At 58.8% G+C, this 57,671-nt stretch carries 48 protein-coding genes, 2 pseudogenes and 1 other annotated feature (2 of these 51 running past the window's edge); of the genes and pseudogenes, 19 read left to right on the plus strand and 31 right to left on the minus strand.

The genetic code is table 11. The features are described from left to right. The 5 genes in view from ACTG20_RS12805 to ACTG20_RS12825 are tightly spaced (at most 12 nt apart) and all read right to left on the minus strand, a layout consistent with a single transcriptional unit that may run on beyond the window. A protein-coding gene (locus tag ACTG20_RS12805) for a PTS system mannose/fructose/sorbose family transporter subunit IID (protein ID WP_064341275.1) crosses the window boundary here: on the minus strand, nt 1–802 show its 5' portion. The gene continues 47 nt to the left of window position 1, outside the view; only the first 802 of its 849 coding nucleotides appear in the window; its start codon is at nt 800–802; its stop codon lies off the left edge, out of view. Then, entirely contained in the window at nt 802–1,605 is an 804-nt protein-coding gene (locus ACTG20_RS12810; protein ID WP_194496413.1) for a PTS mannose/fructose/sorbose/N-acetylgalactosamine transporter subunit IIC, read from the minus strand. Before ACTG20_RS12810 ends, ACTG20_RS12805 begins: the two co-directional genes overlap by 1 nt. A 12-nt stretch (nt 1,606–1,617) precedes the next feature. Then, nucleotides 1,618–2,112 (minus strand): PTS system mannose/fructose/N-acetylgalactosamine-transporter subunit IIB, encoded by a 495-nt coding sequence (locus ACTG20_RS12815; RefSeq protein WP_064341276.1) that lies wholly within the window; start codon nt 2,110–2,112, stop codon nt 1,618–1,620. A 9-nt stretch (nt 2,113–2,121) separates the two neighbouring features. Beyond that, nucleotides 2,122–2,550, minus strand: coding sequence for a PTS sugar transporter subunit IIA (locus ACTG20_RS12820; protein WP_064337979.1), 429 nt, complete (start codon nt 2,548–2,550; stop codon nt 2,122–2,124). Nucleotides 2,551–2,556: 6 nt separating this feature from the next. Beyond that, a complete protein-coding gene (locus ACTG20_RS12825) occupies nt 2,557–4,323 on the minus strand; it encodes a class I mannose-6-phosphate isomerase (RefSeq protein ID WP_194496412.1) in 1,767 nt (588 codons plus the stop codon). Nucleotides 4,324–4,534: 211 nt separating this feature from the next. Here ACTG20_RS12825 and ACTG20_RS12830 point away from each other — a divergent pair, with 211 nt between their 5' ends. After that, the gene (locus ACTG20_RS12830) at nt 4,535–5,542 is read left to right on the plus strand and encodes a LacI family DNA-binding transcriptional regulator (protein ID WP_439987705.1); all 1,008 of its coding nucleotides are present in this window, start codon (nt 4,535–4,537) and stop codon (nt 5,540–5,542) included. Nucleotides 5,543–5,574: 32 nt separating this feature from the next. Here ACTG20_RS12830 and ACTG20_RS12835 read toward each other — a convergent pair whose 3' ends face one another. The 5 genes from ACTG20_RS12835 to apbC all read right to left on the minus strand — a co-directional run bounded on the left by ACTG20_RS12835 (nt 5,575) and on the right by apbC (nt 10,793). Then, nucleotides 5,575–6,153, minus strand: coding sequence for a glucose-6-phosphate isomerase family protein (locus ACTG20_RS12835; protein ID WP_234915353.1), 579 nt, complete (start codon nt 6,151–6,153; stop codon nt 5,575–5,577). A 310-nt stretch (nt 6,154–6,463) separates the two neighbouring features. Further along, entirely contained in the window at nt 6,464–7,933 is a 1,470-nt protein-coding gene (locus ACTG20_RS12840) for an inorganic phosphate transporter (RefSeq protein ID WP_021230067.1), read from the minus strand. 377 nt (nt 7,934–8,310) lie between these two features. Continuing rightward, the gene (gene dcd, locus ACTG20_RS12845) at nt 8,311–8,892 is read right to left on the minus strand and encodes a dCTP deaminase (RefSeq protein WP_005336719.1); all 582 of its coding nucleotides are present in this window, start codon (nt 8,890–8,892) and stop codon (nt 8,311–8,313) included. A gap of 63 nt (nt 8,893–8,955) precedes the next feature. Continuing rightward, complete coding sequence (udk, locus tag ACTG20_RS12850) at nt 8,956–9,600, minus strand: uridine kinase (RefSeq protein ID WP_005345570.1); 645 nt, start codon at nt 9,598–9,600, stop codon at nt 8,956–8,958. A 110-nt stretch (nt 9,601–9,710) separates the two neighbouring features. Beyond that, nucleotides 9,711–10,793, minus strand: a complete 1,083-nt coding sequence (apbC, locus tag ACTG20_RS12855) for an iron-sulfur cluster carrier protein ApbC (RefSeq protein WP_005345574.1) — start codon at nt 10,791–10,793, stop codon at nt 9,711–9,713. A gap of 186 nt (nt 10,794–10,979) precedes the next feature. Between apbC and metG the strand changes: the two genes are divergently transcribed. After that, the gene (gene metG / locus ACTG20_RS12860) at nt 10,980–13,013 is read left to right on the plus strand and encodes a methionine--tRNA ligase (protein WP_194496410.1); all 2,034 of its coding nucleotides are present in this window, start codon (nt 10,980–10,982) and stop codon (nt 13,011–13,013) included. 136 nt (nt 13,014–13,149) lie between these two features. Here the strand turns inward: metG and ACTG20_RS12865 are convergent, their stop codons facing one another. Both ACTG20_RS12865 and ACTG20_RS12870 read right to left on the minus strand, forming a co-directional pair. Next, a complete protein-coding gene (locus tag ACTG20_RS12865; RefSeq protein WP_194496409.1) occupies nt 13,150–14,016 on the minus strand; it encodes a CHAD domain-containing protein in 867 nt (288 codons plus the stop codon). 15 nt (nt 14,017–14,031) lie between these two features. Next, nucleotides 14,032–14,304: an acylphosphatase gene (locus ACTG20_RS12870; RefSeq protein ID WP_194496408.1), complete on the minus strand. Its 273-nt coding sequence runs from the start codon at nt 14,302–14,304 to the stop codon at nt 14,032–14,034. Nucleotides 14,305–14,386: 82 nt separating this feature from the next. Here ACTG20_RS12870 and ACTG20_RS12875 point away from each other — a divergent pair, with 82 nt between their 5' ends. Then, nucleotides 14,387–15,817 carry a methyl-accepting chemotaxis protein gene (locus tag ACTG20_RS12875; RefSeq protein WP_194496407.1) on the plus strand — a complete coding sequence of 477 codons (1,431 nt, stop codon included), beginning with the start codon at nt 14,387–14,389 and terminating at the stop codon, nt 15,815–15,817. 129 nt (nt 15,818–15,946) lie between these two features. Here ACTG20_RS12875 and ACTG20_RS12880 read toward each other — a convergent pair whose 3' ends face one another. Next, a complete protein-coding gene (locus ACTG20_RS12880; RefSeq protein WP_194496406.1) occupies nt 15,947–17,515 on the minus strand; it encodes a flagellin N-terminal helical domain-containing protein in 1,569 nt (522 codons plus the stop codon). A gap of 293 nt (nt 17,516–17,808) precedes the next feature. On the opposite strand from ACTG20_RS12880, the gene ACTG20_RS12885 reads away from it, so the two are divergent. Both ACTG20_RS12885 and ACTG20_RS12890 read left to right on the plus strand, forming a co-directional pair. Then, nucleotides 17,809–19,002, plus strand: coding sequence for a class I SAM-dependent methyltransferase (locus ACTG20_RS12885; protein WP_194496405.1), 1,194 nt, complete (start codon nt 17,809–17,811; stop codon nt 19,000–19,002). A gap of 349 nt (nt 19,003–19,351) precedes the next feature. Continuing rightward, nucleotides 19,352–20,536, plus strand: a complete 1,185-nt coding sequence (locus tag ACTG20_RS12890; protein WP_194496404.1) for an acyltransferase family protein — start codon at nt 19,352–19,354, stop codon at nt 20,534–20,536. Between the two features lie 34 nt (nt 20,537–20,570). Here the strand turns inward: ACTG20_RS12890 and ACTG20_RS12895 are convergent, their stop codons facing one another. Beyond that, the gene (locus ACTG20_RS12895) at nt 20,571–20,999 is read right to left on the minus strand and encodes a GNAT family N-acetyltransferase (protein ID WP_139410169.1); all 429 of its coding nucleotides are present in this window, start codon (nt 20,997–20,999) and stop codon (nt 20,571–20,573) included. A 404-nt stretch (nt 21,000–21,403) separates the two neighbouring features. On the opposite strand from ACTG20_RS12895, the gene selD reads away from it, so the two are divergent. The 3 genes from selD to ACTG20_RS12910 are packed head-to-tail and all read left to right on the plus strand — an operon-like array spanning nt 21,404 to nt 24,220. Then, the gene (gene selD / locus ACTG20_RS12900) at nt 21,404–22,441 is read left to right on the plus strand and encodes a selenide, water dikinase SelD (protein ID WP_194496403.1); all 1,038 of its coding nucleotides are present in this window, start codon (nt 21,404–21,406) and stop codon (nt 22,439–22,441) included. Then, nucleotides 22,438–23,553: a tRNA 2-selenouridine(34) synthase MnmH gene (gene mnmH / locus ACTG20_RS12905; protein WP_194496402.1), complete on the plus strand. Its 1,116-nt coding sequence runs from the start codon at nt 22,438–22,440 to the stop codon at nt 23,551–23,553. The genes selD and mnmH overlap by 4 nt, the downstream gene beginning before the upstream one ends. 22 nt (nt 23,554–23,575) lie before the next feature. Beyond that, complete coding sequence (locus tag ACTG20_RS12910; RefSeq protein WP_194496401.1) at nt 23,576–24,220, plus strand: MBL fold metallo-hydrolase; 645 nt, start codon at nt 23,576–23,578, stop codon at nt 24,218–24,220. A 189-nt stretch (nt 24,221–24,409) separates the two neighbouring features. On the opposite strand, the gene rnd is transcribed toward ACTG20_RS12910, so the two are convergent. The 7 genes from rnd to ACTG20_RS12945 form a co-directional block, all read right to left on the minus strand. Further along, the gene (rnd, locus tag ACTG20_RS12915; protein ID WP_194496400.1) at nt 24,410–25,522 is read right to left on the minus strand and encodes a ribonuclease D; all 1,113 of its coding nucleotides are present in this window, start codon (nt 25,520–25,522) and stop codon (nt 24,410–24,412) included. Nucleotides 25,523–25,630: 108 nt separating this feature from the next. After that, nucleotides 25,631–27,307 (minus strand): long-chain-fatty-acid--CoA ligase FadD, encoded by a 1,677-nt coding sequence (gene fadD, locus ACTG20_RS12920; protein WP_085942148.1) that lies wholly within the window; start codon nt 27,305–27,307, stop codon nt 25,631–25,633. 198 nt (nt 27,308–27,505) lie between these two features. Next, nucleotides 27,506–28,384: an alpha/beta fold hydrolase gene (locus ACTG20_RS12925; protein ID WP_194496399.1), complete on the minus strand. Its 879-nt coding sequence runs from the start codon at nt 28,382–28,384 to the stop codon at nt 27,506–27,508. Between the two features lie 8 nt (nt 28,385–28,392). Continuing rightward, a complete protein-coding gene (locus ACTG20_RS12930; protein ID WP_194496455.1) occupies nt 28,393–28,908 on the minus strand; it encodes a Slp family lipoprotein in 516 nt (171 codons plus the stop codon). Nucleotides 28,909–29,026: 118 nt separating this feature from the next. After that, a complete protein-coding gene (gene tsaB, locus ACTG20_RS12935) occupies nt 29,027–29,728 on the minus strand; it encodes a tRNA (adenosine(37)-N6)-threonylcarbamoyltransferase complex dimerization subunit type 1 TsaB (RefSeq protein WP_180349466.1) in 702 nt (233 codons plus the stop codon). Between the two features lie 54 nt (nt 29,729–29,782). After that, nucleotides 29,783–31,738, minus strand: coding sequence for an ATP-dependent DNA helicase (locus ACTG20_RS12940; protein ID WP_439987707.1), 1,956 nt, complete (start codon nt 31,736–31,738; stop codon nt 29,783–29,785). A 67-nt stretch (nt 31,739–31,805) separates the two neighbouring features. Continuing rightward, the gene (locus ACTG20_RS12945) at nt 31,806–32,051 is read right to left on the minus strand and encodes a hypothetical protein (RefSeq protein ID WP_005336755.1); all 246 of its coding nucleotides are present in this window, start codon (nt 32,049–32,051) and stop codon (nt 31,806–31,808) included. A 187-nt stretch (nt 32,052–32,238) separates the two neighbouring features. Continuing rightward, nucleotides 32,239–32,367: a sequence feature (His leader region), on the plus strand. A 24-nt stretch (nt 32,368–32,391) separates the two neighbouring features. Here ACTG20_RS12945 and hisG point away from each other — a divergent pair. From hisG to hisIE, 8 genes are read left to right on the plus strand one after another with little or no spacing between them, the layout of a single operon-like run. Beyond that, nucleotides 32,392–33,288 carry an ATP phosphoribosyltransferase gene (gene hisG, locus ACTG20_RS12950; RefSeq protein ID WP_071910208.1) on the plus strand — a complete coding sequence of 299 codons (897 nt, stop codon included), beginning with the start codon at nt 32,392–32,394 and terminating at the stop codon, nt 33,286–33,288. 12 nt (nt 33,289–33,300) lie between these two features. Continuing rightward, complete coding sequence (gene hisD / locus ACTG20_RS12955) at nt 33,301–34,626, plus strand: histidinol dehydrogenase (protein WP_194496397.1); 1,326 nt, start codon at nt 33,301–33,303, stop codon at nt 34,624–34,626. Further along, nucleotides 34,623–35,693 carry a histidinol-phosphate transaminase gene (hisC, locus tag ACTG20_RS12960; protein WP_439987709.1) on the plus strand — a complete coding sequence of 357 codons (1,071 nt, stop codon included), beginning with the start codon at nt 34,623–34,625 and terminating at the stop codon, nt 35,691–35,693. Before hisD ends, hisC begins: the two co-directional genes overlap by 4 nt. 15 nt (nt 35,694–35,708) lie before the next feature. Beyond that, nucleotides 35,709–36,818, plus strand: coding sequence for a bifunctional histidinol-phosphatase/imidazoleglycerol-phosphate dehydratase HisB (gene hisB, locus ACTG20_RS12965; RefSeq protein WP_194496395.1), 1,110 nt, complete (start codon nt 35,709–35,711; stop codon nt 36,816–36,818). Continuing rightward, nucleotides 36,818–37,459 carry an imidazole glycerol phosphate synthase subunit HisH gene (hisH, locus tag ACTG20_RS12970; RefSeq protein ID WP_139733274.1) on the plus strand — a complete coding sequence of 214 codons (642 nt, stop codon included), beginning with the start codon at nt 36,818–36,820 and terminating at the stop codon, nt 37,457–37,459. Before hisB ends, hisH begins: the two co-directional genes overlap by 1 nt. A gap of 5 nt (nt 37,460–37,464) precedes the next feature. Beyond that, nucleotides 37,465–38,226, plus strand: coding sequence for a 1-(5-phosphoribosyl)-5-[(5-phosphoribosylamino)methylideneamino]imidazole-4-carboxamide isomerase (gene hisA / locus ACTG20_RS12975; RefSeq protein ID WP_194496394.1), 762 nt, complete (start codon nt 37,465–37,467; stop codon nt 38,224–38,226). Further along, on the plus strand, nt 38,226–38,999 hold the full coding sequence (gene hisF, locus ACTG20_RS12980) for an imidazole glycerol phosphate synthase subunit HisF (RefSeq protein WP_194496393.1): 774 nt from the start codon (nt 38,226–38,228) through the stop codon (nt 38,997–38,999). Before hisA ends, hisF begins: the two co-directional genes overlap by 1 nt. After that, nucleotides 38,992–39,642, plus strand: coding sequence for a bifunctional phosphoribosyl-AMP cyclohydrolase/phosphoribosyl-ATP diphosphatase HisIE (gene hisIE / locus ACTG20_RS12985; protein WP_194496392.1), 651 nt, complete (start codon nt 38,992–38,994; stop codon nt 39,640–39,642). The genes hisF and hisIE overlap by 8 nt, the downstream gene beginning before the upstream one ends. Before the next feature lie 52 nt (nt 39,643–39,694). Here the strand turns inward: hisIE and ACTG20_RS12990 are convergent, their stop codons facing one another. Next, nucleotides 39,695–41,212, minus strand: a complete 1,518-nt coding sequence (locus ACTG20_RS12990) for a KAP family P-loop NTPase fold protein (RefSeq protein WP_194496391.1) — start codon at nt 41,210–41,212, stop codon at nt 39,695–39,697. A gap of 354 nt (nt 41,213–41,566) precedes the next feature. Between ACTG20_RS12990 and ACTG20_RS12995 the strand changes: the two genes are divergently transcribed. Continuing rightward, nucleotides 41,567–42,856 (plus strand): sensor domain-containing diguanylate cyclase, encoded by a 1,290-nt coding sequence (locus tag ACTG20_RS12995; protein ID WP_194496390.1) that lies wholly within the window; start codon nt 41,567–41,569, stop codon nt 42,854–42,856. A gap of 85 nt (nt 42,857–42,941) precedes the next feature. Here the strand turns inward: ACTG20_RS12995 and ACTG20_RS13000 are convergent. Together ACTG20_RS13000 and ACTG20_RS13005 are read right to left on the minus strand one after the other, a co-directional pair. Beyond that, nucleotides 42,942–44,562 (minus strand): annotated as a pseudogene (locus tag ACTG20_RS13000) (acyl-CoA synthetase). A 569-nt stretch (nt 44,563–45,131) separates the two neighbouring features. Further along, complete coding sequence (locus ACTG20_RS13005; protein ID WP_194494992.1) at nt 45,132–46,049, minus strand: IS5 family transposase; 918 nt, start codon at nt 46,047–46,049, stop codon at nt 45,132–45,134. Nucleotides 46,050–46,301: 252 nt separating this feature from the next. On the opposite strand from ACTG20_RS13005, the gene ACTG20_RS13010 reads away from it, so the two are divergent. Beyond that, on the plus strand, nt 46,302–47,828 hold the full coding sequence (locus ACTG20_RS13010; protein WP_439987712.1) for a YfcC family protein: 1,527 nt from the start codon (nt 46,302–46,304) through the stop codon (nt 47,826–47,828). A gap of 62 nt (nt 47,829–47,890) precedes the next feature. Here ACTG20_RS13010 and ACTG20_RS13015 read toward each other — a convergent pair whose 3' ends face one another. Further along, complete coding sequence (locus ACTG20_RS13015; RefSeq protein ID WP_040069812.1) at nt 47,891–48,079, minus strand: hypothetical protein; 189 nt, start codon at nt 48,077–48,079, stop codon at nt 47,891–47,893. 501 nt (nt 48,080–48,580) lie between these two features. On the opposite strand from ACTG20_RS13015, the gene ACTG20_RS13020 reads away from it, so the two are divergent. Further along, nucleotides 48,581–49,120 (plus strand): glycine zipper 2TM domain-containing protein, encoded by a 540-nt coding sequence (locus ACTG20_RS13020; protein ID WP_194496388.1) that lies wholly within the window; start codon nt 48,581–48,583, stop codon nt 49,118–49,120. Between the two features lie 114 nt (nt 49,121–49,234). On the opposite strand, the gene xdhC is transcribed toward ACTG20_RS13020, so the two are convergent. From xdhC to ACTG20_RS13050, 6 genes and pseudogenes are all read right to left on the minus strand, one after another. Further along, entirely contained in the window at nt 49,235–49,720 is a 486-nt protein-coding gene (xdhC, locus tag ACTG20_RS13025; RefSeq protein WP_058056839.1) for a xanthine dehydrogenase iron sulfur-binding subunit XdhC, read from the minus strand. Continuing rightward, nucleotides 49,717–50,595, minus strand: a complete 879-nt coding sequence (gene xdhB, locus ACTG20_RS13030) for a xanthine dehydrogenase FAD-binding subunit XdhB (protein ID WP_194496387.1) — start codon at nt 50,593–50,595, stop codon at nt 49,717–49,719. Before xdhB ends, xdhC begins: the two co-directional genes overlap by 4 nt. Next, nucleotides 50,588–52,906: a xanthine dehydrogenase molybdenum-binding subunit XdhA gene (xdhA, locus tag ACTG20_RS13035; RefSeq protein WP_194496386.1), complete on the minus strand. Its 2,319-nt coding sequence runs from the start codon at nt 52,904–52,906 to the stop codon at nt 50,588–50,590. The genes xdhB and xdhA overlap by 8 nt, the downstream gene beginning before the upstream one ends. A gap of 363 nt (nt 52,907–53,269) precedes the next feature. Further along, entirely contained in the window at nt 53,270–54,571 is a 1,302-nt protein-coding gene (locus ACTG20_RS13040) for an NCS2 family permease (protein ID WP_180343373.1), read from the minus strand. Between the two features lie 396 nt (nt 54,572–54,967). Beyond that, nucleotides 54,968–56,283 (minus strand): annotated as a pseudogene (gene guaD, locus ACTG20_RS13045) (guanine deaminase). 52 nt (nt 56,284–56,335) lie between these two features. Further along, nucleotides 56,336–57,671, minus strand: partial view of a nucleobase:cation symporter-2 family protein gene (locus ACTG20_RS13050; protein ID WP_194496384.1) — the 3' portion only. It continues 188 nt past the right edge of the window; 1,336 of the gene's 1,524 nt are visible here — the last part of the coding sequence; the start codon falls outside the window, past its right edge; it ends in the stop codon at nt 56,336–56,338.

Raw genomic sequence — 57,671 nt, forward strand, 5'->3', positions numbered from 1 at the left:
CGAGCATCGCTTTGACCGGCGAAACGTTGCGCTTGGCCATCAGATACCAGGTACCCAGCACCACCACCAGCGGCATCAGTTTGGGGAAGATGCCATCCAGCATGCTCTGCACCTGGATATTGACCCCGTCCGAGGTGACAAAATCGAGTCCGGTTGAGAGGTTGACATAACTGGCCGCCACACCGCCCATCACAAAGACCCCTAGCAGGGAGAGCGCCTCGCGCAGCTTGGCCGACTCGGAACTGACCAAAGACTCCACCGAACCAGTGCCCAGCTTGTAGCCCTTCATAAACAACATGTAAGAGCCAGTAATGGCGATGGCGTTGAAGCTGATGATGTAAAACAGCGGCCCCAGCACACTCCCCCCTGCCGCCAGCGCCATCCCGATACTGAGCAGAATGGGCACCAGCATACCGGGGATCATGGAATCACCGATGCCAGCGATGGGCCCCATCAGGCCAACCTTGAGGGTGTTGATGGTCTCACCGTCGATCTTCTCGCCATTGGCCCGCTTCTCTTCAAGCCCGACTGCCAGCCCGTTGATAATGGCGCCGATCTGGGGCTCGGTGTTGTAGAAGGAGGCATGGCGTTTCATCGCCTCCATCCGTTCAGCCTTGCCGGGATAGAGCTTCTTGAGCGCCGGCATCATGCCAAGGCAAAAGCCGAACGATTCGAGACGCTCGAAGCTCATGGAGGAGAGGTTGTACATCATCCACGAACGCCAGCAGGCACGCAGATCCCGTGAAGTAAGAGCAACCGGCTGCTTGGCCGCCAGTTCCCCTGATTGCAGTTCTGTGTTCATCAGAATTCATCCTCATCATCGGTTTGGGTAGCAGCACGGGCAGCGACTGCAGGGCGTTGTTCCGGCTTGTAGTTGTAGTGAATGAGCGCCAGCAGGGCCCCAATCATCACCAGCCCCACCATGTTGAGCTTGAGAAAAACGATGCCGACAAAGCCCACAAGGAAGTAGATCAGCATGCTGTTCTGCTTGATGATCTGCTTGAGCAAGATGGCAATGCCGACCGCAGGCAGAATGCCGCCCACCACCGTCATGGTACGGATCACCAGCTCCGGCAGGCTGTTCATGAACCCTTCGATGTACTGGTTGCCGAAGTAGACGGCAATGAAGGTCGGCACAAAACGCAGCACAAAGTTGCTGGCCTGCGGGAAGATGGCGCTGTTGAGGTAAACCCCCTGTTCATCGCCCTGCTCAAGCGCCACATCGGCCCTGTGGTTCCAGTAGGAGTTGAACACCATCATGAAGTTGAAGAGGATGGTCCCGGCGATGCCGATGGTGGCGGCAATCGCCACGGCAACCGACGGCTCCTTGCCCGACATGATGCCCAGCGCAATGGCCGGAAAGGCGACGAAGTTGAGATCCGCCGGCATGGAACCGCCCGGCGTCACCATGGCGATATAGACTGCCTGCACCGCCACCCCGATCAGGATACCGGTCTGAATATCCCCCAGAATGGCACCGACCAGCATGCCCGATACCAACGGGCGGGTAATGGTGTACCAGCCACCGGTCAAGCCCAGCAGCCAGGGGCTGCTGAGGGCACCGAGATAGCAGAGTATCCCGATGAGTGTTGCTTCCAGAAACATGATCTCTGCTCCCTATTTCAGCTTTTTCTGGGCATCTGCCCAGCTGTAGTGACTGGCATCCGGTACCAGCCGAAAGTCGATCTCGTGACCAAGGTTGGCCAAGTAATCAAAGGCGGCGATCTCCTGCGCCGTCACCGACTGGTTGGGGCCTATGGTGGTAGTCTGCTCGCGGGCACTCATGGGCCCGACGTTGATCTTGCCGTTGAGATTATCCAGGGAGATCCCGGCGGCGCACAGGCGCTGCAGGGTGACCGGCGACTTGCCAATCACGAAGTAGCGCTTATCACTGGCGATCACCTTGGGCAACTTGGTAATGGCGGTCGCCACATCAAACAGCCACACCTTGGTATCCGACACTGCCCCCGTCATCACCTGGGAGAGCAGCGGATCGGCCGCCACCTCATCATCGATCGCGACGATACCGTCACAAGGAAGCTCTCTGGCCCAGCGGGTCACCAACTGACCGTGGATCACCCGATCATCAATGCGTACAAATGAAATCGCCATCTCGCTCTCCTAGAAGTTGTCATCTTGCTGGTGTGCCGCTGGGGCCGCGATCACCATGGATTCCAGTGCCTGGGCCAGCAACTGGCGGGCAGCCTCGTGCACATCCGTTGCCGCCAACCAGTCGGCACTCATCAGCAGCATGGGAAAATTCACCCCGGTCACCACGGCTACCGGCTGCGGCCATGCGGAATCAAATGCAAAGCGGCATGCCACGTTGTAGGGGGTGCCGCACTCCATGTCGCACAGCACCAACACCCCGTCAGCCCCCGCGCCATGACGGCGCAGGGTCTGTTCAAACTCGGCGCGAAACGCCTCTATTCCTCCCTCTTCGGTCAGAGAAACTGTGGCTACGGCGGGCAACTCGCCGTAGACCATATTGGCGCTGGCCAGCAGGGCCGGCGCCAGTGAACCATGGGTTGCGATAAGGATCCTCAGCATCTCCGGTTACCCCCTCACAAAGGCTTTGATGGTGGCAATGGTCTGCCCTTCACTCTCGCCACTCGGGCGGATACGATAGCGCCCTACCGACGCCGGTACGATGAAGGTCTCGGCGTAGTGCACCACGAAGGGGGCGAAGGCGTTGTCCGGGCTATCTACCGTTGCCTCCCGACCCTCTATCAGGTTGAGCACTTGTACAGTGCCGCCGGTGTCGTGCTCTACCGGCACGCTGAACCAGTGGCGACGAGTCTCGATAAATTCCCGCTCATGCAGTCCGGTGCGCTCTTCACGCCACCCTTCCCCTTCAGCGATGGGCTCAATGCAATTGACCAGATTTCGCTCGGTCCAGTCGGTATCCCGATCCCACTGGATCACCTTGCTGCCATGCTCCAGATGGATGGGGCGCGGAATGCCGTCGAGCCCGACCCGGCCCCAGTCCCACAGTTTGAAGGTGAAAATGTAGGGGGTGGCGCTGATCTCAAGTACCATGGCTCCCTCTCCCGAGCAGTGGACGGTTCCAGCCGGGATCAGGAAGTGGTCGTGCTTGCGGGCCGGGAAACGGTTGATGAAGCGCTCGTCGTCGAAGGGTTTATCACCGCGCTGGGCGGCGGCCAGATCCGCCAGCATCTCCTGCGGGTCGATACCGTTACGGGTGCCGAGGTAGACGCAGGAGTCCGGCTTGGCATCGAGCAGGTAGTAGCTCTCGTCCTGGGTGTAGTGCATACCGAACTCCTGCTGGATGTATTCAGTCAGCGGATGCACCTGAAGACTGAGCGGCTGCCCCCCCACCGTATCGAGAAAATCGAACCGGATCGGGAACTCGGCGCCAAAGCGGGCGTGTACCCGCTCCCCCAGCAGGGCTTTTGGCTGGCACAGCACCAGGTTTTGCGACGGGATCTCCACCCTCACCTCGCCAAAGCGCAGGTAGAGGCTGTTCTCCTCGGGCACACAGTCAAAGCACCAGGCGTAGTTGGGTTGGGCTGGGTCCAGATCACACACCTGCTTCATCCACTGCCCGCCCCAGACCCCCGGGTCAAAGAAGGGCACCACCCGAAACGGCTGGCGCGCCGCCTGATGCAACCCTTGTTGCAGTGCCGCCCCCGTTACCATGGTCGGCTTGTCCCTGGTGTTGGTGTCGAGCAGGAAATCGATGGTGGGCAGCTGGGCCAATTTATGGCGGTCAAACACTCGCCACTCGATGAAGAAGGCGCGCTTGTAGCGGCGCAGTATGTCCTCTTCGGTGTTATCAGCGCCCCAGTTGCCAATCTCTTTACGGCGCAGACGCTGCTGGATCTCCCAGCGGGCAAGATCGGCATAGACTCGCACATTCCCTTTCGCCACCAACGAGGCGCCGCAGCCCATCACCACCACCAGACCTTCGGCTATCTCTGCGACCTGCTGTTGCAGGCGCGCCAAGGCGACCGGGTCAAAAAACTCCACCATCTTGTGGGGCGCCAGCACGCCAAAGACCCTGTCATCTGTGATGAAACGATCCAGCATCGCCAGCACTTTGGGTTCGGGCAGGCGCGCCTGTTCCACATCAATGAGCGTGTGAGGCCCGAATCTGGTCAGCAGCTGGGTGCGTAGCTCGGTCTGATCCACACCGTGATAGCAGTCGATCACCAGTACCACTTTCGCCTTGTCTTGCCCGTTCACTTTGGCTTGCAACTGATGGGCAATCTCATCCCATCCCGCACAGGCGGACCGCTCATATCCAACAACGGTCACTTCTGGATATTTGTCGTAGTTGGAAACGTAACTCGAATGAATCATTGGCTTGCTCTCTCGTTGACACCTACGACAGAGATAAATCGATTAACCCATTAACCACAACCTGATAAACACGATTAACCTCAAACATTGGGATATATCATCGGCATGGGCGGTGAAATTCGTGATCAACCGCTCACTTGCAACCTTCTCTCATCTGAAATCAAGGTTAATCGATATATCTTGATGGCACGATCATGACTGGACCCACACCATGAGCAATGTGACTGTTGCCGATATTGCCCGCCACTTGGGCGTTTCCACCGCCACCGTCTCCATGACCCTGCGCAACAAGGGACGCATTTCCGACCACACTCGCCAGCGGGTACTCAAGGCCATCGACGAGCTCGGCTATGTTTACAACCAGACTGCCGCCAACCTGCGCAACAAGAGCAGCAATCAGGTTGGCCTGTTGCTGCACGACATTACCAACCCCTTCTATGCAGAGATGACAGCGGGCCTGAGCCGGGAGATGGAACACCACGACCTGATGCTGTTTCTCGCCAACAGCGAGGAGTCGGCGGCAAGGCAGCAGCAATTTATGGATTCGCTGCAACGCAACAGCGCCGCCGGCATGGTGATCTGCGCTGCCCAGCCTACGCCCCACAGCTTTTTCGAGAGCCTGCAACGTCGCCATATGCCCACCATTCTGGTGGTGCGACCGGTGCCGGATGTGGCGATCGACTTTGTCGGCACCGACAACTTTCTGGGCTGTCAGCTGGCGACCGAGCACCTGCTGAAACTCGGCCATCGTCATATCGCCTTTGTCGGGGGCTCCCCCACCTCCATCAGCCGCTCCCAACGCCTAGGTGGTTATATGAGCAAGCTGCTCGAACACGGTATCACAGCCAAACCGGAGTGGATCATCAGCTGCGGCGCCAGCCGGGTAGAGGGCACCCGCGCCACGACGGCGCTGCTGGAGCAGCACCCCGAGGTGACGGCGGCGGTCTGCTATCAGGACGTGGTGGCACTCGGCGCCATGCTGGCGCTGCGCAAACAGGGGCTGCTCATTGGCCAGAACTTTGCACTGGTGGGCTTTGACGATCTGCCGGAGACAGCGCTGGTTGAACCGGCGCTCACCACCGTCTCGGTGGCGGCGCGAGAGATTGGCCGCAAGGCGGGTGAACTGCTGCTCGAGCGGATGGGCGGCAACGACGAGCCAGCCAAAAGCATCATTCTGCCCCCTACCCTGGTGGTACGCCAATCTTGCGGCAGCCGCTAACGGGGTCGCTCACGACCCATGCAGGCTGATGGTTAGGTGATTGAGACACTCACCTCGCTGCTCACAACACAAGGTTCCCCTTCCTTCCCTGCGACTACCCGCAGGCCAAACCCCCGCTCTGCCATCAGCCGGTAATCATGACCGGCAATGGCAGGCCAGACCGCCAACGCCGAGAGCTGCGTCTCGCCAGTGTTGACAAGTCGATGGGCAACGTGGCCAGGGATATGATGAACGCTTCCGGCAAAGACCTGCTCCAACCGGCAAACACCGGCCATATCCTGCAACAGCAATAGTCCCCTTCCGCACAATCCGAAGTAGTACTCCGCCTGCTCGGCGCGAGCATGGATATGACCGCGGGTCATAAAAAACTCGTTCCCTATCCTGCCGGCCTCAAGATGGGTGACACCCATGTTGAGATCCCCCTCCACGCCACTGCTGGGCAACATCGCCACACGATAGAGCACAGTTTGCGGGTCAACCCCTGCTTCAGAAGCAGGATCGGCAAACAAGCCATACAGATCAGCCAACCTTGTACACTTCTCCACCAGTTCGGCACCGGACAAGCTGCCGGTCGCAAAATCCACCATGGGCGGGATCATCAGCTTCATCATCTACTCCTCAGTGACGCTTTATCAGATGGTGCATCTGCACCTCGCCAAAACACGCTAATTGGTTAATCCATTAATCACAAGAGAAGCACACTATTAGAAAGAGATATTCGATGACGAAAGTTCAGCCAGAAAAACCATAACGAGTCGTCAATCAAATAATGAAGAAGAGCCTTCTTATCCGTTTACCTCAAGAACAAAAAACATCAGGTGGAGATACAACTCCACTGAAAATTCATAGACACAAAAAATGCCGCCCGATCTTTCGACCGGGCGGCATTGTGATTGTGATGCGCGTTATGAACGCGGCAGATCAACCAAACAGATGGTGGCTGACGATGAACAGGCCGCCGGAGAGCAGCATGGTCAGCGGCAGGGTCAACACCCAGGCCATCAGGATAGTCTTGATGGTCTGGCTCTGCAGGCCGGATTTATTGGCAATCATGGTCCCCGCCACCGCAGAAGAGAGGATGTGGGTGGTGGACACCGGCATACCGGTCAGACTGGCAACCCCGATGGAGGTAGCAGCAGTGATCTGGGCCGCGATGCCCTGGCTGTAGGTCATGCCGGTGGTGCCGATCTTCTCGCCCACGGTATGAACGATACGACGCCAGCCCACCATGGTGCCGCAACCGAGCGCCAGCGCGATGGAGACGATCACCCAGGTCGGTGCGTATTCAGCGGTCGCGGTCAGATCCTTGCGCCATTTGGCCAGATCGGTCAGCTCCTTGGCTGGCAGCGGCAGCTTGGCAGCCTTGCGGGCGGTGTCATCGATACAGAGCAGCAGACGACGCACTTCGCGGCGGTCGGTCAGGCTCATCTGATCATAAGTACGCACGGCACCCAGACGGGCATCCAGGGTGGCCATCGCCTGCAGCACGCCATCGGCGGAGCAGTGGGTCATCAGCTCTTCCTGAGCCGTTGCCGGTGCAGAGAAGTTGATGACACCGGAGAGGGCGGACTGGTTGCGCTGGTAGATCTCCATGATGCGCTGGTTGGCATCCTGGGTCCGGTCCAGATCATAGGCGCGGCTGTTCATGTCCAGTGCGAAATAGGCGGGCGCCATACAGATCAGCACCAGCATCACCAGACCGATCCCCTTCTGGCCATCGTTGGAGCCGTGCACGAAGCTGACGCCCATGGCCGAGGCCACCAGGGTCAGACGCGCCCAGAACGGCGGGTGTTTCTTGCCATCCACCAGCTGGCGCTCTTCCGGCGTTTTGTGGATCTTGTTGCTGGTCCAGATGCGCTTCATCGCCAGCAGCAGGAGTGCCGCGATGATGAAGCCGATGGTGGGAGAAATGATGAGGGAAAGCATGATGTCGATCGCTTTGCCCACGTTAATCCCTTCTGTCACCGGTTTATGGGTGATCCAGGCATAGGCGCCGCCTACCCCCAGAATGGAACCGATCAAGGTATGTGAACTGGAGGCCGGGATCCCGAAAAACCAGGTGCCCAGGTTCCACACGATGGCAGAAAACAGCAAGGAGAAGACCATGATCAACCCTTGGGTGGAGTCCATCCCAAGCAGCAGGTCGATGGGCAGCAGATGGACAATGGCATAGGCCACACCCAGTCCACCAAACATGACGCCGAAAAAGTTGAAGATCCCCGATGCAACGACCGCCAGGTGAGCTGGCATCGCCTTGGTATAGATAACCGTTGCTACCGCGTTGGCGGTATCGTGAAAGCCGTTGATAAATTCATAGGCAAGCACAAAAAAAACGGCCAATACCAAACCGATTGACCACCACAAACCCAAACCACTAAACATTTCAAACATAAAAAAAAGCCTGTTTATGAGTTGCGGCGGATTATGCCAGATGGCGGCCAACACCATAGCCACCATTGAAATATTTCAGCCATAAAAAAAAAGAGCTTTTTGGAAAAAAATATCCTAGAGCCAGTCCTCATGCGGCTTGCCATCGATTAATTAAAGCCGTCAATGATTGCGGGAAAGGGCAAAAATAGCTGACAATTAAGCCAATAATTTCATTTTTATGACGTTTTTATGACAGAAAAACGGGCAGAAGTGGTGATAAAACGTCCCAGTCCCACCAATCTCATCCGACCAGCACCATCAGCCCCATATCCGTTTGATTCCAGATGCAAAAAGGGAGCACCTTGTGCTCCCTTGAATCGTTGCTGTGTGGCCTGTCATCAGTCCTGATTGATGCGACTGGCAACGGCGCCCTGCTGGCTCTTGTACTTGGCATTTTCCCGCTTGTTGTAGGGACGGGCCGCGACGCCGGAGAGCATCTCAAAGTTCAAGGCGCCGATCTTCATCTTCGGGCGCAGTGCCAGCGGCAGTTTGCCGCCGTTGTAGAACTCCAGCACGATGCGACCGGACCAACCCGGATCGATGCGGTGCGCCGTCACGTGCACCATCAGACCCAGACGCGCCAATGAAGAACGGCCATCCAGCCAGCCAACGATATCGGCAGGCAGGGTGACGGATTCGTAGGTCACCGCCAGCGCCAGCTGACCCGGGTGCAGGTAGAAGGCTTCACCATCGGGGATGTGGATCTCGTCACTCATCACCCGATCGATGGCATCGGCCATCTCGCTGCTCGGGCCGCTAAGATCGATATAGGGTGCGGTATGATCGCGAAACACCCGAAACTCGTTACCCAGCAGCACATCGACACTGACACCACTGATCCGCTCTACCCCGGGCCGTGGCTCAATGACGATCTTGCCTTCATCCAGATGGCGTTCAATATCGGTATCACACAGACGCATTGGGCGACTCTCCTGACAAATTGTGCTTTTAAAAAAGCCGGGCATCACCCGGCTTGTTTCATCTTAACCGATCAACATGTGGCGGATACGCGCCTTGAGCATGTCGATGGCGATGCGGTTCTTGCCACCACGGGGCACGATCACATCGGCATACTGTTTGGACGGCTCGATAAACTGCAGGAACATCGGACGTACCGTCTTCTGGTACTGCTTGAGCACGGAGTCCATGGTACGGCCACGCTCCTGCACATCACGCACCAGACGGCGCAACAGGCAGATGTCGAGCGGGGTATCCATAAAGATGGAGGCGTCCATCAGATCCCGCAGACGGCTGTCGGTCAGCAGCAGGATCCCTTCCAGAATGATCACCCGGCGCGGGGCAAACGGGGTCACTTCGCTCATCCGGGTGTGTTCGGTGTAGGAGTACTGGGGAATGGCTACCGCGTCACCTTTGACCAGCTGGCTCAGGTGCTGTACCAGCAAGTCGTGATCCAAGGCATTGGGGTGGTCATAGTTGGTCTTGACCCGCTCTTCCATGGTCAGGTGGGTCTGATCACGGTAGTAGCAATCTTCGGTGATCACACCAATCTGACCTGCGCCCAGTTCGGCCACCAGCTCTTCATAAATGGTCTGGGCTATAAGACTTTTGCCAGACGCAGATGCGCCCGCAATACCGATGATCACACACGAATGTTGAGTATCAGACATGACAAATACCTAAAAGAGAAGAGCAGTGGGGATGGTTTAAACCGATCCATTATATAAAAAAGGGTGTGGCATGCCCACCCTCAATTCCCTTTCAAGTGACCGACCGCCGATTATTCATCCAGCGCCATGGCATAGAGGGGGGTCGCAATCGGTTTTGCGCTGAAAAAGAGTTCAGCCCCTACCCTGCGCGCCAGCTTCAAATAGGCCTGAGCCAGGCTCCCTTCCGGTGCGCCGAACACGGTCGGACAGCCATCATCCATGTGTTGGCGGATATCGATGTGCAGCGGTAATTGACCAAGCAGTGCCACTTGATACTGCTCTGCCATCTTCTGGCCGCCACCGGTACCGAACAGCGGCTCATGGTGACCACAGGCGCTGCAGACGTGGTAACTCATGTTCTCGATGATGCCAAGCACCGGCACATTGACCTTGTTGAACATGGCGATCCCCTTGCGGGCATCGGCCAGCGCCACATCTTGCGGGGTGGTCACAATGACCGCGGCCGAGGTGGGCACCTGCTGGGCCATGGTGAGCTGGATATCGCCGGTACCCGGCGGCATGTCCACCACCAGATAATCCACCTCGCCCCAGCGGGTCTCATGGAGGATCTGCGCCAACGCCTTGCTCGCCATCGGGCCGCGCCAGATGGTGGCATCCTGCTCGGAGACCAGATAGCCGATGCTGTTGCTCTTGAGGCCGCAGGCCATCACCGGCTCCATCAGCTTGCCGTCATGGCTGACCGGGCGCTCTTTGAGGGTGCCCATCATGGTGGGAATGGAAGGGCCATAGATATCGGCATCGAGAATGGCGACCCGCGCCCCCTCTTTTTGTAGGGCCAGCGCCAGATTGACCGCAGTGGTGGATTTACCCACCCCGCCCTTGCCGGAGGCAACCACGATGATGTTGCGAATGCCCTGCACGGCATTAAGCCCCTGCGCCCTCGGCATGCTGGCGACGTCAATTTCCAATGCCCAGTCGATACGGGCAGCACCGGTGGCACTGCGCAGCCTGGCATCGTAGTTCTCTTTGAGCTGATCGAGCAGCGAAAGACCGGCAAACGGCAATACCAGCCGGATAGTGAGCCCCTGACCCTGATTGATGATCTCGCGAACGAATCCGGCATCCACCAGATCCTTGTGCCAGCCAGCTGGCTTAAATTCGGCGAGGATCTGTTTTACTGAATCAATCACCATTAACTCCTCATTATCTTGTCATTATCTTGAGGTGAACGGTTACCGCACACAAATCAGTGGCTTGCCTGCCATCGTAACAGCAGGTGCTGCCAAGGTTGGCATAGCCACAACCCTAGGCAGGCTACCCCCAATTCGGGTAACATGCACGGCACTCTATCATCCCAACAAGCACATCAAGAACGTAATATGGCAACTGATCCTCGTAAAATGCTGGTAACCTGCGCCCTCCCCTATGCCAATGGCTCCATCCATCTTGGCCACATGCTGGAACATATCCAGGCCGATATCTGGGTTCGTTATCAGCGAATGCGCGGTCATCAGGTGCACTTCATCTGTGCCGATGATGCCCACGGCACCCCGATCATGCTCAAGGCACAGCAGATGGGGATCACCCCGGAAGAGATGATTGCCGCTGTCTCCAAGGAGCACCAGGCCGATTTCGCCGGGTTCAACATCAGCTTTGACAACTATCATTCCACCCACAGCGACGAAAACCGCGAGCTGGCGGAGTTGATCTACGGCCGCCTGAAAAATGGTGGCTTTATCAAGAGCCGCACCATCTCCCAGCTGTTCGATCCGGAAAAATCGATGTTCCTGCCGGACCGTTTCGTCAAGGGAACCTGCCCCAAGTGCAAATCTCCGGAGCAGTATGGCGACAACTGCGACAGCTGCGGCGCCACCTACAGCCCGACTGAGCTTATCGATCCGAAATCTGCCGTCTCCGGCGCCACTCCGGTGATGAAGGACTCCGAGCACTTCTTCTTCGACCTGCCGCAGTTTGAAAAATGGCTCTCTGAGTGGGTACGCGGCTCAGGCGCCATTCAGGAAGAGATGGCCAACAAGATGCAGGAGTGGTTCGAGAGCGGCCTGCAGCAGTGGGACATCACCCGTGACGCCCCCTACTTCGGGTTCGAAATTCCCGGCGCGCCGGGCAAGTACTTCTACGTCTGGCTGGATGCCCCCATCGGTTACATGGCCTCTTTCAAGAACCTGTGCAACAAGCGTGGCGATATCGACTTTGACAGCTACTGGAAAGCTAACTCCGACGCCGAGCTCTACCACTTCATCGGTAAAGATATCGCCTACTTCCACTGCCTGTTCTGGCCGTCCATGCTGGAAGGTGCCAACTTCCGCAAGCCGACCAAGGTCAACGTGCACGGTTATGTGACCGTCAACGGCGCCAAGATGTCCAAGTCCAAGGGCACCTTTATCAAGGCATCTACCTACCTGAACCACCTGGATCCGGAGTGCCTGCGTTACTACTACGCCGCCAAGCTCAACAGCCGCATCGACGATCTGGACCTGAACCTCGAAGATTTCGTGCAGCGCGTCAACGCCGACGTGGTCAACAAGCTGGTCAACCTTGCCTCCCGCAACGCCGGCTTTATCGCCAAGCGTTTTGGCGGCAAGCTGGCGGCGACCTGCGCCGAACCCGAGCTCTACGCCGAGTTTGCCAATGCCCGTACCGCCATTGCCGAAGCGTATGAGAGCCGCGAGTTCAGCCGCGCCATCCGCGAAATCATGGCGCTGGCCGACAAGGCCAACCGCTACGTGGACGACAAGGCTCCCTGGGTTATCGCCAAGCAGGAAGGGGCTGACGCCGAGCTGCAGGCTGTCTGCTCTGTTGGCATCAACCTGTTCCGCGTGCTGATGGCCTACCTCAAGCCCGTCATGCCGCTCTTGGCCGAGCGTGCCGAAGCCTTCCTGGCCGAAACCCTCAGCTGGGATGGCATCGAGATGCCGCTGGTCGATCACACCGTGGCACCGTTCAAAGCCCTCTTCTCACGCATCGAGCCGGCGAAGATTGAAGCCATGATCGAGGCATCCAAGGAAGACTTGGCCAAAGAGCAGGCACCGAAAGTGAGCGGCCCGCTGGCTGATGACCCCATCAGCGAAACCATCACCTATGACGACTTCGCCAAGATTGACCTGCGAGTCGCGCTGATCAAGAAGGCCGAAGCGGTACCGGAAGCCGAGAAGCTGCTCAAGCTGCAACTGGATATCGGCGGCGAAACCCGTCAGGTGTTTGCCGGTATCAAGTCCGCCTACAACCCGGAAGATCTGGAAGGCAAGCTGACCGTGATGGTGGCCAACCTGGCGCCGCGCAAGATGCGTTTCGGCATGTCCGAAGGCATGGTGCTGGCCGCAGGCCCGGGCGGCAAGGATCTCTGGATCCTGGAGCCGCAGGAAGGCGCCCAGCCGGGTATGCGCGTCAAGTAAGCACATCGCTGACTGCGACCACAGCCAGATAGAAAAGAGAGGCCAAACGGCCTCTCTTTTTTGTCTCACCTGTTTGGCCTAGATAGTTTTTGTCGATGCTGGTCGCGCTTGACTTTCGCAGATTGCGGCCTTGGGGCTATCCACCGCTTGACTTGGCGGGCGATACATTTTGTTCTGAATACCTGACCAGCCGACTTGGCATGTCATTCATGTTGTGGCCTGCCTGCATCGCCAGTTTGAGCGCCACCAGCTCCGCCTGCTGGCAGTCCAGTTGACACAAACGGGCGGTGATCTTCCCCTTCAACTGCTGCCGCAGTTTCGTCTGCTTGCGGGTGTTCCCCTGCTCTGCTCGCAACCTCCGCCGCCATTGACGCCAATCCTGCAACTGGCCGAGTCGCTCCTGCCAGTGAGTCAGGGTGCTCAACCAACCTGGATCCCCACTCCCCAGATCCAGCAACAGTTCCACGCCATAACGGGCCTGCTTGATCTCGAGGCGCAGCCGATGCCAGCGGCGCAACTGTTGCTGACGGGAGCTGGCAGATTTCCCAACACAGGGAATAGGTTCATCGAGAGCGCTCTGTGCATCATCAAGGCACAGGGCCAGATGCTGCTGATAGAGGAACGCCAATGCCCGCGCATCCGGCACCTGCGCCACCACCGCGAGCCAGCGGGCCAGTCGCCTCGACAACAGGGGCACGCGACAGGCCGATTTGTGGGTATTACCAGTGCTGGCAGGCGGCTTGCCAAAACGCTCGGCGTAGACCTGAGCATCCCGCAGCGCCGAGAGCCGCCCGACCGAGCGCAACAGACGCCGCTCCAGCTCGGGATGATAGGTGAGTGGCCGCCACAGGGCGAGCAGCGCCAGCAAGCGGCGCGCCGCGATACGATAGCCATGCACGGCCGGTTCGCTGGCCTCTTCGCGCACCGCTCGCGCCGCCTCCTGATAACGGGCGACCCAGCTTGTTGCCTGAGTCAGCAACAGACCTTCCTTGTCAGCGTCCATCTCGTCTCCGCCCTTTCAGTTGGTGTGAAAGCCCTGACCGGTGGGCGGCAGCGCCTCTTCATACTCCATCCGGGTCACCCTGGCGGTGCGCGGGCCATGTTCCAGCCAGCCCAGCATCATCTGTACCCCCTGCGTCGGCCCGCTGATGAGGATCTCCACCGAGCCATCCTCCAGGTTGTAGGCATGGCCGCGCAGCCCCAGCTGCAAGGCACGCTCACGGGTGAAGTAGCGAAATCCGACCCCTTGCACCTGCCCCCACACCCGAATGACAAACGATTGCTCTCCCATTTCTCACACCTTCCGCTTAAGAAAAAATTTCCCGAGACGATAATGTGCCCGACACTCTATCTCTGCAGGATGCAGCTCCATTATGAAAGAAGTTAAATTCCGGTGGGTTGACCGCTATCTCATTCACCTCACCATCAGTGAAAAATTCCATATCGCGTTCTGGTTACCTCTCTTCATCATCGCCTTTCTCAGCTGGTATATGCTGGCGGCCAGCCATCAGCAGGAGATCTCCCTGCGGGTAGCGCAGTTGCAACAACGGGTCGAGACCACGGCGCAGCTGGTCAGCCAGCAGCCCACTCTGGTGTTGCCTGCTGATCTGCGTCTGACCCGGCAAGGCAGCAGCGGGTTGCAGCAGCAAGGAGATCACTACCTCTTTAGCGCGTCAGCGGGTCAGGCGGGCTACGTCACCGGTGATCTCGATACCGGCAACCTCTCCATGTGGGAGGGTCAGGGCTCGACCCTGCTCCTGATCGGCGCGCTGGCCGCCCTGATGGCACTGGTGATCCACTACATGATGACCTTTGTCTCCGGAGCGCTTTACTCCACCAACAAGGCGTTGCAAACCGTGGCGGACGGCGATCTCACCTTCCGCCTCAACTTCTTTCCGGTGCGGGACGAGTTCTCCACCCTGGCGGGCAGCATCGACCGCTTTACCGACCGCCAGCACCAGATCGTCAAACTGGTGGAGGAGTCTGCCGAAGCGCTGACCATGGCCGCAGACGAGTTTCGTGACCATGCCCGCGAAGGCGAAACCATGGCGCGTTCCCAGCGCCAGCACATGGATTCACTGGCCACTGCCATGGAGCAGATGTCGGCGGCGATCCGCGAAGTGGCGCGCAATGCCAACGACACCCTGCAGCAGACCCGCCAGTCGAGCGAAGAGGCGGCCAATGGCGCCAACCGGGTAGCCCGCACCATCGAAGCGATCCGCACCCTGGCCGACGAGATTGGCAACGCCTCCGGCGCGGTCGAGCGGCTCACCCACAACGCCAACCGGATCAACGAGGTGGTCAACGTCATCAACGCCATCTCCCAGCAGACCAACTTGTTGGCCCTCAACGCCGCTATCGAAGCGGCCCGTGCCGGTGAGCAGGGTCGCGGCTTTGCGGTGGTAGCTGATGAGGTGCGTACCCTCGCCAGCCGTACCCAGCAGGCGACGGTGGAGATCCAGCAGATGATCGAAGAGCTGCAGACCGGTACCGGGGCGCTGAACGAGATCATGGAGAAAACCGTGGGGCGCGCCGCCAGCAGCCAGCAGCTCATCAGCGAGGTGGGGCTCGATATCGAGAAGCTGAGCAACCACAGCGATGCGGTGCTGGAGATGAGCACCCAGATCGCCACCTCCAGCGAGGAGCAGAGCTCGGTCGCCGCCGAGATCACCCACAATCTGGATCAGGTGCGCCATGAGGCGGCGCAGGTGGAAGAGTCTGCCAGCGCCTCGGTAGCCGGTACGCAGGGGCTGAAAGCCACCGCCAGCGAACTGACCCAGGCACTCAAGGGGATCACTCTCTGACGCTGCCGAATAGCATCCGGCAACAAGAAGCAATAAGGAAAGAGGCCACCCATTGGGTGGCCTCTTTGTCTTTATGGATAGTGACCATGAATGATAGCGACCAATTGCTATGCCGGCTGGCAGTCCCGCTCAGGATTGCAGCAAACTCAGGGCCGCATTGGGGCGACTGTTTGCCTGACTCAAAATCGAAGCACTCGCCTGCTGCAAGATTTGGGTGCTGACCAAGCGCGCCGATTCCACAGCCATGTCGGCATCCCGGATCCTTGAGCGGGCAGCGCTGAGGTTCTCATTGGCATTGGCCAGATTGCGTACCCGTGAATCCAGCGCATTGGCTTGGGCACCGAGCCGAGCGCGCTGAACACCCAGCTGTTTCATACCCACATCCAGGGTTTTGATGGCCCTGCTGGCGTTGTCTTCACTAAGAACATCAATATTATCAACGGTATATTTCTTCTTGTCCTCTTGATAAAAGCCAAGCGCATGCAAGCTGGATCCCTGCATATCAATATTGGAATACTTGTCGCCTGATGAGCGCAGCTCCATCTGACCGATATACGTCGTCGATGTAACATCGGGTAACAGAGAGCTCAGAGAGGAACTACTGATCACCGGAGGCGCCGGTGGTGCTGGTTGCGGAGGGGGGGTTGTGCCATTGGCCAGCGCAAGGCTGTTGCCCTGAGCGCTATGCATGGTCAATGAATTGCTGGCGGGATTGCTGTTGTTGGAGGCACTCACATAAAAACCCAGACCTGCCGATTGCGCAGTACTGTTGATGCGTTGAACCACGGTTGCCATGATGGCACTATTTTTTGCTGTCGGATTGACCGGATCCCATCCGGTCATATCAATGCCTGTGGTCAAATCCACAGAGTGACCCGCCACATCGATATAGGAGGGTAATGCGGATAAATCGACCGCGGAGGCGACAGAAAATGGCAGTTGTTGCGCTTGTACCGGCCCCTGATTATTGGGAAAGGTGGTGCCATTAATATCTGCCACGAACGCTTCCAGGGTTGAATAGTCCTTGTCATAAGTGACGCCATTAAGGGTGATAGGCTGAGATGAAAGCTTGAGATCAGCAATGTCATACGCCCCTGGCTTGCTTCCTGCCGGACTGCGCGCTCGCCACTCCATCTCCCCCAGATTTTTGGTCTGGGCATTGAGATCGGTAATGACGGTATTCTGTCCTGCATAGGCACCGACCAAGAAGATACCTTCGTAACTCCCCGCCAGCAGATCCTGTCCGGCAAACCGGGTACCTGTGGCAATCCGGTCCATCTCCAACTGCAGTTGCTTGAACTCAGCATTCAGGGCTACGCGATCCTCTGCCGTATTGGCACCGCTTCCCGACTGCAGTGCCAGGGTGCGCATCCGCTGCATCAGGTTCACCGACTCATCAAGCGCCCCATCGGCGACGTTGATCACCGAGATCCCATCATTGGCGTTGCGAATAGCGGTGTTGGTCCCGTTCACTTCACTGGTGAGGCGATTACTGATCTGCAAGCCTGCAGCATCATCAGCGGCACTGTTGATGCGCAAGCCGGATGAGAGTCGTCGATATACCGAATCCAGCATGTTGGATGATTGACCAAGATGGCGAGAAGCATTGAGGGCAGAAATATTGGTAGCGATGGAGAGGGACATGGACAGCTCGATACAGGAAAGATTCAAAATGGTCTTCCCCACTATCGACATCATCAAATGACTCTTTAGCGAAAATCACTATAAAGTAAGGTTAAAACGCTTTATTGACTACATTGTGCACACATAGCGACCAGCGCTGAACAAAAAACAAGCATAACCAACTGTGACATATAAGATAAACAGCGTGAAACGCCAACATTGAGATTCTGCAAATCTTGCATATGCAACACTCGGGCGTTGTCCAGACGTACAATTCGTCACTCTGCCATATACCAGCAAAGGCTGGCTTAGCCGCACTATTGCACATAGAATGTGGCCCCTTTTCTTTCTACCATCGGCAAACATCCATGAGCGCTTCCATCTATCTCGTCAAAGGCCGCGAAAAATCCCTGCTGCGTCGCCACCCCTGGATCTTCTCCAAGGGGATTGAGCGGGTTCAGGGCAACCCCATTGACGGCGATACCGTCGAGATCTATGCCAACGATGGCAAGTGGCTCGCCCGTGGCGCCTGGTCAGGCAGCTCCCAAATCCGTGCCCGAGTCTGGACCTTCGACAAGGATGAGACCGTCGATCTCGACTTCTTTATCCGTCGCCTCAAATATGCGCAGGAGTCTCGCGATCCGCTGATCAAGCGTCAGGGTCTCACCGGCTATCGCCTCTGCGCCGCCGAATCCGACGGCCTGCCGGGTCTGACCATCGACCGTTATGCCGATTTTCTGGTGTGCCAAATCCTCTCTGCCGGTGCCGAGTTCCAGCGTGAGCTGATCACCCAAGCACTGCGTACCCTCTACCCCGAGTGCAGCATCTATGAGCGCTCCGACGTGGCGGTACGCAAGAAGGAAGGGCTGAAAGAGCGCACCGGCGTCATTTATGGCGAGACCCCGAACGAGCCGGTGGTCATCGAGGAGAACGGTGGCATCAAGATCCTGGTGGATATTCGCAACGGCCATAAAACCGGCTTCTATCTGGATCAGCGGGATAACCGTCAGGCTTCCGCCAAGTACACCGAAGGCAAGCGCGTCCTCAACTGCTTCTGCTACACCGGCGGGTTTGGCGTTTATGCCCTCAAGGGCGGCGCCAAGGAAGTGGTCAACGTCGATCTCTCCCAGAATGCGCTGGATATTGCCCGCCAGAATGCCGAGCTGAACGGGCTGGATACCAGCAACACCCAGTTTGTCCGTCACGACGTCTTCAAGCTGCTGCGGGAATATCGTGAGAAGGGCGAGAAGTTCGATGTCATCGTGCTGGATCCGCCCAAGTTCGCCGAGAGCAAGGCCCAGCTGCTGGGTGCCTGCCGCGGCTACAAGGACATCAACATGCTGGCATTCCAGCTGCTGGCGCCGGGTGGCGTGCTGCTGACCTACTCCTGCTCCGGCCTGATGGAGCAGAGCCTGTTCCAGAAGATCGTCGCCGATGCAGCGCTCGATGCCGGTCGCGATGCCCAGATCCTGGAGCTGCTCTCCCAGGCGTCTGATCACCCCATAGGTACCGCCTATCCGGAAGGCTTCTATCTCAAGGGTCTGGTGGTACGCGCCCGCTGATCGGTCGTCATCTTCCCTTGTGATCAATCAGGCCCCTTGCGGGCCTGATTGTTTTGCATCGCGCCGTATAAACCTGAGCCTGACGCTCGCCCCGATGACCACCCTCTCTGCTTTATTCGCGTTCCTTCTCCTCCTCTTTTGCTGCCAGCGCCCCACTTCTTCTCTGTTTAAATTACTTTGCACAATAACTGCACATTTATGATTTAAATCACATCCGTATGACTCTCTTTTCCGTAGTGTGATCCCGCCTGCGGCAGCCGAGCCGGGGCAACCGTCCCGTCAGGATTGATGGGCGGCACAACAACAAAATAGATGTCAGGCCAAGCTGAACATCACAAGGGATCCCGATATGAATCAATCATTGCCGCTGTTAACGCCGCTGCGGGGCATCGCTGCCCTGATGGTGGTGCTGTTCCATGCCCGATTATTGCTCTTTCCCCAGTGGATGGAGCCGATCGCAGGCCACACCCAACTCATCGAGAACGGCTACCTCTGGGTCGATCTGTTCTTTATTTTGAGCGGCGTGGTGCTGGCACATGTCTATGGGGAGGCCTTCACCCGCACGCCCCGCACCGTGAGCTATGGCCGTTTTCTCTGGCTGCGGCTGACCCGCGTCTACCCCCTCTATCTGGTGACCCTGCTATTGCTGGTTGGCTGGGAGCTTTACAAGGCGCGGCACGGGGTGGGCTTCTATGCCGGCCCCATGTTCAAGGTGTGGGAGTGGGAAGGGATGCCGCCTTTCGGTTCCCCCTTCACCCCGGCCGAGGCGCTGCCAAGCGCCTTCCTGCTGCTGCAGGTGGTAACCGATCACGGGTTGACCTGGAACTTCGCCGCCTGGTCCCTCAGCGTAGAGTGGATTAGCTACCTGCTGTTCCCGCTGCTTATTCCGCTGGCGGTGACCCGTAGTCGCTGGAGCCATCTCGCCCCCCTGCTGGCGCTGACGGTGCTGGCCTTTATCGTGCACAGTCGCGGCACGCTGGATGTCACCAGCGGCGCGCTTGCAGTGGGACGCGGGGTGAGTGAGTTTGTGCTCGGCCTCTGGCTGCTGCCGAGGGTGAAGGCCGCGAAAAGCTCACCCATGATGAAGCATGATCTGCCGCTCTTGATCGCCTTTGTGCTGCCCTTCGCGCTGATGCAGTTCGCCATGACGCCGCAGCTGACCCTGCTGCTGATCGCCTCCTACGTGCTGCTGATCTGGATTGCCGCCGCCCAAGGGGAGCGCCGGAGTCCGCTGCTGCGCCTTTTGGATAACCGCTTCACCAACTGGCTGGGAGATCTCTCCTACTCCATCTACCTGCTCCATGCGCTGGTGCTGCTCACTGGCTGCGAGCTGATCCACTATCTGGCGCCGGGGATCACCGAGTGGTGGTATGGCCAGACCAACCCGCTGCTGGGGGTAGTGGCCACCTTGCTGATGCTGGCGGTGCTGATCGGACTCTCTGCGCTGAGTTACAACCTGCTGGAGCGGCCACTGCAACGGCGCCTGCGCCGCTGGGGCAAGTCACGGCAACCGGCGCTGGAGCAAGCCGGATAAGCTAATCTAGCCCTGTCTGGATGAGTTGACGGTTTTATGCCAACTCATCCAGTACCAGTTCATCCAGACTGCTCATCACCCAGGCGCTCGGGTGCTGGCTAAATCCGAGCTTGGGGTAGTATGCAACCGCCTGCGGCGCGGCCAGCAGGATCAGCTTGCAGCCCGGCTGCAATTGCAAAAACGTCTCGCGAATAAGGGCTTTCCCAATCCCCTGCCCCTGCACCGACTCGGCTACCGCCAGATCCGAGAGGTAGCAGCAAAAATGAAAATCGGTCACCGAGCGGGCCACCCCGACCAGGGTCTCGCCCTGCCAGGCGGTGATCAGCAAATTGGCGTTATCCAGCATGCCCTGCAGGGTGGCCGGATGGTCCAGCGGCCGTCTCGCCCCCAGCGAGGTCTGCGCCAACAACGCCGCAAACTGTGCCGTGGTGATAGGGTGGTTAACCAAAAATGTGGTGGTCACTAAGCTCTCCTCCGCGGGGTTGTGGTTGCACGCGCTGTTGCACTTTGACGTTCTCTTTGCTGCATCTGTACTGCAATCAATCAGCCAGCGCCGGATCCAGACCGATGACAGGCAAGTGCGGGCAATTCCCTGCTGTTTATGTGAATTCCTGTTCGAACCCCAAGGGGCAAATGTGGCATAATGCCCCGTCCTGTGGCCCTTGGCGGGGCTGCGCTGGCGCACCTTGTCGCCCATTTCTTCCCCGTCCGGCCTGGCGGTCCTTCATAACTGCCAGTCATCGCTGCCCCTGTTGGCACCGAGGCCACCCATATTTGCGGCTTCTTGTCATTCTCTCTACAAGGCCGCCCATTGACCAAGACGGCTCCACAGAGCCTCTGCTCTGTTTGCAAATAAAAGGGGTAAGTATGTCTTCCATTCGTCTGACCCAATACAGCCACGGCGCTGGCTGCGGCTGCAAAATCTCTCCCAAGGTACTCGACACCATCCTCAAGAGCCAGATCCCGGGCTTCAACGACCCGACCCTGATCGTTGGCAACAGCAGCAAGGATGACGCGGCCGTGGTCGATATCGGCAACGGTCAGGGCATTGTCTCCACCACCGACTTCTTCATGCCCATCGTCGATGACCCCTTCACCTTTGGCCGCATCGCCGCCACCAACGCCATCAGCGATATCTACGCCATGGGCGGCAAGCCCATCGTCGCCATCGCCATCCTCGGCTGGCCCATCAATACCCTGCCCGCCGAAGTGGCCCAGCAGGTGATCGACGGCGGCCGTCAGGTGTGCCATGAAGCGGGCATTTCGCTGGCCGGTGGTCACAGTATCGATGCCCCCGAGCCCATCTTCGGCCTCGCGGTAACCGGTATCGTGCCTCTGAATGCCATCAAGCAGAACGACACCGCCAAGGTGGGTGATACCCTCTATCTGACCAAGCCTCTTGGTATCGGTATCCTCACCACCGCTCAGAAGAAGGGCAAGCTCAAGCCCGAACACGAACAGCTGGCCCCCAACGCCATGTGCACCCTCAACAAGATTGGCCAGCGTTTTGCCGAGCTGCCGGGTGTTCACGCCATGACCGACGTCACCGGTTTTGGTCTGGCGGGCCATCTGCTGGAGATGTGCGAAGGATCCAATGTCAGCGCCCGTCTCGACTTCAAGGCGCTGCCGCTGCTGGATGAGGTGGATTACTACCTCGCCGAGGGCTGCGTACCGGGCGGTACCCTGCGCAACCACGACTCCTACGGCCACAAGCTGGATGCCATGGACGATCGCACCCGCAACATCATGTGCGACCCGCAAACCAGCGGCGGCCTGCTGGTCGCCGTGGGTAAAGAGAGCGAAGCCGAGCTGCTCGCCATCGCGCAAGACGCGGGGCTAGAACTCTCGCCCATCGGTCAGATCAAGCCCCTTGAGGGCACCCGCTTTATCGAGATTGTCCAATGAGTGAATTGCCACTGGCCACGGACTACGCCCAGATTTTTTTAGGCGATGTGCCGTTGATTGATGTGCGCGCCCCCATCGAGTTCAAGGAGGGGGCCTTCCCCTGCTCGACCAGCCTGCCCTTGATGACAGACGATGAGCGCGCCCAGGTGGGGACCTGCTTCAAGAAGCAGGGTCAGGCCGCCGCCATTGAGCTTGGACACAAGCTGGTGGGGGGCGCAGTGCGTGCCGAACGTATCGAAGGCTGGCTGGCGCAGTTGCGCCAGCAGCCCGATGCCCTGCTCTACTGCTTTCGCGGCGGCCTGCGCTCGCAAACCGTACAACAGTGGCTGGCTGATGCCGGGGTGACTCGCCCCCGCGTCTCCGGTGGCTACAAGGAGCTGCGCCGCTTCCTGATCGACACCCAGGACAAGGCCTCTGCCGAGTGCCACTGGACTGTGCTGACCGGTATGACCGGCTCCGGCAAGACCCATATGCTGGACCACGTAGCCCAGGCGCTCGATCTGGAAGGACACGCCCATCACAGGGGCTCGTCGTTTGGTCAGCTGCCCGGCGGCCAGCCCAGCAACATCAATTTTGAAAACAACATGGCCATCGAGCTGCTCAAGCGCCGCCATAAGGGCGAGCATGCCTTCGTGGTCGAAGATGAGAGTCGCCTGATCGGCCGCTGCTGCCTGCCCCTCTCCCTCCATGAGGCCATGAGTCAGGCACCGCTGGTGGTGGTGGATGTACCGCAGATCGATCGCGCCGAGCAGATCCGCGAAGATTACGTGCACGATCTCTGGCTGCGCTATCAAGCCATGTATGGCCAGGAAGCCGGTTGGCCGCTGTTTGCCGCCTATCTCACCGATGCGTTGGCCCGTCTCAAGCGCCGTCTCGGCGATCAGGCCCACCGCGAGCTGGATGCCCTGATGCAAACCGCCCTCACCGAGCAGGAAAAGAGCGGCGATACCGCGCTGCATCTGGCCTGGATCACGTTGCTGCTGACCCGCTACTACGACCCCATGTATCTCTATCAGCTTGGCAACAAGCAGGAGCGCATCGTGTTTCGCGGTGACAAGCAGGCCTGCCTCGACTATTTCGCCGAGCAGCATGCCAGCGCGCTGCGCGGCTGACCCATCCCAAGAGAGGAACTCTATGTTGAAATTCGAGGTGATCCCGGTCACCCAGTTCGCCCAGAACTGCTCCCTCATCTGGTGTGACGAGACCCATCAGGCCGCCCTGATCGATCCGGGCGGCGAAGTGGACAAACTGCTGGCTGCCATCGCCAAGCGCGGCCTGACCCTGACTCATATCCTGCTGACCCACGGTCATCTGGATCATGTGGGTGCCGCCGCCGAGCTGCGGGAAAAAACTGGCGTCGCCATTACCGGCCCCCACAAGGAGGACGCCTTCTGGCTCGACATGCTGCCCCAGCAGAGCCAGATGTTCGGCTTCGCTCATACCCCCGCCTTCACGCCGGATCGCTGGCTTGAGCAGGGCGACAAGGTGCAGCTTGGCCAGTGCGAGCTGGATGTCTACTTCTGCCCCGGCCACACCCCGGGCCATATCGTGCTGCTGAACCAGGCCGAAAAACTCGCCTGGGTTGGCGATGTGCTGTTTGCTGGCAGCATCGGCCGCACCGACTTTCCCCGTGGCGATCACGGGACGCTGATAAAGTCGATCACCGAGACCCTGCTGCCGCTGGGTGACGAGATCGTCTTTATCCCGGGCCACGGCCCCAGCTCCACCTTCGGCCGCGAGAAGGCGAGCAACCCCTACCTGATCCAGCCTATCTGGTGATCAAAAAAGGCAGCGGTATTAGCCGCTGCCTTTCCTTCTCTGCTCTCTTTTTCATTCTCGACTCCCGCAATCCGACCAGCCATGTCCCCTCTGCGTTCTCCAGTTCAGCATGCCTGTTTGTTTTTCTCGCCCAATAAAAATCCCCACCCGAGGGTGAGGATTGATTTATAGGTGCAACCGTCTGGTGGCTTATTGTGCCAGCAGGTGACCGACCAGCTCATGACGCCACCCTTGCAGCAGCATCGGCTTGTCGCTGCGGGCCCGCTCTTCGTCGTTCATCCGCCAGCTCCAGGTGAAGTACTGGTGAATGATCTTCTTGCTGGCAATCAGCTCGGGCGGAATATTGCTCGCCTTGGCCTTCTCTTCCACCATGGCCTTGATGCGCTTGAGCTCGGCCTTGTACTGGGGGAAGTCCACCAGCCGGCGAATGGGCTCGGGCCAGCTGTCAGGATCGCTCTGCTGCGCCTTGGCGACAATATCGAGCATCCGCTTGCCGTGGATCTTGATCTCGATGGGCGAGAGGCCGAGCTCGTTGAGATCCCGCAGGGAGGCAGGACGACGCTCTGCCACCTTGAACAGGTGCAGCTCTTTGACCACGAAGTTCAGAGCCAAATCGCGGCGCACCGCCTCTTGCTGGCGCCAGGCGGCCAGCTCGCGCAGAATGGCGAGCTCGCGGCGACCCAGTTGCCAGGCGTTGACGATGTCAAGATATGCCTGACGGGGATCGCTACCCTGGGTCTTGCGGGCGGAGTGGTTCTGACACTCCTGCTCGAACCAGGCAAACTTGCCGCTTTCCCGCAGTTTGGCCATCACTTTCTCGTAGAGCGGCATCAGGTAGAAGACATCCGCCGCCGCGTATTCGAGCTGACGTGGCGTAAGCGGGCGGGCCAGCCAATCGGTGCGCGCCTGATCTTTTTCCAGCTCGACCCCGAGGAATTCATTCACCAGCGCACCAAAGCCGACCGAGACGCCGTAACCGAGAAAGGCGGTAGCCAGCTGGGTATCGTGCATCTGGTTGGGCAGGTGGCCCGCCTGATGCTGGATAAGCTCCAGATCTTCGCCAGAGGCGTGCAGGATGGCGATCTGCCCTTCCCGGCTCAGTCGCTGCCAGAGGGCGGAGAGATCCAGGGTCAGCGGATCCAGCAGCGCCAGATGCTCGCCGTCATAGATCTGGAACAGGCCAAGCTGGGGGTAGTAGGTACGGGTGCGAACGAATTCAGTATCGATAGCCAGGGGAACGTCGGCCAGAGAAGCGAGATACTGCTCAAGTTCGTCTTGCTGAGTGATAAGTTGATAGTGCATCTGTGCCTGCGCGGTTGATCAGGGCCAAAAAGAAAAAACCGTGGGATGACCCACGGTTTTGCATAACGACGGTGCTGGTTTGCAGAAGATTCTGCAGCCGCAGTCCGGTTATTGCTTGGCAATCTCCTCGTCGCGCAGTACGCGGCGCAGGATCTTGCCCACATTGGTCTTGGGAAGTTCGTCACGAAATTCTACCAGTTTCGGCACCTTATAGGCAGTCAGATGTTTGCGGCAGTGGGCAATAATCTCGTCCTCCTGCAATTTTGCATCTTTCTTGACCACAAAGATCTTCACCAACTCGCCGGAGACCTTGTGTGGCACACCGACAGCGGCCACTTCCAACACTTTCGGATGAAGCGCCACCACATCTTCGATCTCGTTCGGATAGACGTTGAAACCGGAGACCAGGATCATGTCCTTCTTGCGGTCAACGATCTTGAAGAAGCCCTGCTCGTCGCACACGGCGATATCACCGGTACAGAGCCAGCCATCCTGCATCACTTCGGCGGTCGCCTCGGGACGCTGCCAGTAGCCCACCATCACCTGCGGGCCACGCACCTGCATCTCGCCCGGGGTGCCGAGAGCGTGGATCACCTGACCGTTGTCATCCACCAGCCGGATCTCGGTAGAGCAGACCGGCAGACCGATGGAACCGTTGTAATCAGTCAGATCGTAGGGGCAGACGCTCACCAGTGGCGAACACTCGGTCAGGCCATAGCCTTCCAGCAGCGGGGTGTCGGTCAGCGTCTTCCACTTCTCCGCAACCGCGCGCTGCACCGCCATGCCACCGCCGATGGTGAGCTTGAGCTTGTCAAAGGCGATCCCCTGAAACTCCTCATTGTTGACCAGCGCATTGAACAGGGTGTTGACCCCGGTAATGCAGGTGAAGGGGTACTTCTTGATCTCTTTGACAAACCCCGGGATGTCGCGCGGGTTGCTGATCAGCAGGTTGTAACCACCGATGCGCATAAAGAGCAGGCAGTTCACTGTCAGGGCAAAGACGTGATAGAGCGGCAATGCGGTAACCACGAACTCCTTGCCGCGCTCCAGCATGGGGCCGTAGACGCCGAGGCACTGCTCGACGTTGGCAATCATGTTGCGATGGGTCAGCATGGCCCCTTTGGAGAGGCCGGTGGTGCCACCGGTGTACTGCAGGAAGGCGAGATCGTCGTTGGTGATCTCCGGCTTGATGTACTGCAGGAAACGCCCCTTGGAGAGGGCCTGACGCATGGTGGTGGCGTGGGGCAGATTGTATTTCGGCACCAGCTTCTTGACGTACTTGACCACGAAGTTGACCAGGGTGCCCTTGGCCAGCCCCAGGTTGTCCCCCATCCGGGTCAGGATAACGTGCTTGATCGGGGTGTCGTAGACCACCTTTTCCAGGGTATGGGCAAAGTTGGAGACGATGACGATGGCCTTGGCACCGGAATCTTTGAGCTGATGCTCCAGCTCGCGCGGGGTATAGAGCGGGTTGACGTTGACCACGATCATGCCGGCGCGCAGGATGCCGAACACGGCGATGGGATATTGCAGCAGGTTAGGCATCATCACCGCAACCCGATCCCCTTTCTCCAGCTTCAGCTCGTTTTGCAGGTAGGCAGCAAAGGCGCGGGACTGCTCTTCCAGTCGGCGGTAGGTGATGGTTTGACCCATGTTGACGAAGGCGGGCTGATCGGCAAACTGGGTCACCGAGGATTCGAACATCTCGACCAGGGAGCTGTATTGGTCTGGATTGATCTCGGCGGGGACCCCTTCCGGATAACGTTTCAGCCAGACTTTTTCCACAAACTTCTCCTGCATAACTAGCACCTGTGCGCTCACTGTGTTGCCTCCGTCCCGGTTCACATCCATTTTAATCGGTTGTTTTAAGCTGATGCTCTAATGCCGCCCATATTTACACAGCGCAACATCAATTAACAGCAAATTAACAACAGAAAAATGTGAGGGAGAAAACAAACCTAGAATTATTGAAAGCTGGCGATTCTACCGAACTTGACAAAACTTTACGATACAAACGGCCGTATCAACCGAATTTTCCATATGAAAATGGTGGTTTCCACCCAATATGACCCGTTCGATCTGCTGGAAGGCATCCTGACGGGCCTGCCATTGGGCTTCAAGCGCAGCAAAGCCCTGCTCCCCCTGAATCAACAGCACAGGACAACGGATAGCCACCATCAATGCACGAGCCTGTCCTTCGCTCATTCTCAGGGGTGAAAGATCCCGCAAGCGGGGGTCGCTGCGCCAGTACCAGCGCCCTGCCCGCTCTTCAAGCTGCCGTTCACAGATAAGGCGCGCCGCCTGCGGCGTGATATCCGCCACTTTGCAACGAGCAGCCACGGCTTCATCGATGGAAGCAAAGCCGTTGGCACTGCGCTCCCAGGTGCGACTGCGGTTTAAAATCGCACGTCGCAGCTGGGCAGGTACCTCCTCATCGGGCTGACTGAGCGGGCCCAGTCCCTCCAGCATGATCAACCGCTCCACCTGTTCGGGAAACACCCCGGCATAGGCCGAGGCGATCAACGCCCCGAGGGAGTGACCGAGCAGAGTGAAGCGTGACCAGCCCGCCGCCTGCACGATCTGGTAGAGATCGTCCAGCCAGTCGACAAAGACATAAGGGGTGGTCTTGTGATCGGAGTGACCGTGCCCCGGCAGATCGACACAGATGAGGTGAAAATCTCCCAGATGCGGCGCCAGCGGCAAGAAGCTGGCGCTATTGTCGAGCCAGCCATGCAGGGCGATCAGCAGAGGTTTGCCCTGCTGATCATGCTCCGCAGACTGGTTATCCAGCAGGGCTACCCGCCGCCCATCTGCCAAGGTCAGCAGACGTTCGTGCAGAGTGCTTTTGATGCTGTTGATCATGGCAAGCCTTAGCGACGCAGCGGCCGTCTCGGCCAGAAGGGATCATAGAAGGGGTCGTAGAAGTAGGGGTCCATATAACGTACCTCCACCTCCTTGACTGGCGGCCACAGCTTGCTGCCCGTAACATTGAGCACCGAGAAGCGGTACTTGTGCTCGCCAATCTGGCTATCCACCGGTTGGCCTATGGTGCCGAGCACCGTCAGGCTGCGCCCCTTGGCGTAGAGGGTCGGATCGACAAAACCCTTCATGATGGCCAGAAAACGGCCCAGGCTCTGCTCGGTCTGCTCCGGCACACCGTTGGATTTAAGCGGCAGATAGACCACTTCAATAACGCTCTGATCCGCCTTGTTGTGCACCGCCGAGATAACGCCGCTCCAGCGGGCCGGTTTGCCCTCCATCCCGCCAAGGGCGGGTTGATAGGCCACCAGCTGGTTTTCTGGCTCATAGGCCAGCTCCTTGGGAACCGAGCTACAGGCCCCGAGCAGCAGGGCCAGCGCCCCGACCACCATCCCGCGTTTCATCATGTCGCTTCTGCTATTACGCATCATGTCACTCTCCTGTTGCCGGCGTAGCCCGTCGGGCCATCCGCTTTTATTGCAGCTGATGAGCGGCAAGAGCGACATGACGTCAGTGCTCCTGCCCTTATTCGCGACCCGGCAGTTTTTTCCAGGTCACCTTGTCACGCAAATAGACCGGCGTTGCTTGTTCAACCGGTACCGCCTCCCCCGCCAGCCAGGCGGCGCGGGCCAGCGGCAACATGTCTTCTGCCGCCGGGAAACGCACCTGGCTCACCGCCAGCTCATCGGCCAGACCACTCAGGGTCTCGCCATAGGTTTCAAAACCGGTGCCGACGCAGGTCACAGGGCCCGCCAGCTTGCCACGGACGTCAACCAGTGCCGCGGGCTCGCTCACCACCTCGTCCCCCACCAGCTGCATGCGGCCATCAATCAGCTCATAACGGCCGAAATAGACCTCGTTCATCCGCGCATCGATGGCGGTCAGCACCTGCTGGGCGCCATCCAGTCGATAGGCGCCTTGCGCCATGGCGGCCAGGGTCGAGATGCCAATCAGCGGCACACCTGCACCAAACGCCAGACCTTGCGCCACACTGATGCCGATCCGCACGCCGGTAAAGGAGCCCGGGCCGCGGCCGAACGCGATGGCGTCGAGGTCACTCAAACTTATCCCGGCATCCTCTAACACAGCCTGAACCATGGGCAGGATTTTTCGGGTGTGATCCCGTGGCGCCTCCTCCCAGCGGGAGAACAGCTTGTCACCCACCAGCAAGGCGGCGGAGCAGGCTTCGGTGGCGGTATCAACGGCCAGGATCTTCAACTCGTTCATGCTTTCCAATCTCTATAAAATCAGTCAATTACATAACCGGCAAGCGAGATATGCTCACCCGTTGTTCAAATCTGTTAGCTGGCGGCACACTTGTTCACCGCGTTCAGTGCGATCGAAAAAGCTCCCCAGCGTTCCCAACTCCCGGGTGCGAGGGATGGCGGGCAGACTCTTGATAAAAGTGGCGCCATAAGGTTTGTTGACCATTCGGGGATCACAGATCACCAGCACCCCGTGATCACTGCGATCACGAATAAGCCGCCCCACCCCCTGCTTGAGGGCAATCACCGCCTTGGGCAACTGCAGCTCGGCGAAGGGATCCCCCCCCTTGAGCTTACAATCATCCACCCGCGCCTTGAGCAGCGGATCATCGGGGCTGGCAAACGGCAGCTTGTCGATGATAACACACGACAACGCCGCCCCTCGTACGTCGATCCCCTCCCAGAAACTGCTGGTCGCCACCAGCACGGCACGGCCATTCTCGACAAACTCCTTGAGCAACCGCTGCTTGTTGTCCTCCCCCTGCAGCAAGACGGTGCGGCCAATCTCCCGGCGCAGCACCTCGGCCACCTGACGCATCACCTGATGGCTGGTGCAGAGGAAGAAACAGCCCCCTGGCGTCTTGTTGATGAGCGGGATCATCAGATTGGCCAGTAGCTCGCCACGGCCAAAGGCGTTGGGCTCCGGTAGATAACGGGGCACACAGAGCCGCGCCTGCTCGCTATAGTCGAACGGACTGTCGAGGATCAGCTCGGCGCTGCCCGCCAGCCCCAGCTCGGCCTTGAAGTGATCAAACCGCATATCCACCGTCAGGGTGGCGGAGGTGAAGACCCAGGCCACTTCCGGTCTTTGCACCTCGGCACTGAATCGCTCGGCCACCGACAGCGGCGTCAGATTGAGGGTGAAATGAAGCCGTGAGCAGTCGTACCAGTAGGAGAAACCGGTCTGGTTGACCGCCAGCACCTCGCCAAGACGGGTGCGCAGTTCACTGATGCGCTCGAAGGCGTGATCCAGCTGCTCGCCACGGCCGAGAGCCAGTTTCAGCACCTCGTAGCAAAGCCCGATGGCATCGTTAAGACGAGCCAAAGCCTGCCCCCAAAGCGGCTGGCGCAGCATGTCGCGGGTATTACCACGACCGCCATCCACCCCGAAGGCGAGCCGCAGATCCTGACTGGCGATGGCAAGCCTGTCCGCCGCCTTGCCGAGCTGGGCCATGTCGTGGGCCTCTGCCCGATAGGCCAGCTGGATATCCTGCGCCAGATCCTGAATCGTTCGGCTGCCTACCGACTTGCCGAAGTAGTTGGTGGCGATCTCCGGCAACTGGTGCGCCTCGTCAAACACATAGACTTGCGCTTCGGGCACCAACTCACCAAATCCGGTGTCTTTCACCGCCATATCGGCGAAGAAGAGGTGATGATTGATCACCACCACCTGGGCATCCATGGCGCGGCGTCGAGCCACCACCAGATGGCAGTCGTCATAATAGGGGCAGTCGCGGCCGAGGCAGTTGTCGTTGGTGCTGGTGACGTGGGCAAGGATCTCGGCGTTCTCCTGCAATCCCGGAATATCCCCCACATCGCCGTTATCGGTGGCGGTAGACCAGGATTTGACCTTCACCAGATCGTTCAAGATCTCAGGCTTTTGCAGATGGGATTCGCTCAGGAGCCGGTTCATCCGCTCGATGCAGAGATAGTTGCTGCGCCCCTTGAGCAGGGCCACTGGCGGGGTGTAGGAGAGCGCCCCTGTGATGGTCGGGAGATCCCGATAGAAGAGCTGCTCCTGCAGGTTCTTGGAGCCGGTACTGATCACCACCCGCTTGCCAGATTCCAGCGCAGGGACCAGATAGGCGTAGGTCTTGCCGGTACCTGTCCCCGCCTCCACCAGCAGACGGCCACCACTTTTGATGGCGCGTGCGACCGCTTCGGCCATCTCCAGCTGGGGAGCGCGGGCTTTGAAACCGTCGATATGGCTGGCCAGAGGGCCATCTGGCTTGAACAGGGTCTGGATGGTCAAAAGGGCGTCCCGCAGCAAAAGCGGCCATTATGCCAAAAGCGCGGCAAAAGCGGGACAGATAATCTGCCTAGACGAACAGATCGATCTGATGTTCTGGATCCGGCTTATGATCGCCCTCCTCCGCCTTGGGCTGATCACGCTTGGCGGGCGTGCTATACGCCTGCTGGCGCTGCTGGGAGTCACTGTTGTCAGTGCTGGTCTTGCGCAGCTGGTGCTTTTTGCTGATCTGGTTCACTTCCCGCTTGATCTCTTCGCTGCCGGGCGCGGCGGGCGCCCGGGGCAAAATGGGGAACAACAGGTCCTGGCTGGGCATGATGGCGACTCCTGCAGGGGTTATTGTCTAGTTATCGACCAGAAAACCGTTTTCGCCACTTTAATCGATCAAATCACAATTTCGGGTTGCATTTTCTGTCAAGGCAGGTAGTTTAAATCAGGCGTCAATTACGACATCTTATTTTGTAAAGGATTGATTACATGAAGTTCACCACCCTGAAGACTCATCACCACCATCATCATCCCGACTAGTCTTTCAGGAGGTTGACTGCTGGAAGACACTTAACTGGTGACTTCCAAAAGGACCGCAAGATTCATAAACCCTCGGAAGCACCCACTTCCGAGGGTTTTTTCGTTTTTGACTAGAAGGAAATCGAGCAATGGAAACACAACGTCTTCGTATCGCCATGCAAAAGTCCGGTCGTCTGAGCCAGGACTCCCAAGCCCTGTTCAAGAGCTGTGGCCTCAAGATCAACCTGCGCGAGCAGCGCCTCATCGCCCATGTCGAGAACATGCCCATCGATATCCTGCGGGTGCGTGATGACGACATCCCGGGTCTGGTGATGGAAGGGGTGGTCGACCTTGGCATCATCGGCGAGAACGTGCTGGAAGAGGTGCAGCTTATTCGTGCCTCCCAAGGCCTCCCCTTCGAGGTCAAAACCCTCAAGCAGCTGGACTTTGGTGGCTGCCGCCTTTCGCTGGCGGTGCCGGAAGATGTGACCTACACAGGGCCAGAAAGTCTTGCCGGCAAGCGCATCGCGACCTCCTACCCCGGGCTGCTCAAGCGCTTCTTTGACGAAAAGGGGCTCGGCTTCAAGAGCGTGATGCTGGGCGGCTCGGTGGAAGTGGCACCCCGCGCGGGCTTGGCTGATGCCATCTGCGATCTGGTCTCCACCGGCGCGACGCTGGAAGCTAACGGCCTGAAAGAGGTGGAGGTGATCTACCGCTCCAAAGCGGTGCTGGTACAGGCCCCCAACCCCTTGTCCGATGCCAAGCAGAAGCTCATCGACAAACTGCTGCCCCGCATTCAAGGGATGCAGCAGGCCCGCGAGAGCAAGTACATCATGCTGCACGCCCCCAAAGACAAGCTCGATGCCATCACCGATCTGCTACCGGGTGCCGAGCGCCCCACCATCATGCAACTGGCCGGTGACACCAATCAGGTGGCGCTGCACGTCGTATCCAGCGAGACCCTGTTCTGGGAGACCATGGAGCAGCTCAAGGCCCTCGGAGCCAGCTCCATTCTGGTGCTGCCCATCGAAAAGATGATGGAATAAGGAAGGGATATCATGCAGACCCTGATCTGGAAGACCCTCTCCCCCGCCCAGCAGGCCGACGTGCTGACCCGCCCCGCCCTCAATGACGAGGCCGATATCGGCGCCGTAGTGCGGGATATCATCGCCGCGGTGCGTAGCCGTGGCGACGAGGCCCTGCGCGAGCTGAGCCAGCGCTTCGAGCGCGCCCCCCGTGAGCAGCTGCGCGTTAGCGAAGATGAGATTGAAGCCGCCTGCGCGCGGCTGGATGACGACATCAAAAATGCCATCGAAGCGGCCATTGCCAATATTCGCACCTTCCACGCCGCGCAAGTGCAGCCAGTGGTACGGATAGAAACCCAACCCGGGGTGGTATGCGAGCTGCGCACCCAGCCCATCAGTCGGGTCGGCCTCTATGTGCCGGGGGGCAGTGCGCCGCTCCCCTCCACCGTGATGATGCTGGCCATTCCAGCGGCGATCGCCGGTTGCCGTGAAGTGGTGCTCTGCACCCCGTCCCCCGCTAGCGACGAGATCCTGTTTGCCGCCCGCGCCTGCGGTGTAGAGAAGGTGTTCGCCATCGGCGGTGCGCAGGCCATCGCGGCCATGGCTTACGGCACCGAAAGTATTCCCAAGGTGGACAAGATCTTCGGCCCGGGCAACGCCTTTGTGACCGAAGCCAAGGGGCAAGTCTCGACGGATTGGCGCGGCGCCGCCATCGACATGCCAGCCGGCCCCTCCGAGGTGCTGGTGATTGCCGACGAGAGCGCCAACCCCGCCTTCGTGGCGGCGGATCTGCTCTCCCAGGCCGAGCACGGCCCCGACAGCCAGGTGGTGCTGGTGACCACCTCGCCGCTGCTGGCCGATGCCATTGCTGGCGAAATCAAGAGCCAGCTGGCCAAGTTGAGCCGCCGCGATATCGCCGCCCAGGCGCTCGGCAGCAGTCTGGTGATCCTCTGTGACGATCTGGCCGAGGCGTGCGCCATCTCCAACGCCTACGCGCCGGAGCACCTGATTGTGCAGACCCGCGCCCCCCGCGATCTGCTGGATAAACTCGAGAACGCCGGTTCCATCTTTCTGGGAGCATGGACCCCCGAGTCGGTCGGCGATTACGCCAGCGGCACCAACCACACTCTGCCAACTTATGGCTATGCCCGCACCTGCTCCAGCCTTGGCCTCGCCGATTATCAGCGCCGCTACACGGTGCAGGAGCTGAGCGCCGAAGGTATTCGCGGCCTTGGCCCCATTGTCGAGCGCATTGCTCAGGCCGAGGGGCTCGATGGCCACAAAAATGCCGTCACCCTCAGATTGAACGCCCTGGCCGCCGCGCCCCAACCAACAGCACAGCAGAAGGATTTGTCATGAGCATTGCCAATCTGGCGCGCCGCGTGGTGCGGGCCCTCACCCCTTATCAATCTGCCCGCCGCATCGGCGGCAAGGGCCACGTCTGGCTCAACGCCAACGAGGCGCCACAGGCCTATCCCTTCACCATCGAGGGGAGCCGCCTCAACCGCTACCCCGAGTGCCAACCGGCCGAGGTGGTGAACAGCTATGCCGCCTACGCCGGGGTCGATCCCGATCAGGTGCTGGTGAGCCGCGGCGCCGACGAGGCCATCGAGCTGCTTATTCGCACCTTCTGCGAAGCGGGTGAAGATCAGATCCTCATCTGTCCGCCCACCTACGGCATGTACGCCATCAGCGCCGAGACCTGTGGCGTCGGTATCGTCGAACAGCCGCTGACCGCCAGCCGCCAGCCGGACTGGCCCGCCATCGCCGATCGCCTCAGTGACGTGAAACTGGTGTTTCTCTGCTCCCCCAACAACCCCACCGGGGATCTGGTGGGGCGTGACGGCCTTATCGCCTTGCTGGAAAAAGCCCGGGATCGCGCCATCGTGGTGGTGGACGAGGCCTATATCGAGTTCTGTCCCGAGGCATCCGTGGTGGATCTGCTGGCCCGCTTCCCCAATCTGGTGGTGACCCGCACCCTCTCCAAGGCTTTTGCGCTGGCGGGGATCCGCTGCGGCTTTACGCTGGCAAGCCCCGAGGTGATCGCCATGCTGGCCAAGGTGATCGCCCCCTATCCCATCCCCGAGCCCATCGCCCAGATCGCGGCGCAGGCCCTCTCCCCCATGGGGCTGGAGCTGATGCGCGAGCGAGTGATGGAGCTCAACAAGCAAAAAGCCGCCTTCAAGGCAGAGCTGGCAACGCTTGCCTGCGTGAAGGAAGTATTCGAAGACAAGGGCAACTTCGTGCTGGTGCGCTTTGTGGATGGCGCCGCCGTCTTTGCCGCCATGAAGGCCGCCGGCATCATTCTGCGGGATTTCTCGACCAAACCCGGCCTTGATAACAGCATTCGCGTCACCATCGGCTATCAGGGCGAGATGGATGCCGTGCTGGCGGTATTGCGTGATCTGCCCTCTCCCACTTTGTAAGACAAGGATGTAGCGATGAAGACCCCGTTTTTGTTTATCGACCGCGACGGCACCCTGATTGAAGAGCCGGTGACCGACAAGCAGGTGGATAGCCTCGCCAAGCTGCGCTTCGAGCCCATGGTCATTCCGGTGCTGCGCGAGTTGCAGGCCGCAGGCTACGTGCTGGTGATGGTGACCAATCAGGATGGGCTGGGCACCGCCAGCCTGCCGCTGGAGAACTTCCAGCCACCCCACGACCTGATGATGCACCTGTTTGAATCGCAAGGGGTGAAGTGGGAGCAGGTGTTGATCTGCCCCCACTTCCCCACCGACGGCTGCAATTGCCGCAAACCCCACCTCGGGCTGGTGAAGGCGTATCTCGCCTCCGGTCGCATCGACTTTGCCAACTCCTTCGTGATTGGCGATCGCCAGACCGATCTGCAGCTTGCCGAGAACATGGGCATTGGCGGTATTCGCTACCACCCGCAGGATCACGACTGGCTCGCCATCCGTGATCAGCTTCTGTCCAAGGGGCGAACCGCCTCGGTGGAGCGCTACACCAAGGAGACCCGTATTCAGGCGGCAGTGGATTTAGACAAGAGCGGCGGCAACCAGATCGCCACCGGCATCGGCTTCTTTGATCACATGCTGGATCAGATTGCCACCCACGCCGGTTTCCAGCTCAAGCTGAACGTCAGCGGCGATCTGCATATCGACGATCACCACACGGTAGAGGATGTGGGGCTGGCGCTGGGTCAGGCGCTGCGTCAAGCCCTTGGCAACAAGCGCGGCATCGGCCGCTTCGGCTTTGTGCTGGCGATGGACGAGGTGCAAGCGGTGATCGATGCGCGTCCGCTGACCGAGCAGGAAGTGAGCACCGCGCTGGATCTCAGCGGTCGCCCCTACTTCGTGTTTGACTGCCCGAGCGGCTTTGGCCGCGACAACGTGGGCGAGATGGCCACCGAGATGGTGCCCCACTTCTTCCGCTCGCTGTCGGACGCCATGGCCATCACCTTGCAGATGAAGGTGGGCAGCGGCAACACCCACCATCAGGTGGAAGCGCTGTTCAAAGGCTTTGGTCGCGCCCTGCGTCAGGCTATTCGGGTGGAAGGGAGCGAGCTCCCCTCCAGCAAGGGAGTGCTGTGATGGATGTGAGCAAGCAGAAGCTGGTCATTATCGACACCGGCTGCGCCAATCTGGCCTCGGTCAGAATGGCGTTCGAACGCCTCGGTGTGCAGCCGCTGGTCTCAAGCGTGGCGGCCGATATCGAGCAGGCGGACAAGCTGATCCTGCCCGGTGTCGGCACCGCGGTGGCCGCCATGAAGAACCTCAACGAACGGGGGCTGGTGCCCCTTATTCGCGCCGCCAAGCAGCCGCTGCTGGGCTTTTGCCTCGGCATGCAGATGCTGGCGGAGGCTTCCGAAGAGAGCATGGGTACGGATGACTCGTCAGAGCGCCTTATCGACTGCCTTGGCATAGTGCCGGGCAAGATCCGGCTGATGGAGGTGGACAATCTGCGCCTGCCCCATATGGGCTGGAACCAGATTGAGCATGACGAGACCCATCCTCTGCTCAAGGGGATCCCGAGCGGCAGCTACTTCTATTTCGTTCACTCCTATGCGCTGGAGGTGACCGAAGCGACGCTGGCGACCTGCGACTACGGCCAGCCGTTTACCGCCATCGTCGGTGGGGTTGCAGAGCACAGCAACTTCTTTGGCGCCCAATTCCACCCGGAGCGCTCAGGCGCAGCCGGTGCCCGTTTGCTGCAAAATTTCCTGGAGCTGTGACTAGCATGATCATTCCCGCAATTGACCTTATCAACGGTCAGGTAGTTCGCCTCTATCAGGGGGACTACGAGCAGAAGACCGAATACAGCAGCAGCCCGCAGGCCCGCTTCGACGAATATGTCTCCCAGGGGGCGGTGCAGCTCCATCTGGTGGATCTGGACGGTGCCAAGGATGCCAAGGCGCGCCAGTTGCCCCTGCTGACCCAACTGTTGTCAGCCACCGAAGCGCCAGTGCAGGTGGGTGGTGGCGTGCGCACCGAACAGGATGTGGCAGACCTCTTGGCCGCCGGTGCCAGCCGGGTGGTGATTGGCTCCACCGCCGTCAAATCCCCGGATCTGGTGGCCAGCTGGATGGAGAAATATGGCCCCGAGCAGATCGTGCTGGCGCTGGACGTCAATATCGATGAGCAGGGCAATCGCCATATCGCGGTGGCGGGCTGGCAGGAGAACAGCGGGGTGACCATCGAAGCGCTGATCGAGCGCTTCCTCCCCGCCGGGCTCAAGCATGTGCTCTGCACCGACATCAGTCGTGACGGCACCCTGGCTGGCACCAACGTCGAGCTCTATCGGGATCTCTGCGTCCGCTACCCGAGCGTCGCCTTTCAAGCCTCCGGCGGCATTGGCGGCATCGCAGATATCGAGGCGCTCAAGGGCTCCGGCGTCAGGGGGGTCATCCTTGGCCGCGCCCTGCTGGAGGGCAAGTTCTCGGTGGGTGACGCCATCGCCTGCTGGCAAGCCCCCGCTGCCGATACCACAGGAGACAACTGATGCTGGCAAGACGCATTATCCCCTGCCTCGACGTGAAAGATGGCGTGGTGGTCAAAGGGGTGCAATTTCGCAACCACGAGGTGATGGGCGGCATTGTCGAGCTGGCGCGCCGCTACGCCGAAGAGGGCGCTGACGAGCTGGTGTTCTATGACATCACTGCCTCCAGCGATGCGCGGGTGGTAGACAAGAGCTGGGTGAGCCGGGTAGCGGAGGTGATAGATATTCCCTTCTGCGTCGCCGGTGGCATCAAGAGCGTGGACGATGCCCGCCAGATCCTTGAATTTGGCGCCGACAAGGTCTCCATCAACTCTCCTGCACTGGCCGACCCGACCCTGATCAGCCGACTAGCCGAGCGATTTGGCGTGCAGTGCGTGGTGGTGGGCATTGACTCCTACTTCGACGCCGACACGGGCCACTATCAGGTCAAACAGTTTACCGGTGACGAGAGTCGCACCCGCACCACCGCCTGGCACACTCTCGACTGGGTGCAGGAGGTGCAAAAGCGCGGAGCGGGCGAAATCGTGCTGAACGTGATGAATCAGGACGGCATGCGTCAGGGTTATGACCTCGACCAGCTCAAGCTGGTGCGCAGCGTCTGCAAGGTGCCGCTGATCGCCTCCGGCGGCGCCGGTGCCATGGCGCACTTTCGCGATGCCTTTACCCTCGCCGATGTGGATGGGGCGCTGGCCGCCTCTGTATTCCACAAGGGCCTTATCCCCATTCCCGAATTGAAACGCTGGCTGAAAACCGAAGGAGTCGCCATCCGTGAATAACTTCTCTGAAAATGCACAAACCACCGCCAGCGCGCGCCCCCTTGCCGAGCAGCTCGATTGGGCAAAATGTGATGGCATGATCCCCGCCATCGTCCAGCACGCCGCCAGCGGCGAGGTGCTGATGCAGGGCTTTATGACCCGCGAGGCGCTGGAGAAGACCCAGACTACCGGTCAGGTCACCTTCTTTAGCCGCAGCAAACAGCGGCTCTGGACCAAGGGTGAAAGCTCGGGCAATGTGCTCCAACTCGTCGCTATCAGCACCGACTGCGATCAGGACTCCCTGCTGATTGCCGCCAACCCCGTCGGCCCCACCTGCCACAAGGGGACAACCTCCTGCTTTAATGGCCACCCGCTGCCGCCCCTCGGTTTTTTGGCAGAGCTGGAGCAGGTGCTGGCAGCCCGCAAAGGGGCCGATCCGGCCACCAGCTACACCGCCAGCCTCTACGGCAAAGGGACCAAGCGCATCGCCCAGAAAGTGGGTGAGGAAGGTGTTGAAGTAGCTCTGGCCGCCATGGCCAAGGATCGGGAGGAGCTCATCAACGAATCCGCCGATCTGCTCTACCACCTCACCGTGCTGCTACAAAATGAAGGGCTGGGATTACAGGATGTCGTTCAGCGGCTTTATAAGCGGCATAATAAATAACATATTTTTTCATAATGTGCGGGTCCTACCCGCACATTTAACTCGATATTATTCAATCAATATGCACGGCTAACTCGACAAGGTTTCGATATACTTTGAAGTCATTACACAGCAATGATTGCTCCTTCTGAGATAGTACCGTCATAACCTCTTTCCCATTTACATTAATACTTTTCCCCATACGGTCGGCAACAATAAACAATTGATGTTCTACATTTTTGCAAAAAACCTTATTAATGAGGTGCTTATACGTTGGAAATATAACATCCAACAATGAGCAAGAATAAATATCATCTTGAAAGAAATGTGTCGACACCATCTGATTACCATCAGGTGAACGAACGGTCCTTGGTAAATTCTCACTAGGATTTAATCTTATCTTTATTGATACATCATCATATCGTGATAGAACATTTCCTAGCGATTGATTACCTACACCAAGATCGTCAGTGTACATTTTATTAATTACATTCTTATAAACTTCAGTATCAATGTCATACTGCAAACATAAGAAAACTATAAAATAAGCGTTTAACTTTTGTTGTTTATTGTAAAGCTGAAGAATGGACAACACTCTATCAATAAGCTGTTCTATTTTACGCAGTGAAACACCATGTGTTTCACTAAACAATAAAAACATGTCAACAAGCAACTTTTTACTGAAATCAATCGGCCAAAATGACTCAACATTAAAGTCAATAGCTTTTTTACTAAGATACTCTTCAATAAATACCTTTGTGGACACTAATGGCAGATTAAAACGACGCATAAAGAATCGACCTAAATAATTTTGCGCATCAAATCCATCTCCATATATTACCTTGATAGCATGCTGCAATTGTTCTGTATCTGTTGCCAATACAAAAACAACTTTAGGAATGTCGAATATATGCTTGATAGTCTCCAGCATTTCCACAGCATAGGAAGGGCGACAACGATCAAGCTCATCTATCAAAATAAATGCGGGATAGTCCAGTTCTCTTTCACTTAAACCAACAGCTCCCTCAACCCATTGCCGGATCTCATTTTTAAGATATTGGATAGATTCATAACGCTCTTTGTGATTGCTGCACAGTGTATCAACCAGCTTATCTGCGTCTTCGCCTTCCATAGAAAAGTCACCATCTTCAAGTCCAGCTTTTTTAATGGCTGACTTGAGTACCAATTTTCCGCCCAGCTTGAGCAAACCCAATAGCTTGGGCTTGATGCCATCAGGTATGGAAACCTTATTTCCTGTTGCATCTTTCAATTGCTCGATAATCGACGAAATCACCGTCAATAAGGGATCATCGGAAAAGTCCTGCTGCCAGGCATCGATATAGACGGTGGGATAGTGCGCTTTCAGCTCCATATACCAGCGCTTGATAAACCAGGTTTTCCCTGCCCCCCATTCGGCATTGAGGTTGAGCACATAGTTGCGTTGCTTGCCTTCGGCGGCGAGGTAGTTGGTCAGAAAGTCGGCATAGCGGGCACGTTCAAGCCGATCACCAGCCAACTCTTCACTGCCCGCAATGGCCCCCGGCCCGTCCCACTGAACTGTGTCATTCCAATTAAACGGTGCCACTGCCATCTCGTATCTCTCCATATTGCGTTGCTGAGGATGATATCAGGGGCACAGTGAAAATAGTTTGATTAAAGACCTGTTTGTTGCCCTTTCTGCCGCTCGGGCTGGCGTATTTGACTGCCGAGCAATTGCTCTGCTGCTGGCCCACGATGCCGGGCCGATATAGGTGGGACGGTTATCTGCATAGCCACGGACTCAGTTGATTTCCTTTGACCACACCAACGATGACAATCGTGTGACATGGCGCAGATCCTGCGGAAATAAACGCGAAACATGGCCTGTGAAGTGCTTAATTTAAACAGTTGGTACATATATTCGCGCTGTATACAACGATGCCCTTAACCAAGGATGGCTAGCCCCATGAAGGATGAACCCTTCTCTATCCAGTTACAGCATGAGCTGGATCACCTCAAAGCCATCTTCAACGAGACGGACGCCTACATGTTTACCAAGGATCTGGCGGGCCGTTACACCTATGCCAATCAGGCGGTGCTGGATCTCTTTGGCTGCACCCTCGCCGAGTTGCAGGGACAGGATGATCGGGCTTTTTTTGATCTCGAATTCTCCGACACCATTCAACGCAACGACCGGTTGGTACTGGAGCAGCAACTCGCCATCGCCCAGGAGGAGATCAACTACCTCAAATCCACCGGGGAAAAGCGCTGCTACTGGACCGTTAAAAAGCCCATCCATGACAAGGATGGCAACCTGATCGGTCTGTGCGGCATCTCCACCGATATCACCGAACACAAGCTGATTGAGGCCCGCATGGCGGAGCAGCATCAGCTGCTGGAAATCATCCTCGCCAACGTGGATGCCCATATCTATATGAAGGACAGCCTGCACCGCTTTCTCTACGTCAACCAAAAGGTCGCCGATCTGCTGGGCCTTCCTGCCGAGCAGATCATCAATCGGCGCGATGATGAGGTGATCCCGGCTGCCAGCGCCTGCCAGCTGTGGCGACTGGACAATCGGGTATTCGAAACTGGTGAGCTGCAAGCCGGGGAAGAGATGTTGACCGATCCCGAAGGCAATCAGCACTACTACTGGTCGGTCAAGGTGCCCTTTCTGCTGGGGGATGGCACCCCCACCCTGATCGGTATCTCCTCCGACATTACCGAACTGCACCAGCTCAAGGAGCAGCTGCACCAGCAGTCGGTGCGCGATGGCCTCACCGGTCTCTACAACCGCCGTTTCTTTTTCGAACTGTGCGAGAAGAACCTCAGTCTGGACATGCGCCACCACCTCACCTCGGTGCTGATGGTGCTGGACGTGGATCAGTTCAAGTGCATCAACGATCGCTTCGGGCATCCCCTTGGGGATAGCGCGCTGGTGCATCTGGGCAAGGTGATGCAATCGGTGCTGCGCAGCGAAGATGTGCTGGCCCGCATCGGCGGTGACGAGTTTGCCATCTTGCTGCCCAACACCCCCCTCTTGGCCGCCGCATCACTAGCCGAGCGACTGCGCCTGCAGGTGATGCAAAGCCCGCTGCCCCTGCCAGATGGAGATAAGCTGGTCATCACCATCAGCGCAGGACTGGTGGAAAATGGCGAAGGGGAGCTGATGGAGAGCCTCTACGCCCGCGCCGATCAGATGCTCTATCAGGCCAAACAGGGCGGTCGCAACTGCGTTGCCTGCAAGACCCCCTAGCCACACAACGGGAGGCCAGCAGCCCTCCAGACCCCTTGTATCTCCCTCCTATGAATGGCTGTGCTGGCTCCTTACGAACAGGCCGCTACCCCAACTGTTTGCGCAGCACGAATTTTTGTACCTTGCCGGTCGAGGTCTTGGGCAACGGGGTGAAGATGATGCGTTTGGGGGCTTTGAAGTGGGCCATCTGCTCACGACAAAAGGCGATCAGCTCCGCCTGGGTAGTCTCTCGCCCCTCTTTCAGTTTCACGAAGGCGCAGGGCACCTCCCCCCACTTCTCATCGGGCATGGCGATCACCGCCGCTTCGTCCACATCGGGATGGCGATAGAGCATCTTCCACCTCCAGACTGGAGATATTCTCTCCGCCGGAGATGATGATGTCCTTGGATCTGTCCTTGATCTCCACATAACCATCCGGGTGCCATACCGCCAGATCGCCACTGCGAAACCACCCCTCCGCCATCGCCTCGGCGCTGGCCGCCGGATTTTTCAGATAGCCCTTCATCACCACATTACCGCGCAGCACGATTTCGCCCATGGTTTTGCCATCCTTGGCAACCGGCTCGCCACTGACAGGATTGATGACCCGCATCTCCCCCTGCAGAGGCGACGCAACACCCTGCCGCGCCTTGAGGCGGGAGAGCGCTGTGGCATCCTGACCTTGCCAGCTTCTTTGCGGTTCGCACAACACACAGGGGCCATAGGTTTCGGTCAGGCCATAGACGTGGGTCACAGCGATCCCCATCGCCTCCATACCGGCGATCACGGTGGCGGGGGGCGCAGCGCCAGCGGTCATCACCTTGATGGGGTGATCCAGCCCCTGCTTGAGCGCCGGATCGGCATTGTTGAGCATATTGAGCACGATGGGCGCCGCGCAAAAATGGCTCACCTTGTGCTCGTGCAGTGCCTCATAAATGGCGGACGCCTGCACATGACGCAGACAGACGCTCACCCCGGCGGTGGCCGCCAGCGTCCAGGGGAAGCACCAGCCGTTGCAGTGAAACATCGGCAAGGTCCAGAGATAGACGGGATGTTTGGGCAGCTCCCAGGAGAGTACGTTGTTGATGGCGTTGAGGTGGGCGCCACGATGGTGATAGACCACCCCCTTGGGGTTGCCGGTGGTGCCGGAGGTGTAGTTAAGGGAGATGGCCTGCCACTCATCTTGCGGCAACCAGCCGGGCTCATCGCCGTTACCAGTGGCAATAAAGGCCTCATAGGTCAGTTCACTGACAAGCGCCCCCTCCCGGTAGAGGGGATCGTCGATGGCGATGACCAGCGGTTGGCGCTCCAGCAGATCCAGCGCCTTGCGCACCACAGAGCCGAACTCCCTGTCCACCAGCACCACCTTGCTCTGGGCATGCTGAAAGATAAAAGCCATCGACTCGGCATCGAGCCGGGTATTGATGGTGTTGAGCACGGCGCCGCTCATGGGCACCCCGAAGTGCGCTTCAAACATCGCCGGGATATTGGGCGCGACGATGGAGACGGTATCCCCCTCCCCGATGCCGCGAAGCCTCAGGGCCGAGGCCAGCTGGCGGCAACGGCGGGCGGTCTCGCCCCAGCTCTGGCGCAGCGGGCCGTGGATCAGCGCCGGATAGTCGGGATAGACCCGCTCCGCCCGCCCCAAAAAGCTGATGGGGGTCAGGGCCTCGAAATTGGCGGCGGTTTTGGCAAGGTCGCGCTCATAGATGTTCTGCACTGTCATCGGATTCCTTCCTCACAGGTGGCACAAAACGGGCTATTTCGGGATCAATCAGAGATCAGCAAGCGACATGGGCATCCTGCCCGTCACTGGTCTCTTATGGGGATGACAGCCTAACAGTGAGCCTGCGGCGGCAGGTATTAGCAAAACGTCTTAGACAGGAACAGCCTGCTGCCAACAGGGGCCTCTCTGTTTTCGTTGCAAAAAATATTTCGTTACAGGAAAGCGTGCCATTTTTTTCACAGGCTGTTTTTGGCGAAATAACGAAAACAGATGATATCGAAATATTATTCCGTCAAAGCTGCCTTATATGTCATTCCATTCATCTCGGTGCGCACTATTTTCATACCCTTTATTTAAGGCAAGGCGCGTTAAATGAAACCTGAAATAGTTATTGCATAACACTATTTATTTCATCCCAGTCATTAAATCCATGACAAATAAATTCTGTGAGCCATCCCATAAAGCGAGCATGGCACCATGTTCATCAAGCCTCACACGGGTTACGGTTATAACGGCGTTGTTGCCCAAATCAGCCAGCAAGTCATGACTTCCCCAGCCCCAAGGGACCGCTACACTCGGGGCTGTCTGACGGGCAGACCAAGGCTGTTCAGTTTGTTTATCGCGCTCACATACGCCATCACTTCTCCTACTTGGCCGTTATAATTCCGCAGACTGATTTTCCCCGCCAGCAACTGCTTGAACCGATACATTGCCGTCTCGGCCAGCGAGCGACGGTGATACCCCGATATCTTCTTCCAGTTCGCCAGCCCTTCCTTGCGCATTACCAGCACAGCCTCATTTCTTGGATGTCCCTTTTTCCATAACCCCGCGTTCTTGCGAGGCGGGATACAGGCTGTCGCCCCTTTGCACGAGATAAGCTGATGGCTGGCTTTGCTGTCATACGCGCCATCCGCATAAACACATCCCAGCTTGCGCCGCAGAGGGTTGAGTAAGGTGGGCAACACCTCGGCGTCATGGACATTTTCCAACGACACTTCCGCCGCCACGATATCGTGGGTCACCGGGTCTACCGCCAGATGCAACTTGCGCCAAACTCGCCGCTTCTCGGCGCCGTGCTTTCTGACCTTCCACTCGCCTTCGCCAAACACCTTCAGCCCGGTTGAATCGATAACCAGGTCGGTGATGCGCCCCTTTGGGGGCTGTCGATAAGCAACCGTCACCGAGCGTGCTCGCTTGCTGACACAGCTATAGTCCGGTGCGCATAACGGCACATTCATCAACTCGAACAGGGAATCGAGTAGTCCCTGAGTGGCCCGCAAAGTGAGGTTAAACATCCCCTTGAGCATCAGGAAGGTTGCGATGGTCTGGTCAGTGTAAAGCTGGCCGCGGCCCCGACGCCCATGATGGTCATGGTGAAACCAGTTGCTCATGGCCTCGGCATCAACCCAGAAAGTGAGTGAACCACGATTAATCAAAGACTTGTTGTATTGAGGCCAGTTGGTGATGGGATGAAGCGACGTGCCCATGATGCAGACTTGAAGGGGATGGTGATGATCAGATCACCGAGCCCTCAGAAAGTTCCATTCAAGCTGCATCGATTTGGGCAACAACGCCGGTTATAACGTGAAACAATCCACCGAATGCTCAATATCAGGCCAGATTTCTCGCCAATCACTACGCAATATACAGTGAGTTTGCGTACCTTGAATGTATGACGCAGAAACCCTATCGACCAGATATTCCGCCGAGCCCAAACCTGCTTTATCAAGGAGCATTTTATGTGTGCCGTGCCGAATACCACACCACGCAGACAATTCCCTACTGCATTTACCATTCTGTTTCTTATTATGTTACTGGCCATTGCGCTGACCTGGATAATTCCGGCGGGCGCCTATGCCAAGCTCTCTTATAATCCGGCCAGTGAAAGCCTGATGGTCAATAGCCCACAGGGGGAAATAAGCCGACTTCCCGCAACCCAGGATGCCCTGGCAAAACTCAATATCAATATTGCGGTGGAGCAATTTACCAACGGCACCATCCGCAAGCCCATCGCCATTCCCGGCACCTATGCACGGCTGAAGCAAGCGCCCAAGGGGTTCGGTGACGTGGCGGTCAGCATGGTCAAGGGCACCATAGAGGGGGCGGATATCATCGTCTTTATTCTGGTGCTCGGGGGGCTGATCGGCGTCATCAACAAGACAGGCGCATTCAGTGCGGGGCTTGTCGCCCTCTCACACAAGACCCGGGGCAACGAGTTCCTGTTTGTGGCGCTGGTCTGCTTCGTGATGGCGCTGGGAGGCACCACCTGCGGACTGGAGGAAGAAGCGGTCGCCTTCTACCCCATACTGGTACCCATCTTTCTGGCGCTCGGCTATGACTCCATCGTCTGCGTAGGGGCCATCTTCCTCGCCGCCTCCATGGGCACCACCTTTTCCACCATCAATCCCTTCTCGGTGGTGATCGCCTCCAATGCCGCCGGCATTACCTTTACCGAGGGGCTGCTCTTTCGCGCCATTGGCTGTCTGGTGGGCACCCTGGTGGTGATCGGTTATCTCTACTGGTACTGCAAGAAGATCAAGGCCAACCCGGCCTTCTCCTACACCTATGAGGACAGAGAGAGTTTTCGCGCCCGATTTCTCAAAGAGGGCGCCATGGATGAAGGGGTGCCCTTCACCCTGCGCCGCAAGATCATTCTGACCCTGTTTATCTTCGCCTTCCCGCTGATGGTGTGGGGCGTCTCCATGGCCGGTTGGTGGTTCCCGCAGATGGCGGCCTCCTTCCTGACCATCGCCATCATCATCATTTTTATCTCGGGTCTCAAAGAGAAAGAGGCGGTCGAGGCCTTCACTCAGGGGGCGTCGGAGCTGGTAGCCGTCTCGCTCATCATCGGGCTGGCACGGGGGGTCAATCTGGTGCTAGATCAGGGGATGATCTCGGACACCATTCTGGCCTACGCCTCCGATCTGGTCTCCGGCATGCATGGCGCCGTGTTCGCGGTGGCGCAGATGCTGGTGTTCACCCTGCTGGGGCTGGTGGTGCCCTCCTCCTCGGGGCTCGCAGTGCTCTCCATGCCCATCATGGCGCCGCTGGCAGATACCGTCATGATCCCCCGCTATATCGTGGTGTCGGCCTACAACTGGGGGCAATACGCCATGCTGTTTTTGGCCCCCACCGGACTGGTGCTGGTCACTTTGCAGATGCTCGGCATCCAGTTCAACAAGTGGGTCAAGTTCGTGCTGCCCATGGTGGGCTTTGTGCTGGGATTTGGCGCCCTGATGCTGGTGGCGCAAGTGATGTTGGCCTGATGGGCCTGTGATACATGAGTGACAACACCCCGAGCCTGGCGCGGGGTGTTCTTTTGTCAGTCTTAGTGGCGTACCCGCCCCTGCTGGCGGAAGCAGTAGAGTTTAAGGCTGATGTCGGCGATATCGGCAGGAAGCTCCTCTCCCTGCTCGGCCAGGGGCCGGTAGAGGGATGAGAGCAGACGTTCGGCCTGCTGCGCCGTGATGATGTTGGCCTGGATGGCCGGGGTGATCCAGCTGGGTAACATTGACATATCTCCCCCTCGTTGATCCGGTGATCTCGGGTGAACATCTTCATTTCAGGTCTTACGCGGTTGTCTGCCGACCCGTTCACCCTCTGCTTCACCCAATCAAAGCAAAATGCTTGCCGTGATCTCTTATCGGCCAACATCCGATGGGGCTGGAGCCATTTATCAACCACTTGCGTTGCCATATCAACGAACAGAGCCCTTGTTCAAGACCGCCCTTGACCTGCCCCCGTCAGCACTTTGCCACTCTGGCATTCTGCTCACCGCCCGTCTTGCAAATTGCGACTCGAATTGCTCCTTATCACACTGGTAGAGTCCACCATACGCCGGAAACCGGTCACTTTTAGTCCGTTGTCGCCAAAGCCAGACACTTTTGCATGGTGGCTGTTTTTTGACCTTGCCAGCGACTGTCGCAGGCCCATCCCCCTCGCCTTGTCCGGCCAACCGGTTGTGACAAGATGACGCCAGATTGGAACAGCCCGGATGGGTATGCAGGAGAACCATAAGATGAACAGATCCATGATGGCAGGTATCGGTATTGGCATCGCCTCGGCCCTGGCACTCTCGGCGGCGGCCAGCGGCTCCCTCTTTACACCCCAACCCACCTTTGCCGAGGTAATCGCCAGCAAGCCGATCACCGAGACCATCAAGACTCCCCGACAGGAGTGTCGCAACATCACCGTGACCCACCGCAAGCCGGTACAGGATGAGCACAAGATCCTCGGCACCGTGGTGGGCGCAGCACTAGGCGGCGTGGTCGGCCACCAGTTTGGTGGCGGCAGTGGCAAGAAGGTGGCCACCGCTGCCGGGGCGGTTGCGGGTGGCTACGCCGGCAATCAGGTGCAGGGCAATATGCAGGCGGGGGATACCTACACCACCACCGAGCAGCGCTGCAAGACCGTGCAGGATACGAGCGTCAACACCATAGGTTATGACGTGACCTATCGCCTCGCAGGTCAAGAGGGGGTGATCCGCATGAAGCAAGCACCCGGTGCCACCATTCCGGTCAAGGATGGCAAATTGGTGATCGATCAGCCAAAAGTGTGATTTCTCCTGGCGCTACTCAGCAGCAGGCCCGCCTCTTTCGAGGCGGGCCTGTGTTTTTGGGCGGCTTGTTTCCTTTCTTAAACAACGGCACTCAGGGTCATTGCGCCCAGTCAGTTACCCCTTGCAGCACTTTTTCACCGCCCGCACCACGTTCTGATACCCAGTGCAGCGGCACAAATTCCCCGACAGCCCGCGGCGGATCTCCGCATCGGTCAGCGGACGGCGTTCGGTCTTGTCGAGCAATGCCGCGCTCGCCATCACGAGGCCCGGGGTGCAAAAACCGCACTGCACCGCCCCCTCGTCGATAAAGGCCTGTTGTACATCGGAGAGCTCATTGCCTTTGCGCTCCCCCTCCACGGTACGAATGGACTTGCCATCGGCCCAGACCGCCAGATAGAGGCAGCTGTCGATAGCCGTGCCATTCACCCGCACGGTACAGGCGCCACACTCACCGACACAGCACCCCTCTTTCACACTGATCAGCCCCTGCCCGCGCAGGAAGTGGAGCAGCGACATGGTAGGCGGCACTGCATAGGAGTAAGGCTTGCCGTTGATCTCGCACTGGATCTCTACGGCGGGACAGCTTTGCGGTTGCATCATAGGATCTTGCCTCCGGCACGTTCGACTGCGCAGGCGACCACCCGCTGCGCCAGGGTTTTGATAAGGTGCAGGCGAAACTCCTTCTCCGCCCGCCAGGAGGATCGTGGCGCCACATCGGCCACCACCGCCTCGGCAATGGCGGCCAGTGTGGCGCGAGTCAGGGGTTGCCCTTCGGCCGCAGCTTCTGCGTGCGGGGTACGCACCGGGGTCGGGGCCGCCACGCCGTAAGCAAGCCGCAAGCGCTTGAAGTGACCATCCTCAATCTGGCAGTAGGCGGCGCAGCCGATGGTGGCGATGTCCATGGCATCGCGCATGGCGTATTTGAAGTAGTGGGAGCCCACCTGGGGGTGAGTATCCGGGGCGAAATGAAACGCCACCAGGATCTCCGCAGGTTGCAGCGCCACCTTGCCAGGGCCGGTATGAAAACCGGCGATGGGGATGCGGCGTGTGCCGTTAGGACCAGCAATCTCAAGCTCGGCCTCCAGCGCGACGGTAGGCGCCGCCGAGTCGGCACTGGTGGCGCCGTTGCAGATGTTGCCGCCATAGGTGGCGACGTTGCGGATCTGCGGCCCCGCAATGGTGGCGGCCGCCTCGGCCAGCATCGGCAGACGGCGCTGCACCAGTTCGTTTTCGATGAGCTCGGTAAAGGTGGTGCCAGAGCCGATGCGGATCGACCCATCAGGCAACTCGCTCACCCCTTTGAGCTCGGGCAAGTCGTGAATATCGACGATATGGCGATAGGCGGCGTTGAGGTGATGCAGCTGGATCATCACATCGGTGCCACCGGCCAACAGGCGCGCCTCGGGGTCGGCCTGACGCAGGGCAACCGCCTCGGCCACACTGTGCGCCTTGTAATAACGGGCAATATCAAACATGGTGTTGCTCCTCCCCTGCTCCCTCGCCAATCAAACCCGCGGCGACAAACTCCCGAAACAGGGTCTTGGGGGTGATGGGCAGCTCGTTGATGGCCACCCCGGTCGCCATGCGAATGGCGTTACGGATGGCCGGGCCCGGCGAGATGATGGGCGGTTCCCCCAGGGATTTGTGGCCATAGACCGACTGGGGCTCGTAGGTCTGAACGAAATCGCACTCAAGCTCCGGCAAATCCAGCATGGTGGGGAACTTGTAGTCGAGCAGGTTGGGGTTGCGTACCACGCCGCTCTTGGCGTCGATGATCATCTCCTCGAACAGCGACCAGCCGATCCCCATCCCCATGCCGCCATGCACCTGCCCCTCTGCCAGCTGCGGATTGAGGATCTTGCCCGCATCGTGCAAGTTGAGGATGCGATTGATGGTCACCTTGCAGAGATCGATGTCGACGCTGAGATCGACAAAGGTGCAGCCAAAGCTTGGCGGGTTGGTGGTGGTCTTGTGGGAGACTTCCGAGGTGATCTGGCCACCGATGGTAAGGTGGTAATAGGCGTTGACCGACACCTCGGCGACGCTGATCAGCACCTTGTCCGGTGCGCCGGCCAGCACCACGTAGCCGTCGATCAGGGTCAGCGATCCCACATCCTGATGACAGAGCTGGGCTGCCAGCGACAAAATGCGGGCCCGCAGTTGCAGCGCCGCCTGATGAATGGCGGGGGCCGCCACATAGCTCTGACGCGAGGCGAACGAGCCAGGATCATAGGCGGTGATGTCGGTATCCTGAGTCGAGATAACCCGGATCTGCTCAAACGGAATACCCAATGTCTGGGCCGCCATCTGGGCAAAGACAGTGTCCGACCCCTGCCCTATCTCGGTGGCGCCGATCTGCAGATTGACGGTGCCATCCTGATTGAGCAGCATGCGGGCACCAGCAATTTCGACCCCCACCGGATAGGTGTTGGAGCCGTAGCTAAAGCACGCTACCCCGATGCCGCGCCGCACCCGGCTCGCCGGATCCTGCCCCAGACACTCGGCCTTGAGTCGATCCCACTCGAACATCTCGCGACCACGGATCAGGCAGTCCGGCAACCCGGCGCTGTAGATGGTCTTCTGGTTGACCTGATTGACATCCCCCTCGCGCGCCACGTTGGCGATACGCACATCGAGCGGATCCAGCCCCAGTTCGGCGCAGGCATCATCCAGCATGCATTCGAGGGCAAAAATCACCTGGGGCGCGCCGTAACCACGCATGGCACCGGCGGTGGGCAGGTTGCTGTAGAAGGTTTTGGCGTCATAACCGAAGGCGCTGCGCGGATAGAGGTAACTGATCTTGTTGCCCCCGGCGCTGGCGATAGAGTGGCCGTGAGAGGCATAGCCACCGGTGTTGGAGAGCACGTCGAGCTGATAGCCCTTGAGAGTGCCGTCGCGGTTGAGGCCCATCTTGCCATCGATGACAAAGCCGTGGCGGGTGCGGGAGGCAAAAAAGCACTCCTCCCGGCTCAAGGTCACCTTGACCGGCACACCGCCAAGCTTGTAGCTCAAAAACGCGGCCATCGGCTCTTCCAGCACATCCTGCTTGTTGCCAAAGCCGCCGCCCATATAGGGCTTGATCACCCGCACGCTCGACCAGGGCAGGCCGAGGGATTTGGCTACCCGGCTGCGCACTATCTGGGGGATCTGGGTGCTACTGACGACGATGATGTGGTCCGGTTGATCCATGTAGGCGTAGCAGGTCACCGTCTCCAGATGGCAGTGCTGCACCACCGGCGTCCGGTAGTGCCCCTGAAACTGCAGATCGGCCGCAGCGATAGCATGCTCCGGGTCATTAGCACGAAGCTGGCTTTGGCGCAGCAGATTACCACTCGGATGAATGGGATAGGCATCGTCGGCCAGCGCACTTTCGGCATCCGTCATCACCGGCAGCGGCTCGTAAGTCACCTTGACCAGCGCGGCAGCCTTCTCGGCCACCAGCGGATCACGGGCTACGACTATGGCGACCCCATCGCCAAAGTGGCGTACATGGTCGGTGAGCAGGCGGCGGTCTTTCACATCCCGTTTCGCCTCATCGAGAGACCAGGCGTGACCGGCGGTGCGAAAACAGGTGGTAGGGACATCTTCATGGGTAAACACGGCTTCGACACCGTGCAGGGCCAGCGCCTCGGTCGCATCGATGGCGAGCACCTTGCCGTGGGCAATATTGCTTCGCACGTACTTGGCGTGGCGCATCCCGAGCATGATGTTGTCATCGGTATAGCGGGCGCTGCCGGTCACCTTGGCCTCGGCATCCACCCGCTTGAGCGGTAATCCTATGGACATATGCAAGTCCTTCTCGAATGGAAAAATCTGGAACCGGCATAAAAAACAGCAAGATATGCGCCTGTTTCCCGCCATCGTCAGGAGAATGGGGAGAAGTGTGAAGGGGATCCCATCTAGCCCGCTTTTGTTGGCCCGAAGCGACAAGCCAGGGGCAACCCCTGAGCAAACGGGGCACATCAGCGGTGACAAAAGCGGCAGAGCGAGGAGAGCAAGGGTGGGAGCCTATCAATCTGGTAGGGGGATTTATCAAAATGGTATCGCGATGGCACCAGCGGCTAAAGCATGGTAACCAGCGTTGACGGTCAGAGCGCCGCAGATATAAAAATGGGGCCGCCAGTGCGGCCCCAAACGGGCGGGTTATCCCTAAATAGCCCACCCCCCAGCATAAAAGAGCACCAGCGCCAGGGCGATGACCACGGTGCCGACGTTGAGCTTGTGCCACTCCTTCGAGCAGATGCGGCCGATCACCAGCGAGCTGAAGCCAAGCATGATGCCGGTCACGATGTTGCAGGTGAGCACGATAAAGACCGCACACACTAGCCCGGACATGGCGCCGACAAAGTCATCGAAATCGAGTTTGGTGACGTTGCTCAGCATCAAGAGCCCCACATACATCAGGGCCGGTGCGGTGGCATAGGCCGGCACCAGATAGGAGAGCGGCGAGAGAAACAGCATCAGAAGGAAAAGACCACCGACCACGGTCGCGGTCAGGCCGGTTTTGCCCCCCGCCGCCGTACCCGCGGCCGATTCGATATAGACGGCAGCCGGGGCCGCCCCCACCAGACTGGAGAAGATGCTGCTGACCGAGTCGGCACTGAGCGCCTTGCCGCTGTTGATGATATGACCATCCTTATCGAGCAGGTTGGCCTGCCCCGCCACGGCGCGGATGGTGCCGGTGGCATCGAATACCGCTGTCATCACCAGCGCCAGCACGCTGGGCAACACCAGCGGCGAGAGGGCCCCCATGATATCCAGACTGAAAATGAGGGACTTGCCTTGATCGTCCGAGAGGCTCGGCAGGGCGAACAGTCCCTGATACTTCACCGCCGGATCGAAAATCAGGCCGAAGATGGAGATGGCGATGATCACCAGCAAGATCCCCCCCGGTACTCTCAGCTTCTCCAGCCCGAAGATCACCGCAAGGCCGATCAGGGACATAATGACCGGCATGGAGGTAAAAGCCCCCAGCGCCACCGGCAGCCCCTCAAGCGGGTTCTTGATCACCAGCCCCACCCCGTTGGCGGCAATAAGCAGCAGGAAGAGACCGATACCGATGCCGGTACCGTGGGCAATCCCCATGGGCAGGTTGTCGAGGATCCAGCTACGCACCCCGGTCACCGAGATGGCGGTAAACAGCACCCCCATCAGGAATACGGCCCCCAGCGCCACCGGAATGGGGATCTGCTGCCCCAGCACCAGACTGAATGCAGTAAACGCCGTGAGGGAAATAGCGCAGCCGATGGCCATCGGCAACTTGGCCCAGAGCCCCATCAAGAGCGAACCGAACCCCGCCACCAGACAGGTGGCGACAAACACGGCGCCGGGGGGAAAGCCCGCCTTGCCGAGCATGCTCGGCACCACGATCACCGAGTAGACCATGGCAAGGAAGGTGGTGAGGCCCGCCAGAACCTCCTGTCTGACATTGCTGCCCCGCTCGCTGATCATAAAGTAGCGATCAAGAGCCGTGAGCGGCTGTTGCTTTGCTGCGCTCTGGCTGGCGTCATCATTGGCCAGCTGTTCCACGCTGTTTGTCCTGCTGTTTGCTTGGGTCATACCCAACTCCTTCACACGCGCCTGAATGTTCCATGACGAAATGGCGACAGGATCTGCGAGTCTGCCGAGCGCCAGTCTGATGAGAAACAGGCGATGGTGGCAGAGGATGCGACAGACAGACCAGGGCAGGCAGCCTTGACTCAAACGTTTGCCTTGCTGGTCAAAAAAACTGGGCCATTTCACGTTCTATGCGGGGAGATCCCCTTTGGTGCGGCAAGACTGGCCTCCTTTTGGGTACGCCAGCCGCCGTATTCGTTGGGGCTGCGCCGCGGCAGCCCACTCCAGCCCCTACCCCCGTTCATGCACCAGTTGGCCATCCACATAGGTGCGATAAATGGATCTGTCATCCCCCAGGGTCAACAGCACAAAGAGCTTGTCCCGCAAGGTGGTGGAGTTGTCATAACGCAGCTGCTGCAGCGGAGTAGCGACCGGGTCGAGCACCACGAAGTCCGCCTCCTTGCCCACCGCAAAGCTGCCGATCTTCTCGTCCAGCCCCAGCGAATGGGCGCCGCCCAGGGTGGCCAGATAGAAGGCCTGATAGGCCGATAGCCGCTCGCCCTGCAACTGCATCACCTTGTAGGCCTCGTTGAGGGTCTGCAGCATGTTGAAGGTGGTGCCGGCGCCAATGTCGGTGCCCATCCCCACCTTCACCTGCTTGCGCCACGCCTTGTGCAGCTTGAACAGGCCGCTGCCGAGATAAAGATTCGAGGTGGGACAGAAGGCGATAGTGGAGCCGGTCTCCTTCAGGCAATCCCACTCCTGCTCTTCCAGATGGACGCAGTGGGCAAACACGCAGTTGTGGCCGGTAAGCCCATGCTGGTGATAGACATCGAGATAACCCTTGTGCGCCGGGAAGAGGGATTTGACCCAGGCGATCTCGTCCTTGTTTTCGCACAGATGGGTGTGCAGATAGGTGGTGGGAAACTCTTCGCGCAGTCGCCGCGCCATCGTCAGCTGCTCGGGTGTCGAGGTGGGTGCAAATCGTGGTGTGATGGCATAGAGCAGCGACCATTGCCGTGCCAGCGCTCGATAAGCTGCTTGCTCTGCACATAGCTGCTCTCGGCGGTATCGAGCAGATAATCGGGCGCATTGCGATCCATCATCACCTTGCCGGCGATCATCCGCATATTGATACGGCTCGCCGCCTCGAACAGGGCATCCACCGACTCGGGGTGCACTGTGCCGAACACCAGCGCCGTGGTGGTGCCGTTGCGCAGCAACTGCTTGATAAAGAAGGTGGACATCTCGCGGGCATATTCGAGATCGTTGTAGCGCCGCTCGGCCGGGAAGGTGTGGCGGTTGAGCCACTCCAGCAACTGCTCGCCATAGGCTCCCACCATTTCACTTTGGGGATAGTGAATATGGGTATCGACAAAGCCCGGCACTATCATCTTGCCGCGATAATCCCGCACCCGCACCTCGGCCGGAATACGCGCCTTCCCCTCCTCCCACTCACCGAACCAGTCGATGCAACCGTTGCGAATGATCAGCAGACCATCCTCGATAAGACGGGCGTTGGACTCAATCTCCTCGGGCTGATCCACCACCCGGGTGATATCGAAGAAGCTGCCGCGTACCGCTTTGAGAGAGTTGTCGTTTTTCATAACCGTTTCCCTGTTTTTCTTGTTCTGTTGACGTTTTTTGCCGGTTTAACCGTCAGATCCGTTCCACTTGTGGCGCCACCGCCTGCCCGGGCACTGGCTCTGGTGAACCCTCCCCCTTGCTGGCCGATGACAGGCCCGCGCTGCGGGCGGTAAAGATCACATCCGGCTTGTCGCTCAGCTGGATCACCTCCACCGCCTCGGCATCCCTGACGGCTGCCTTGCGCTTGCGGCTTTGCGGCAGCACCAGATTCATGATGATGGCGGTGATACCGCCAGCGCAGATGGGGTTCTCCACCAGCATGTAGATACCCGCCGGCAGCACTTTGAAGACGTTCGGGTCATAGGAGACCCCGAGCCCAAGACCCAGCGAGGTGGCGACAATCAGGGTCTCCCGCCGATCGAAACCGTGGCTGATGATGATGCGACCACCGGCGATGGCGATCATGGAGAACATGATGACCATGGCGCCCCCCATCACAGGTGACGGTATGGTGGTAAAGAAGCGCCCTACTACGGGGAAAAGCCCCAGCAGCACCAGAATGACGGCAATAAACTTGCCCACATGGCGTGACGCCACCCCGGTCATCTGGATCACCCCGTTGTTCTGGGCAAAGGTGGTGAGTGGCAAAGAGCCGAGGGCCGAGGCGATCACCGATACCAGACCGTCCGCCAGTACGCCGCCGGAGAGCCGTTTTTGAAACTCGGGGCCCTGAATATCCCGGTGGGAGACCATGGCGGTGGCGGTGATGTCCCCCACCGCCTCCAGCACGCTCAACAGATAGATGGTGCCCGCTAACATAAAGGCGTGAAAATCGAAGGAGAAACCGTACTTGAACGGGATCGGTACCGTCATAAGCGGCAGGTTCTCAAGGGCGGAGAAATCCACCATGCCGAGCATCAGGGCCACCGCATAGCCCACCATCAGGCCGATGGCAATGCCGCTCATCCGCAGCAGCGGACTTCGGCTGCAGTTGAAGGCGACAATGACGCAGAGCACCAGCAGCCCCAGCCCGATGTTCTCGTATTTGCCAAAGGTGCCGCTGCTCATGGCGGAGAAGCCGCCGCCAAAGTCGATAATCCCCACCTTGATAAGGCTCAGGCCAATCATCAGTACCACTACACCGCTCACGGTCGGGGTGATCACCCGCTTGAGGTAGGGCAGCACGAAGGAGGAACCCATCACAAGAAAGGCGCCGACAAAGGAGACCCCGAGCAGGGTCGAGACAATCAGCTCCTCATGGATGCCATCTTTTTTCATGGCGCCGCCGAGGGCGATCATCACGGTGACGAAGGAGAAGTTGACCGACTGGATGGAGAGCAGCCCCGAACCGATGGGGCCATAACGGTTCACCTGCAGCCAGGTGCCGATACCGGAGGCGATCATCGCC

Origin of the sequence: Aeromonas sp. 84A, from assembly GCF_051919345.1 — a bacterium.
Classification (GTDB): domain Bacteria; phylum Pseudomonadota; class Gammaproteobacteria; order Enterobacterales; family Aeromonadaceae; genus Aeromonas; species Aeromonas veronii.

Excerpts from the sequence above, each read along its gene's own strand:
- ACTG20_RS13010 (WP_439987712.1), top strand. The coding sequence starts at position 46,302 with ATGTGTGCCGTGCCGAATACCACACCACGCAGACAATTCCCTACTGCA.
- hisB (WP_194496395.1), top strand. The coding sequence starts at position 35,709 with ATGAAGACCCCGTTTTTGTTTATCGACCGCGACGGCACCCTGATTGAA.
- ACTG20_RS12995 (WP_194496390.1), top strand. The coding sequence starts at position 41,567 with ATGAAGGATGAACCCTTCTCTATCCAGTTACAGCATGAGCTGGATCAC.
- hisD (WP_194496397.1), top strand. The coding sequence starts at position 33,301 with ATGCAGACCCTGATCTGGAAGACCCTCTCCCCCGCCCAGCAGGCCGAC.
- ACTG20_RS13040 (WP_180343373.1), bottom strand. The coding sequence starts at position 54,571 with ATGATCAGCGAGCGGGGCAGCAATGTCAGACAGGAGGTTCTGGCGGGC.
- selD (WP_194496403.1), top strand. The coding sequence starts at position 21,404 with ATGTCTTCCATTCGTCTGACCCAATACAGCCACGGCGCTGGCTGCGGC.
- ACTG20_RS12870 (WP_194496408.1), bottom strand. The coding sequence starts at position 14,304 with ATGGGAGAGCAATCGTTTGTCATTCGGGTGTGGGGGCAGGTGCAAGGG.
- ACTG20_RS12865 (WP_194496409.1), bottom strand. The coding sequence starts at position 14,016 with ATGGACGCTGACAAGGAAGGTCTGTTGCTGACTCAGGCAACAAGCTGG.
- ACTG20_RS12990 (WP_194496391.1), bottom strand. The coding sequence starts at position 41,212 with ATGGCAGTGGCACCGTTTAATTGGAATGACACAGTTCAGTGGGACGGG.
- tsaB (WP_180349466.1), bottom strand. The coding sequence starts at position 29,728 with ATGAACGAGTTGAAGATCCTGGCCGTTGATACCGCCACCGAAGCCTGC.
- udk (WP_005345570.1), bottom strand. The coding sequence starts at position 9,600 with ATGTCTGATACTCAACATTCGTGTGTGATCATCGGTATTGCGGGCGCA.
- xdhC (WP_058056839.1), bottom strand. The coding sequence starts at position 49,720 with ATGATGCAACCGCAAAGCTGTCCCGCCGTAGAGATCCAGTGCGAGATC.
- metG (WP_194496410.1), top strand. The coding sequence starts at position 10,980 with ATGGCAACTGATCCTCGTAAAATGCTGGTAACCTGCGCCCTCCCCTAT.
- ACTG20_RS12830 (WP_439987705.1), top strand. The coding sequence starts at position 4,535 with ATGAGCAATGTGACTGTTGCCGATATTGCCCGCCACTTGGGCGTTTCC.
- dcd (WP_005336719.1), bottom strand. The coding sequence starts at position 8,892 with ATGCGTCTGTGTGATACCGATATTGAACGCCATCTGGATGAAGGCAAG.
- xdhB (WP_194496387.1), bottom strand. The coding sequence starts at position 50,595 with ATGTTTGATATTGCCCGTTATTACAAGGCGCACAGTGTGGCCGAGGCG.
- ACTG20_RS12815 (WP_064341276.1), bottom strand. The coding sequence starts at position 2,112 with ATGGCGATTTCATTTGTACGCATTGATGATCGGGTGATCCACGGTCAG.
- ACTG20_RS12820 (WP_064337979.1), bottom strand. The coding sequence starts at position 2,550 with ATGCTGAGGATCCTTATCGCAACCCATGGTTCACTGGCGCCGGCCCTG.
- ACTG20_RS12945 (WP_005336755.1), bottom strand. The coding sequence starts at position 32,051 with ATGCCCAGCCAGGACCTGTTGTTCCCCATTTTGCCCCGGGCGCCCGCC.
- mnmH (WP_194496402.1), top strand. The coding sequence starts at position 22,438 with ATGAGTGAATTGCCACTGGCCACGGACTACGCCCAGATTTTTTTAGGC.
- rnd (WP_194496400.1), bottom strand. The coding sequence starts at position 25,522 with ATGCACTATCAACTTATCACTCAGCAAGACGAACTTGAGCAGTATCTC.
- ACTG20_RS12885 (WP_194496405.1), top strand. The coding sequence starts at position 17,809 with ATGAGCGCTTCCATCTATCTCGTCAAAGGCCGCGAAAAATCCCTGCTG.
- xdhA (WP_194496386.1), bottom strand. The coding sequence starts at position 52,906 with ATGTCCATAGGATTACCGCTCAAGCGGGTGGATGCCGAGGCCAAGGTG.
- hisF (WP_194496393.1), top strand. The coding sequence starts at position 38,226 with ATGCTGGCAAGACGCATTATCCCCTGCCTCGACGTGAAAGATGGCGTG.
- ACTG20_RS12880 (WP_194496406.1), bottom strand. The coding sequence starts at position 17,515 with ATGATGTCGATAGTGGGGAAGACCATTTTGAATCTTTCCTGTATCGAG.
- ACTG20_RS12890 (WP_194496404.1), top strand. The coding sequence starts at position 19,352 with ATGAATCAATCATTGCCGCTGTTAACGCCGCTGCGGGGCATCGCTGCC.
- ACTG20_RS12910 (WP_194496401.1), top strand. The coding sequence starts at position 23,576 with ATGTTGAAATTCGAGGTGATCCCGGTCACCCAGTTCGCCCAGAACTGC.
- ACTG20_RS12875 (WP_194496407.1), top strand. The coding sequence starts at position 14,387 with ATGAAAGAAGTTAAATTCCGGTGGGTTGACCGCTATCTCATTCACCTC.
- ACTG20_RS12810 (WP_194496413.1), bottom strand. The coding sequence starts at position 1,605 with ATGTTTCTGGAAGCAACACTCATCGGGATACTCTGCTATCTCGGTGCC.
- hisH (WP_139733274.1), top strand. The coding sequence starts at position 36,818 with ATGGATGTGAGCAAGCAGAAGCTGGTCATTATCGACACCGGCTGCGCC.
- ACTG20_RS12825 (WP_194496412.1), bottom strand. The coding sequence starts at position 4,323 with ATGATTCATTCGAGTTACGTTTCCAACTACGACAAATATCCAGAAGTG.
- hisC (WP_439987709.1), top strand. The coding sequence starts at position 34,623 with ATGAGCATTGCCAATCTGGCGCGCCGCGTGGTGCGGGCCCTCACCCCT.
- hisA (WP_194496394.1), top strand. The coding sequence starts at position 37,465 with ATGATCATTCCCGCAATTGACCTTATCAACGGTCAGGTAGTTCGCCTC.
- ACTG20_RS13015 (WP_040069812.1), bottom strand. The coding sequence starts at position 48,079 with ATGTCAATGTTACCCAGCTGGATCACCCCGGCCATCCAGGCCAACATC.
- ACTG20_RS12835 (WP_234915353.1), bottom strand. The coding sequence starts at position 6,153 with ATGATGAAGCTGATGATCCCGCCCATGGTGGATTTTGCGACCGGCAGC.
- ACTG20_RS13020 (WP_194496388.1), top strand. The coding sequence starts at position 48,581 with ATGAACAGATCCATGATGGCAGGTATCGGTATTGGCATCGCCTCGGCC.
- hisG (WP_071910208.1), top strand. The coding sequence starts at position 32,392 with ATGGAAACACAACGTCTTCGTATCGCCATGCAAAAGTCCGGTCGTCTG.
- ACTG20_RS12925 (WP_194496399.1), bottom strand. The coding sequence starts at position 28,384 with ATGATCAACAGCATCAAAAGCACTCTGCACGAACGTCTGCTGACCTTG.
- ACTG20_RS12840 (WP_021230067.1), bottom strand. The coding sequence starts at position 7,933 with ATGTTTGAAATGTTTAGTGGTTTGGGTTTGTGGTGGTCAATCGGTTTG.
- apbC (WP_005345574.1), bottom strand. The coding sequence starts at position 10,793 with ATGGTGATTGATTCAGTAAAACAGATCCTCGCCGAATTTAAGCCAGCT.
- ACTG20_RS13005 (WP_194494992.1), bottom strand. The coding sequence starts at position 46,049 with ATGGGCACGTCGCTTCATCCCATCACCAACTGGCCTCAATACAACAAG.
- ACTG20_RS12930 (WP_194496455.1), bottom strand. The coding sequence starts at position 28,908 with ATGATGAAACGCGGGATGGTGGTCGGGGCGCTGGCCCTGCTGCTCGGG.